This is a genomic window from Hyphomonas sp. UBA3195 (genome assembly GCF_002366485.1).
Classification (GTDB): Bacteria; Pseudomonadota; Alphaproteobacteria; order Caulobacterales; family Hyphomonadaceae; genus Hyphomonas.
The window spans coordinates 1-51884 of the sequence record NZ_DEXB01000043.1; the positions used below are offsets into that span (position 1 = coordinate 1).

At 60.2% G+C, this 51884-nt stretch carries 47 protein-coding genes and 1 pseudogene; 28 read left to right on the forward strand and 20 right to left on the reverse strand.

Going from position 1 to position 51884, the window contains the following annotated elements; genetic code table 11:
- Positions 1–2816, forward strand: a pseudogene (locus B2344_RS12840) (beta-ketoacyl synthase); the annotation flags it as partial.
- Here B2344_RS12840 and B2344_RS12845 read toward each other — a convergent pair.
- Positions 2813–3484 carry a 4'-phosphopantetheinyl transferase family protein gene (locus tag B2344_RS12845; RefSeq protein ID WP_290480028.1) on the reverse strand — a complete coding sequence of 224 codons (672 nt, stop codon included), beginning with the start codon at positions 3482–3484 and terminating at the stop codon, positions 2813–2815. The pseudogene B2344_RS12840 and the gene B2344_RS12845 overlap by 4 nt on opposite strands.
- Before the next feature lie 136 nt (positions 3485–3620).
- Between B2344_RS12845 and dusA the strand changes: the two genes are divergently transcribed.
- The 6 genes from dusA to B2344_RS12875 all read left to right on the forward strand — a co-directional run bounded on the left by dusA (position 3621) and on the right by B2344_RS12875 (position 11006).
- Complete coding sequence (gene dusA / locus B2344_RS12850; RefSeq protein WP_290485352.1) at positions 3621–4598, forward strand: tRNA dihydrouridine(20/20a) synthase DusA; 978 nt, start codon at positions 3621–3623, stop codon at positions 4596–4598.
- Between the two features lie 90 nt (positions 4599–4688).
- Complete coding sequence (locus B2344_RS12855) at positions 4689–6257, forward strand: YifB family Mg chelatase-like AAA ATPase (RefSeq protein ID WP_290483363.1); 1569 nt, start codon at positions 4689–4691, stop codon at positions 6255–6257.
- Between the two features lie 37 nt (positions 6258–6294).
- Positions 6295–7785, forward strand: coding sequence for an ATP-binding protein (locus B2344_RS12860; protein ID WP_290483364.1), 1491 nt, complete (start codon positions 6295–6297; stop codon positions 7783–7785).
- The gene (locus B2344_RS12865) at positions 7782–9521 is read left to right on the forward strand and encodes an MFS transporter (RefSeq protein ID WP_290483365.1); all 1740 of its coding nucleotides are present in this window, start codon (positions 7782–7784) and stop codon (positions 9519–9521) included. Before B2344_RS12860 ends, B2344_RS12865 begins: the two co-directional genes overlap by 4 nt.
- Positions 9522–9547: 26 nt before the next feature.
- A complete protein-coding gene (locus B2344_RS12870) occupies positions 9548–10018 on the forward strand; it encodes a YybH family protein (protein WP_290485353.1) in 471 nt (156 codons plus the stop codon).
- A 106-nt stretch (positions 10019–10124) separates the two neighbouring features.
- Entirely contained in the window at positions 10125–11006 is an 882-nt protein-coding gene (locus tag B2344_RS12875) for an ion transporter (protein WP_290483367.1), read from the forward strand.
- Between the two features lie 60 nt (positions 11007–11066).
- On the opposite strand, the gene B2344_RS12880 is transcribed toward B2344_RS12875, so the two are convergent.
- A complete protein-coding gene (locus B2344_RS12880) occupies positions 11067–11612 on the reverse strand; it encodes a fasciclin domain-containing protein (RefSeq protein ID WP_290483368.1) in 546 nt (181 codons plus the stop codon).
- Positions 11613–11804: 192 nt separating this feature from the next.
- Between B2344_RS12880 and B2344_RS12885 the strand changes: the two genes are divergently transcribed.
- From B2344_RS12885 to B2344_RS12905, 5 genes are all read left to right on the forward strand, one after another.
- The gene (locus B2344_RS12885) at positions 11805–12515 is read left to right on the forward strand and encodes a molecular chaperone DjiA (RefSeq protein ID WP_034815017.1); all 711 of its coding nucleotides are present in this window, start codon (positions 11805–11807) and stop codon (positions 12513–12515) included.
- A gap of 91 nt (positions 12516–12606) precedes the next feature.
- Positions 12607–12885 (forward strand): hypothetical protein, encoded by a 279-nt coding sequence (locus B2344_RS12890; RefSeq protein WP_290483369.1) that lies wholly within the window; start codon positions 12607–12609, stop codon positions 12883–12885.
- A gap of 119 nt (positions 12886–13004) precedes the next feature.
- Positions 13005–13388, forward strand: coding sequence for a BlaI/MecI/CopY family transcriptional regulator (locus B2344_RS12895; RefSeq protein WP_290485354.1), 384 nt, complete (start codon positions 13005–13007; stop codon positions 13386–13388).
- Entirely contained in the window at positions 13385–15295 is a 1911-nt protein-coding gene (locus B2344_RS12900) for a peptidoglycan DD-metalloendopeptidase family protein (protein WP_290485355.1), read from the forward strand. Before B2344_RS12895 ends, B2344_RS12900 begins: the two co-directional genes overlap by 4 nt.
- A gap of 87 nt (positions 15296–15382) precedes the next feature.
- The gene (locus B2344_RS12905; protein ID WP_290483371.1) at positions 15383–15886 is read left to right on the forward strand and encodes a hypothetical protein; all 504 of its coding nucleotides are present in this window, start codon (positions 15383–15385) and stop codon (positions 15884–15886) included.
- 6 nt (positions 15887–15892) lie between these two features.
- Here B2344_RS12905 and B2344_RS12910 read toward each other — a convergent pair whose 3' ends face one another.
- The 4 genes from B2344_RS12910 to B2344_RS12925 form a co-directional block, all read right to left on the reverse strand.
- The gene (locus tag B2344_RS12910; RefSeq protein ID WP_206991416.1) at positions 15893–16828 is read right to left on the reverse strand and encodes a ribose-phosphate pyrophosphokinase; all 936 of its coding nucleotides are present in this window, start codon (positions 16826–16828) and stop codon (positions 15893–15895) included.
- 88 nt (positions 16829–16916) lie between these two features.
- Entirely contained in the window at positions 16917–17687 is a 771-nt protein-coding gene (gene pgeF, locus B2344_RS12915) for a peptidoglycan editing factor PgeF (RefSeq protein ID WP_290485356.1), read from the reverse strand.
- A gap of 56 nt (positions 17688–17743) precedes the next feature.
- The gene (locus tag B2344_RS12920) at positions 17744–19030 is read right to left on the reverse strand and encodes an ammonium transporter (RefSeq protein ID WP_206991414.1); all 1287 of its coding nucleotides are present in this window, start codon (positions 19028–19030) and stop codon (positions 17744–17746) included.
- 47 nt (positions 19031–19077) lie between these two features.
- The gene (locus B2344_RS12925; RefSeq protein WP_290485357.1) at positions 19078–20001 is read right to left on the reverse strand and encodes a peptidylprolyl isomerase; all 924 of its coding nucleotides are present in this window, start codon (positions 19999–20001) and stop codon (positions 19078–19080) included.
- Positions 20002–20064: 63 nt separating this feature from the next.
- On the opposite strand from B2344_RS12925, the gene B2344_RS12930 reads away from it, so the two are divergent.
- Entirely contained in the window at positions 20065–20922 is an 858-nt protein-coding gene (locus tag B2344_RS12930) for a 50S ribosomal protein L11 methyltransferase (protein WP_290480017.1), read from the forward strand.
- Between the two features lie 11 nt (positions 20923–20933).
- Here B2344_RS12930 and B2344_RS12935 read toward each other — a convergent pair whose 3' ends face one another.
- Positions 20934–21116 carry a hypothetical protein gene (locus B2344_RS12935; RefSeq protein ID WP_206991411.1) on the reverse strand — a complete coding sequence of 61 codons (183 nt, stop codon included), beginning with the start codon at positions 21114–21116 and terminating at the stop codon, positions 20934–20936.
- Between the two features lie 170 nt (positions 21117–21286).
- Between B2344_RS12935 and B2344_RS12940 the strand changes: the two genes are divergently transcribed.
- From B2344_RS12940 to ligA, 3 genes are all read left to right on the forward strand, one after another.
- Positions 21287–23098 (forward strand): aminopeptidase P family protein, encoded by a 1812-nt coding sequence (locus B2344_RS12940; RefSeq protein ID WP_290482313.1) that lies wholly within the window; start codon positions 21287–21289, stop codon positions 23096–23098.
- A gap of 78 nt (positions 23099–23176) precedes the next feature.
- Positions 23177–24868 carry a DNA repair protein RecN gene (locus B2344_RS12945; protein WP_290485358.1) on the forward strand — a complete coding sequence of 564 codons (1692 nt, stop codon included), beginning with the start codon at positions 23177–23179 and terminating at the stop codon, positions 24866–24868.
- Complete coding sequence (gene ligA, locus B2344_RS12950; protein WP_290485359.1) at positions 24865–26967, forward strand: NAD-dependent DNA ligase LigA; 2103 nt, start codon at positions 24865–24867, stop codon at positions 26965–26967. Before B2344_RS12945 ends, ligA begins: the two co-directional genes overlap by 4 nt.
- A 12-nt stretch (positions 26968–26979) precedes the next feature.
- On the opposite strand, the gene B2344_RS12955 is transcribed toward ligA, so the two are convergent.
- The 6 genes from B2344_RS12955 to B2344_RS12980 form a co-directional block, all read right to left on the reverse strand.
- A complete protein-coding gene (locus B2344_RS12955) occupies positions 26980–27819 on the reverse strand; it encodes an outer membrane protein assembly factor BamD (protein ID WP_034815037.1) in 840 nt (279 codons plus the stop codon).
- Between the two features lie 101 nt (positions 27820–27920).
- On the reverse strand, positions 27921–28844 hold the full coding sequence (gene lpxC / locus B2344_RS12960) for a UDP-3-O-acyl-N-acetylglucosamine deacetylase (RefSeq protein WP_290483813.1): 924 nt from the start codon (positions 28842–28844) through the stop codon (positions 27921–27923).
- A 171-nt stretch (positions 28845–29015) separates the two neighbouring features.
- Positions 29016–30470, reverse strand: a complete 1455-nt coding sequence (ftsZ, locus tag B2344_RS12965) for a cell division protein FtsZ (protein ID WP_206991406.1) — start codon at positions 30468–30470, stop codon at positions 29016–29018.
- A gap of 91 nt (positions 30471–30561) precedes the next feature.
- Positions 30562–31857 carry a cell division protein FtsA gene (gene ftsA, locus B2344_RS12970; protein ID WP_206991405.1) on the reverse strand — a complete coding sequence of 432 codons (1296 nt, stop codon included), beginning with the start codon at positions 31855–31857 and terminating at the stop codon, positions 30562–30564.
- Positions 31857–32735 (reverse strand): cell division protein FtsQ/DivIB, encoded by an 879-nt coding sequence (locus B2344_RS12975; protein ID WP_206991404.1) that lies wholly within the window; start codon positions 32733–32735, stop codon positions 31857–31859. Before B2344_RS12975 ends, ftsA begins: the two co-directional genes overlap by 1 nt.
- A complete protein-coding gene (locus B2344_RS12980; RefSeq protein ID WP_290480011.1) occupies positions 32723–33631 on the reverse strand; it encodes a D-alanine--D-alanine ligase in 909 nt (302 codons plus the stop codon). The genes B2344_RS12975 and B2344_RS12980 overlap by 13 nt, the downstream gene beginning before the upstream one ends.
- A 225-nt stretch (positions 33632–33856) precedes the next feature.
- Between B2344_RS12980 and B2344_RS12985 the strand changes: the two genes are divergently transcribed.
- A complete protein-coding gene (locus B2344_RS12985) occupies positions 33857–35920 on the forward strand; it encodes a TonB-dependent receptor plug domain-containing protein (RefSeq protein ID WP_290483810.1) in 2064 nt (687 codons plus the stop codon).
- A 15-nt stretch (positions 35921–35935) separates the two neighbouring features.
- On the opposite strand, the gene murB is transcribed toward B2344_RS12985, so the two are convergent.
- From murB to secA, 4 genes are all read right to left on the reverse strand, one after another.
- Positions 35936–36886 carry a UDP-N-acetylmuramate dehydrogenase gene (gene murB / locus B2344_RS12990; protein WP_290485360.1) on the reverse strand — a complete coding sequence of 317 codons (951 nt, stop codon included), beginning with the start codon at positions 36884–36886 and terminating at the stop codon, positions 35936–35938.
- 34 nt (positions 36887–36920) lie between these two features.
- Entirely contained in the window at positions 36921–38312 is a 1392-nt protein-coding gene (gene creD, locus B2344_RS12995; protein WP_290485361.1) for a cell envelope integrity protein CreD, read from the reverse strand.
- Positions 38313–38427: 115 nt separating this feature from the next.
- The gene (locus B2344_RS13000) at positions 38428–38652 is read right to left on the reverse strand and encodes a hypothetical protein (RefSeq protein WP_034815061.1); all 225 of its coding nucleotides are present in this window, start codon (positions 38650–38652) and stop codon (positions 38428–38430) included.
- A gap of 68 nt (positions 38653–38720) precedes the next feature.
- Positions 38721–41468 carry a preprotein translocase subunit SecA gene (gene secA, locus B2344_RS13005; RefSeq protein ID WP_290480006.1) on the reverse strand — a complete coding sequence of 916 codons (2748 nt, stop codon included), beginning with the start codon at positions 41466–41468 and terminating at the stop codon, positions 38721–38723.
- Positions 41469–41663: 195 nt separating this feature from the next.
- On the opposite strand from secA, the gene B2344_RS13010 reads away from it, so the two are divergent.
- Genes B2344_RS13010 through B2344_RS13025 form a run of 4 tightly spaced genes read left to right on the forward strand, consistent with a single transcriptional unit; the run spans position 41664 to position 44441 of the window.
- The gene (locus tag B2344_RS13010) at positions 41664–42605 is read left to right on the forward strand and encodes a peptidylprolyl isomerase (RefSeq protein WP_290485368.1); all 942 of its coding nucleotides are present in this window, start codon (positions 41664–41666) and stop codon (positions 42603–42605) included.
- Positions 42602–43852, forward strand: a complete 1251-nt coding sequence (argJ, locus tag B2344_RS13015) for a bifunctional glutamate N-acetyltransferase/amino-acid acetyltransferase ArgJ (protein ID WP_290485362.1) — start codon at positions 42602–42604, stop codon at positions 43850–43852. The genes B2344_RS13010 and argJ overlap by 4 nt, the downstream gene beginning before the upstream one ends.
- Positions 43849–44250, forward strand: a complete 402-nt coding sequence (locus tag B2344_RS13020) for a (deoxy)nucleoside triphosphate pyrophosphohydrolase (protein ID WP_034815068.1) — start codon at positions 43849–43851, stop codon at positions 44248–44250. Before argJ ends, B2344_RS13020 begins: the two co-directional genes overlap by 4 nt.
- Before the next feature lie 17 nt (positions 44251–44267).
- Positions 44268–44441 carry a Flp family type IVb pilin gene (locus B2344_RS13025; RefSeq protein WP_242517406.1) on the forward strand — a complete coding sequence of 58 codons (174 nt, stop codon included), beginning with the start codon at positions 44268–44270 and terminating at the stop codon, positions 44439–44441.
- A 31-nt stretch (positions 44442–44472) separates the two neighbouring features.
- Here B2344_RS13025 and B2344_RS13030 read toward each other — a convergent pair whose 3' ends face one another.
- The gene (locus B2344_RS13030; RefSeq protein ID WP_290485363.1) at positions 44473–45387 is read right to left on the reverse strand and encodes a methyltransferase domain-containing protein; all 915 of its coding nucleotides are present in this window, start codon (positions 45385–45387) and stop codon (positions 44473–44475) included.
- Between B2344_RS13030 and B2344_RS13035 the strand changes: the two genes are divergently transcribed.
- The 4 genes from B2344_RS13035 (at position 45386) to B2344_RS13050 (ending at position 47283) form a co-directional block, all read left to right on the forward strand.
- A complete protein-coding gene (locus tag B2344_RS13035) occupies positions 45386–46156 on the forward strand; it encodes a ComF family protein (RefSeq protein WP_290485364.1) in 771 nt (256 codons plus the stop codon). The two genes, B2344_RS13030 and B2344_RS13035, sit on opposite strands and share 2 nt — an antisense overlap.
- 30 nt (positions 46157–46186) lie before the next feature.
- A complete protein-coding gene (gene grxC / locus B2344_RS13040; RefSeq protein WP_206991395.1) occupies positions 46187–46444 on the forward strand; it encodes a glutaredoxin 3 in 258 nt (85 codons plus the stop codon).
- 12 nt (positions 46445–46456) lie between these two features.
- On the forward strand, positions 46457–46897 hold the full coding sequence (locus tag B2344_RS13045; RefSeq protein WP_034815074.1) for a DUF1178 family protein: 441 nt from the start codon (positions 46457–46459) through the stop codon (positions 46895–46897).
- Between the two features lie 83 nt (positions 46898–46980).
- Complete coding sequence (locus B2344_RS13050; protein WP_034815077.1) at positions 46981–47283, forward strand: aa3-type cytochrome c oxidase subunit IV; 303 nt, start codon at positions 46981–46983, stop codon at positions 47281–47283.
- Positions 47284–47288: 5 nt separating this feature from the next.
- On the opposite strand, the gene B2344_RS13055 is transcribed toward B2344_RS13050, so the two are convergent.
- Positions 47289–47549 (reverse strand): TraR/DksA family transcriptional regulator, encoded by a 261-nt coding sequence (locus B2344_RS13055; protein WP_290485365.1) that lies wholly within the window; start codon positions 47547–47549, stop codon positions 47289–47291.
- Positions 47550–47661: 112 nt separating this feature from the next.
- Here B2344_RS13055 and B2344_RS13060 point away from each other — a divergent pair, with 112 nt between their 5' ends.
- From B2344_RS13060 to B2344_RS13070, 3 genes are read left to right on the forward strand one after another with little or no spacing between them, the layout of a single operon-like run.
- Complete coding sequence (locus B2344_RS13060) at positions 47662–48633, forward strand: ABC transporter ATP-binding protein (protein WP_242517404.1); 972 nt, start codon at positions 47662–47664, stop codon at positions 48631–48633.
- Positions 48633–50039 (forward strand): ABC transporter permease, encoded by a 1407-nt coding sequence (locus B2344_RS13065; protein WP_290485366.1) that lies wholly within the window; start codon positions 48633–48635, stop codon positions 50037–50039. The genes B2344_RS13060 and B2344_RS13065 overlap by 1 nt, the downstream gene beginning before the upstream one ends.
- Positions 50036–50827 (forward strand): hypothetical protein, encoded by a 792-nt coding sequence (locus B2344_RS13070; RefSeq protein WP_290485367.1) that lies wholly within the window; start codon positions 50036–50038, stop codon positions 50825–50827. Before B2344_RS13065 ends, B2344_RS13070 begins: the two co-directional genes overlap by 4 nt.
- A gap of 57 nt (positions 50828–50884) precedes the next feature.
- On the opposite strand, the gene B2344_RS13075 is transcribed toward B2344_RS13070, so the two are convergent.
- Positions 50885–51715 carry a class I SAM-dependent methyltransferase gene (locus B2344_RS13075; RefSeq protein WP_290482480.1) on the reverse strand — a complete coding sequence of 277 codons (831 nt, stop codon included), beginning with the start codon at positions 51713–51715 and terminating at the stop codon, positions 50885–50887.
- Between the last annotated feature and the right edge of the window lie 169 nt (positions 51716–51884).

Genomic DNA, 51884 nt, shown 5'->3' on the forward strand with positions numbered 1-51884 from the left:
CGGTCGAACAGGCATGGAAAGATGGCGTGCGCACCTTTGTGGAGCTTGGCCCGCGCGACACGCTGACCGCAGCACTTGGCAATATTCTTGAAGGCAAGGACTACAATGCGGTCGCCACCGACCGCATTGAAACAGCGGACTTGGGACAGGTCGCCGACCTCGCCGCCTTCCTGTTCGCGGACGGGCGCGCTCCCAAGATGAAGCCCGTCGCAGACGCGCTCGACGCCGCGCGACGCAACAGGACCGTGCGGCCTGCGCCCTGGGCGCTGACACGCGATGTCCCTTACGCCAAGCCTATTGTTCCGGCCCTAATCCCAACAAGCCGGATGCCGGTTGCGCCGATTTTGGCCGCCGTGAACTATCCTGCGCCATGCGATTTAAAAGTCAGCACCACGCAGGTGCCATTCCCCGCGCCGCCGGCAGACCGACCGCTGCCCGCGCCGCGCAAGGTGACTGCTGGAACAGAGCCACTTCTGCCGCGATCACCCGCAGGACCGCACTGGAACTATCCCGAGATCGAGAAATCCACGCGTGAGAAGATGTCTGACTTCTTCGGTGCCGCATTCAAACCGCAGGACCAATATGCTCGTCAGGTGCGCCTGCCAGCGCCCCCTTTGCTGCTCGTCGACCGGATCACCGGAATCGATGCAGAGGCCGGAGTCGAGAGTACCGGCATCATCTGGACCGAAACCGATTTGAAGCCGGATCAATGGTTCATCCATGATGGCCGGATCCGGCCCGGTCCGCTGATCGAAAGCGGGCAAGCTGACCTGACCTTGATTGGCTGGATGGGGGCGGACTTCAAGAACCAGGATGACCGGGTCTATCGCCTTCTGGGGTGCGAAATCACATTCCATGAGGGCGGCCTGCCAGAGCCCGGTGAGACGCTACACTTCCAGATCGAGATCACCGGGCAGGCGACACTCGCCGGTGTCCGCATGTTTTTCTTCCAGTATGATTGTATGGCGGGCGACCGCCGCGTCTTCTCCGTGCGAAACGGTCAGGCCGGCTTCTTCAGCGATGAGGAACTTGCCTCCGGAAAGGGCGTCATGTGGGATCCCGCCAAGGATTCACCGCCTACCGCAGACCCCGCGCCATTTGCCGCCGAGGGCGCGAGCCGGAAGCGAGCTTTCAGTGCCAAGGATCTGGACGCTTACCGTGTCGGTAATGCCTGGGCATGCTTTGGCGACGGGTTCGAACTGGCGGCCGCGCAGTCACGTCCGATCCGTCTGCCGGACGACAGGCTGGCTCTCTTCGATGATGTCGAAGCCTTTGACCCCCATGGCGGGCCGTGGGGCAGGGGATATTTGAAAGCCCGCGCGCATGTACCCGTCGATGCCTGGTTCTATGAGGGTCATTTCCACAACGATCCCTGCATGCCCGGCACGCTGATGGCTGAGGCCGCCGTGCAAGCACTGGAATTCTACGCAGCGGCCGCGGGCCTGCTGACCGAACGTGACGGGTATGTCTTCGAACCGATGCCGGGCCATATGGCGCAATTCGTCTGCCGGGGGCAGGTCATTCCGGATACGGACCACGACGTGACATATGAGGTCTTCATCGATGAGATCATTGATGGAGAAGCCCCGGAAATTTACGCGTCCCTTCTGGCAAGCAGTGACGGCAAGAAGGTGTTCTACTGTCCGCGCTTCGGCCTGCGCCTGCGCCGCGACTGGCCCGCGCCGCGGATCGCCGACACGCCGATCCGGACGGGCCCGATGGGCGAGAGTCGGGGCGACCACGCCGCATTGCTCGATTGCGCCAATGGCGCGCCGTCGGCGGCTTTTGGCGAAATGTATGACCGGTTCGATACCGAAGGCATCGTGCCCCGTTTGCCGCAAGAGCCATATCACATGATGACGCGGGTCATCGACGTGTCCACACGGCCAGGCGTGCAGGAAGTTGGCGCAAAGGTCCGCGCCGAATACGACATTCCTACGGATGCTTGGTATTTCGAGGACAACAGGAATGGGGCCATGCCCTTCGCCGTCCTGTCGGAGATCGCGCTGCAGCCGTGTGGGTGGCTCGCCAGCCATTGCGGTTTTGCCTTGTCCGGTAATCTGAAATTCCGAAATCTCGAAGGCGATGGAGTCCTGCATCGCGAGCTCAGCCCAGATGATGGGACTATGGTCGTTGAGAGCGAGTTGACGGCCTTCTCCCGTGTCGGACCGATGACCATTGTGACCTTCCGCGTTGTGGTCACGCTAGCCTCAGGCGAACCTGTCCTGGACCTGACGACCCAGTTCGGATTCTTTCCAGCTGCCGCGCTCGTGCGCCAGGCCGGCCTGTCGGCCAAGCCGCATTTCTCTGCTGCGTTCGACCTGCCGGGCGAAAAAGTGAAGACGCGCATGATTGAAAAGCGCCTTGCAGGCGGCAAGATGCGCATGCTGGACGCGGTCGACTATTTCAACCCGACCGGCGGAGAGGCCGGGCTTGGTCTGATCCGGGGCCGCCAAGCAGTTGATCCGAATGCGTGGTACTTCAAGGCGCACTTCTATCAGGATCCGGTCCAGCCGGGGTCGCTCGGCCTTGATGCGCTCGCACAATTGCTGGCGCGCGCCATTCTGCTCAAGGGACTGGATGAGGGCATGAGCGACCCGCACTTTGAAACCATTGCGACCGGCGCACCGTTCAAATGGAGCTATCGCGGACAGGTGACGCCCGACAAGAAAGAAGTCGTTACCGTGATGGAGATTGTTTCCATAGAGAAACGCGACAAGGGCTGGTTGGTCACTGCACGAGGAAGCCTGTGGCGGGATGGCCTGCGTGTTTACGAAGTCGGTCCCTACAGCCTTGGGCTGGTGGACAAAGGCTAGGCGCACTCGCTCGCGACGCAAGTGACAATGTCTCCGTGCAGGAAGCACGAAATGTCGAATATTCGATCCGTATGCGATACTTGTCCCTGGGAAGTCTCACCAAGGATGAGGCTTGCGGATAGGTTGATCGTCGGTGCCCCCATGCGGAATCCCTGACCGGCGGCTTTCATGATGGCCTCCTTGATCGTCCACAGCCTGTAGAATGGGAGGAGATCGTCGTTAGCGATACCGCTGAATATCTTTCGCTCCGAAGCCGAACACATCATCGGCAGCATCTGTCGCCAATCGATGTCGCGAACCTTTTCGATATCAATTCCGACCGCTTTGTCATGAGAGGTGGCGAAGGCAGACCAGCCCCCGGTGCGAGAAATCGACAGATACAGTTCCCGCATATTTCGCAGGGAAGGCGCCCCGAGCGTATCATGTTCGAGAACTATATCCGCCTTCGCTTGGCCGAGATGATTTGAAAGGCCGGTTCGCACAGCTGCGAATGAGCGTTCCAGATCAAGACGTATGTCTGGATCGAACAACTTTCCAAGGCGCGCGTACTCGGTATTGGTGAGGACCGATGACTGCGTCTGTACCTCCGAATGATCCAGAATATACGCCGAGATGCTCGGCTGCTCCGGCGTGCGGGTCTGAGATGAGGGAATGTCGAGTTGGATCATATCAGTCAGGCTGCAAGTGATATACCGGATCAGCGCGGGAAATGATCCAATTACAGCCAAGAATATACACACACCGCTTGTTTCCGCTAGAAGTCGGAATGAGCCCGTATATGCACTTCCGGACCTGACATTGACTATGCCATCCAGCCTTTCCTACAAGTTTTCGATCGCGCCCATGATGGACTGGACGGACCGGCACTGCCGCATGTTCCATCGGAGCCTGTCGAAACATGCGCTGCTCTGGTCTGAAATGGTGACGGCTGATGCCGTCATCCATGGAGACCGCGGCCGCTTGATTGGCTTCTCCGAAGCTGAGCATCCCGTCGTCCTGCAACTGGGTGGCAACGAGCCGGCAAAGCTCGCCGAAGCGGCCGCCATTGCCGAGCAGTTCGGCTATGACGAGGTAAATATCAATTGCGGCTGCCCGTCCGACCGAGTTCAATCAGGCGCGTTCGGAGCTTGCCTGATGGCGCGGCCGGACGAAGTAGCCGCCTGCGTTGACGCCATGAAAGCCCGCGTGTCCATCCCGGTCACGGTAAAGTGCCGCATCGCCATTGATGATTTGCCAGCGGAAGAAACTCTGTTTGATTTTGTCGAGAAAGTCAGCGCAGCAGGTTGCGAGGTTTTCACCGTTCACGCGCGCAAGGCTTGGCTTAAAGGCCTGAGCCCGAAGGAGAACCGCGATATTCCGCCGCTTGATTATGACCTTGTGGCGCGCCTGAAGGCCGTGCGGCCTGACCTGACCATTATCCTGAATGGCGGCATCACCACAATCGAGGCTTGCCGCGACCACCTCGATACTTTTGATGGCGTCATGCTGGGGCGTGCCGCTTATCAATCCCCAGCCCTGCTGGGCGCGGTGGATTCCGCATTGTTCGGGGTCGGCGAGCCTGTCTCACCAGAGGTAGCCCTCGACGCGTACCGGCCTTATATGGCAGCGCGTCTGGAAGAGGGCGTCGGGTTGCATGCGATGACCCGTCATATGCTGGGCCTGTTCAACGGACAGCCCGGCGCGCGCCGCTGGCGGCGAACACTCTCTGAGAAAGCCGTGCGTAAGGGCGCCGGTCTGGAAGTGTTGGATGAAGCGCTTAGCGCGGTCATGCTCGACGCCTGATACAAAGCAGGTTCAACTTTTCGGAATTTCGTTCTTTATTTGTTCGCAATATTCTGTTAACCATTTGCCCCATGCTGACAGGGGTTGGAGATGGTTTGCAGGGTTACGACGTTTGCATTTGAGGGCGTAGACGCCCAGCCCGTGGATGTGCAGGTCCAGATGACCGGCGGCCAGCCAGCGTTTCATATTGTCGGCTTGCCGGACAAGGCGGTTGGCGAGAGCCGTGAACGTGTCCGGGCCGCTTTTGCCTCCCTTGGGCTCGCACTCCCGCCGAAACGGGTCATCGTGAACCTCGCCCCCGCTGATCTTCCCAAGGAAGGCAGCCATTATGATCTCGCCATCGCGCTTGCCCTGCTCGCCATGATGGGCGTGATCCCACCAGACCAGTTGGAGGCCTACGCGGCCATTGGAGAACTTTCGCTTGATGGCGCGCTGGGCGAAACGCTCGGGGTCCTGCCAGCCGCCATGGCCGCTGAAGGCATGGATTTACAACTCATCTGCCCACAGATTTGCGGCGCTGAAGCAGCCTGGGCAGGCGGCAGTGTTATTGGCGCAACAGGCCTGATTGCCCTGATCAATCACTTTACTGGCCGCGCTGTTATCAGCCCTCCGCAGCCGGGCGAACTGGCAACCCCGCCCGCCGGGCCGGATCTGCGCGATGTGAAAGGTCAGGAAGGTGCCAAGCGCGCACTCGAAATTGCAGCCGCCGGGGGGCACAATCTCCTTTTTTGCGGCCCGCCTGGGTCGGGGAAGTCCATGCTGGCCCAAAGATTGGCTGGCATATTGCCGCCATTATCTGCGCGGGAATTGCTGGAAGTTTCGCAAATTCAGTCGATTGCGGGCCTGTTGGAGCGCGGACGCCTCTCGCGGAGACGACCCTTTCGCGCGCCGCACCATTCGGCCTCCATGGCTGCTTTGGTCGGGGGCGGAATCAAGGCCAAGCCCGGTGAAGTCTCGCTCGCGCATCATGGCGTGCTTTTTCTTGATGAATTGCCGGAATTCCCCGCAACGGTGCTCGACAGTTTGCGACAGCCGCTTGAGGCGGGCGAAGCCGTGGTGGCGCGGGCCAACCGGCATGTGCGGTATCCGGCGCGGTTTCAGCTGATCGCTGCCATGAATCCATGCCGGTGTGGGGGAGGACCCGGCGCAGCCGCCTGTCGGCGGGGTCCCCGCTGTGCACAGCAATATCAGGCCCGCTTGTCCGGTCCGTTCCTGGACCGGATCGATCTCTACTACGACACGCCACCAGTTACCGCCGTTGATCTTGCGCTGCCGCCGCCCTCGGAAGGCTCTGAAGAAGTTCGCGCGCGCGTCGCCCGGGCGCGTGACATCCAGACAGAGCGGCTGGGGCATATGGCAAGTGACACGATCCGATCGGTTAACGCCGACACGCCTCTTTCCGAACTGGAAAAGTCGGCAGCGCCTGATGAGGCTGGTGCCGCTTTGCTGGCGGATGCCGCTTCGCGGCTGCAACTGACCGCGCGGGGCTACAGCCGGGTGCTCAAAGTGGCACGCACCATTGCAGATCTTGAGGGTTGTGACGGCGTGCGGCGGCTTCATGTCGCTGAGGCACTATCCTATCGGCATCGTCCGCCGGGCATGCCCGAGCCAGCCGTATCTGCGGCGCGCGGCGCTGCAGCCGGGAGCATGGTCGGTTAAATGAATGCTAAAGGCTTTGCGATAAGTCTGCTGCCCGATGACAGACTCACAAAAGCCTCCCGCAAATCCCGCCAAGCCGGAAGACACCTTCCTGGCAACGGCGAGTCATGAAATTCGCACGCCCCTGAACGGTATTCTCGGCACAGTTTCCCTGTTGCTTGAGACCGAACTGGCCCCAGCGCAGCGCGAATATGCCGAGGCGATCAAGATGAGCGGCGGGCGCCTGCTCGATTTGCTTAATAATGTGCTGGATTATGCCCGGCTCGATGCGTCTGCAGTGGAACTGGAAGTCGAAAATTTTTGCCCGGTGCGTCTGGGCCGTGAAGTGATCGAATTGCTCAGCCCGCGTGCGCATGCGGCAGGGCTCGACCTTGCTGTTCGCGCGCAGCCTTTGCCGATGCCGACCTATTCCGGCGATGCAGGTCGTATACGACAGATCTTGTTCAACCTGGTGGGCAACGCCCTCAAGTTCACGCGCCAGGGTTCGGTCTTGCTGGATATCGCGGCTCGAACGGATGGGCTCGAATTCCGTGTCATCGACACCGGTCCCGGCATAGCTGAAGCGGATCGCGTCCAATTGTTCAGCGCGTTCAAACAATCGGCCACGCAGGATGCTTTCAATGATGGCGGAGTCGGGCTTGGCCTTGCCATCGTCAAGCGGCTGACGGAGCTGCTGGGTGGACGGGTAGACATTGATGGTGCTCCCGGCCTGGGCACCGCCTTCAAGATATTCCTGCCCCTGGCACGTGCAGACATGCCGTCCACGCATGACCTGCCGCAACTCGATATGACCGTTGGCCTCGTCGGTCTCCCGGCCGCCACCACGCTTGCAGCCGCGTCTGCGCTTTCCGGGTCCGAGGCCAGGCCTTTTTTGATCGACCCAGTCGCGGGGCGTGTGCCCGGTCACGTCGATATATTGTTGATTGGCGCTGATTTACGCGAAAAGCTCGTCAGAGAATTTGCCTGCCAGCGTCCAACCCTGGTGGTCCTGCGTCCCGAAGACCGTGGCGCGATCGAGCGGTTTCGGAGTCTGGGCTGTGCAGGCTGGCTGGTACGACCGCTGCGCGCATCCTCGATTGCAGAACGTGTCTATGTCGTCCAATCAGGTGAGCAGGCGATAGACGAGCCGGAGCAGAAGACAGGGGCAGGGCATGTGCTGATTGCCGATGACAATCCGGTAAATGCACTGATCGCACGACGCGCCTTGGAATCGGCCGGTTTTACCGTCACTGTAGCCTCCACCGGAAGCGAAGCTGTGGAGACTGCAACGCAAATGAACATCGCCCTCATCCTGATGGATTTGCGCATGCCAGTCATGGATGGCTTTGAAGCCATGCGCCGCATTCGCGACAACGGGTCGGACGTTCCGATGCTGGCTGTCTCTGCGGAAATGAATCCGAACATCGAGCGACAGGCGCGCGCGGCTGGCGCAAACGGCGTGGCTGCCAAGCCTCTGGATGCCGAGGCACTCCGTCGCCTTGCGCTGCACTGGACGAGCGCGCCGGTCCGGCACGAAGGCGCTGCATGAGCGACACCTCAGCGCCAACGCCTCCTGAAGTTCGCGAGCCATCGCGCGCGGTCCGCGCGCTGAAGGCCCTGAAGGATCGCCGCATGGCGGCTATGCTCATCCTGTCATTTGCTGCCAGCATACCATATGGCGCGGTGGTTGGTGTCTTGTCGGCCTGGCTCACTCAGGAAGGCGTCGACACAAACACGATCGGTGTGCTCGCGCTGGTCTCTCTGGGTTACTCGTTCAAATATCTCTGGGCGCCCATGTTTGGCCGCGCTCGAAACGTACCATTTCTGCGCATCGGGGGACGCCGATCCTGGCTGATCGTGTGCCAATCCGTGATCGCTTTGCTGCTGATCATCCTGGCCTTTAGCAATCCACCGGAAAATATTGGCCTCGTGGCGCTGATCTGTTTCGTGATCACTCTTATTGGGCCGACCCATGATCTGATCCTCGATGCCTGGCGGATCGAAGTGGCGCGCTCTGAAGAGGACAAGGACCTCATGTCCGCCCTCTACCAGTTCGGCTACAAGTCCGGCGGTTTCATCTCCGGCTTTCTCGCCTTGCTGGTGGCCGCACGTGTCGGATGGACCGTGTCCTATGTGATGATGTCGGTGTTCATTGCGCTGACCGTGCTGGGCAGTTTGCTCGCGCCGGAACCGGAATCTTCGTCCCGCCCTGATACGAGCCGTATGAGTTTCCTGCCCTCGCTGCGCAGAAAAGTTACTCTTCCGGCCGTGATCGTCGTCGCACTCAGCTGGCTCATCGGCTTCACGATGATCGGCACTTTTGTCGTGCGCAAACTGGCCTTGGGCGCAGACATATCCTCGCGGGTGTTTGTTTCCGAACAGGGGCCTGTCATTGTCTTGCTGACCGTGGTCCTGCCAGCCGTCGTTGCCGCCTTGCTGGTGTTCACACAAAAGGCTGTTGCAACAGAGGCACCCTTGCTGGTGGTGGGACAGAGTCGCGGCGACAAGCTGTTGGCCACCCTGTTTCGGGCGATCTTCGACCCATTGATGGAGCTCATTTCCCGGCTCGGTTGGTGGACCATTCTCGTGCTCGCACTGGCACTGACCTACCGGTTCACCGATGCGGTCTGGGGCTCGTTTGCCTATCCTTTCTATTTGCGCGCAGACCTTGATGCGTTGGGACATACGCTCGACGATGTAGCCATCGCCTCGAAATTCTTCGGTGTTGTGGCAACCATTCTCGGCTCGCTCATCGGCGCGACACTGATCGCGCTGCTCGGCCGGATGCCAGTCTTTTTTGTTGGTGGGATCGTCGCGGCGGCGACCAATTTGCTTTATGCGGACTTGGCGGCTGGCGCGGTGACGGTTGATGCTTTCCTGGCGTTCACCCATCTTGATGCACCATTGATCACCTTTGCGGATTGGGCCGCAAAACTCCAGCCTGAGGAAGTGGCAATTGCCTCTGACCAGGGCCAGCGCATGGCGCGCCTGATGGTGACGATCTTTGCCGAGAACATTGCAGGCGGCTTCGCGCTCGTCGCAATGACGGCCTATCTGACATCAGTGGTCAATCCGCGTTTTGCCGCCGTTCAGTATGCGTTGCTGGCCTCGCTCACAATGCTGATCGGCACGCTGGGCCGGCCTTGGCTGGGCGAGATGATTGAACAGAACGGGTTCTATGACGTGTTCATCATTACCTTCTGGCTTGGGGGTGTTGCGGTCGTACTCAGTGCCATAGAGTGGGGCCGTCAAACCTATCTCAAGCGGTCGGTATCGGCCGGGTAAACCTCATTAATACTGGAGGAAGTCTCATGCGTTCAGCCCTGATTGCGTTCGTCATGCCCCTTGCCATATCGGCCTGCGGGACTGTTCCGGCCCAACCGGCTGGGGTGAGCGTCGCTTTGGAAGTTCAGGAGGAGGCAGCCATCACGGCGATGCTTGAGGCGCAAGACGCAGCCTGGAATCGCGGTGATATACCCGCCTTCATGGACGGATATTGGAAGTCGCCAGACTTGCGCTTTGCGTCTGGCGGCAACATTGCGCGCGGGTGGGACGCAACGCTTCATCGCTATGAAACACGCTACGATACGCCTGAAAAAATGGGCACGCTGGTGACGTCCGACTATGAGATTGAAATTCTGTCGCCCGATGCCGCCATCGCACATGGCCATTGGATGCTCGAAGTCGAAGGCGACAATCCGTCCGGACTGTACACGCTTGTCCTGCGCAAGATTGATGGCGGTTGGGTGATCATTTCCGACACAACCACGTCAGCGGACTAACGGGTTGCGATGACGCCGACATAAGCCATTCCAAGCCTTGGCAGTCGGCCCAGTTACGGGCAAAACGCCGTGTGGCCTCACGACCGAAGGGGAGCCGGCACAGACCATGAAACGCGCAACACTCGATTTTGAAACCCATAATTCTGCGCTGGAGCGCGTGATCGAGCGGCCGTGGTTCCGGCATCTGGTGATCGCCTTGATCATCGTGAACGCCGTGATTCTTGGCGTGCTGACCTATCGCGAGACACTGCCTGAGGGCCTTGTCGCGTCGCTCGACGCAGTTGACCAGACGATCACATATGTCTTTGCGGTCGAGATCCTGCTGAAACTGGTAGTCTATCGGTTGCAATTCTTCCGGCGGGGTTGGAACTGGTTTGACTTCATCGTCATTGGCGTTTCGCTGATACCAGGAACTCAGGCATTCGGCGTATTGCGTGCGCTCCGGGTTCTGCGGATTCTCCGATTACTGCATATCGTTCCAATGATGCGCCGGATTACCGAGGCGCTGATGAAGGCCCTGCCGGGCATGGGCGCCATTTTCGCAGTGCTGGCGCTGATCACATATGTTGCCGCCGTAATGGCGACCAACATGTACGGCAATACCGAGAATGAAGAGGTCACCGAACTGTTCGGGGATCTGCCGCGTTCGGCCTATTCACTTTTCCAGGTCATGACGATGGATGGCTGGCGGTTCGAAGTTGTCCAGAAAGTGATTGATGATGGCAATCCCTATGCCTGGATGTTCTTCCTGATCTTCATCTTCATCGCCAGCTTCGCCATTCTCAACTTGTTCATCGCCCTGATTGTGGATTCGCTCGCGGCCGAACAACAGGCGATCATCGAGGAGGGACTCGACGAAATCGAAGGAGAATTGGAAGGTGAACTCATGACCGCCGAGAAGGAGCGCGCCGCCGTCCTTTCGGCAATACAGGAGATGCGATCAGAGATCGCCGCCTTGAGAGCCTCGGTTGAGGCGCAGTCAAAGTAGAGAAGGCCCGCCCCCGATATGTGGGCAGGCCTTCAGCATCGCTTTGCTTTGCAGATCACCTTAGCCTTTGGGCAGAAGGACCTGGTCGATCACATGGATGACACCGTTGGAGGCCATGACATCGGCTTTCACGACGGTGGCGCCATTCACCGTTACGCCGTCGGTGCCATCGATTGCTACGTCGCCATTCAACGTGCTTGCGGTCAGTGTCTTTCCGGCGAGCTGGTCAGAGGTCACCTTGCTGTCAGCGATCACGTGCAGTTTGAGAATGTCGGCAAGTTGGTGCTTGTTCTCCGGCATCAACAGGGTTTCGACCGTACCCTCGGGAAGGGCGGCGAAGGCAGCATCGGTTGGCGCAAACACGGTAAGCGGGCCTTCGCCCTTCAGGGCATCGACCAGACCAGCTGAAGTCGCGGCAGCCAGCAGCGTGTTGAACTGGCCAGCTTCGGCGGCGGTGTCGACGATATCCATCTTGGACCATTCGCCTTTGATGAGCTCGGCCTCGACATGGCTAGCCATGCGATCCTTGGAATACTGACAGGTCTCTGCGAGGGCCGGGGCGGCCAGGAAGGCGAAAGCAGCGGTGAGCGTGAGAAGACGTTTCATGATTAGGGGTGTCCCAATTCAGAAATTTTCCGATGGAACCATATCCATCGATGCCACCCTTTACGGGTCGTCCGTCCCGGAGGATCAGAATCTAAAAAAGAATTCATCTTTGGAAGTGTGAGCAGGACTTCACGCAACTGTCAGCATGCCGCGCTCCCAAAATTGCCAAAATAGGGTATAGAATTTCCCGAGATGTCTTTGTGGACCCGAGTGCTTGAGGGCGGACGGCGCCTGTTCGATCCTGACAACTCTGACGGCATGCTTGCCGACGGGGCTGATTTTGCGTGCGCGCCAGATCCGAATGATGTCGGGTTTACTGCGGCGGTCGTGGGGCTCGGTGCAAAGCTTGCCGTAGCTGACGGCACCGTATCGGATCAGGAAATCATGGTATTTTCGCGCGTCTTCCGCGCCGCGCCTGAAGACGCCGACAGTGTTCGCCGTGTCTTCAATATCGCCCGCCAGACTGTGCGCGGCTATGAAGGCTACGCTCGCAAGATCGGCCGGAAATACCGAGATCGCCCATGCTTGCTGGAAGGCGTGCTGGACGGCCTGTTCCAAATCGCGGGTGCGGATGGCGTCGTGACGGCGGATGAGATGGACTATTTGCGCACCGTATCCGATGCCTTCGGCTTTGATGAGCTGACATTCCGCCGGATCAAGGCCAGCCATTTGGGCCCGGATAGCGACGACCCATACCACATTCTCGGCGTCTCCCATGATGCAGAGTTTTCCGATATTCGTGCCGCCTATCGTCAGTTGATGTCTGATCACCATCCGGACCGTGTGGTGCAAATGGGCGCACCACGCGAATTCGAGGATGCCGCGCATGCCAAGGCGGCATCGATTACAGCCGCCTATGCGCAAATTCGGACCGAACGCGGTCTGCTGATCCGGTCGGATTGAGGCATTTCCGCGAATTCACATAGTATCGGCATGCCATTCCATTGACGGAACGCAGCACTGGCGCCATGTTTGCACTGTAAACGAGAGATTCATGACCCAAGCAGCTTCCAGTTCCGGCCGTTTCAATATTGCAGACGCATTTTCGAGTGCGATCAGCCTTGTGGCGCGGCTATGTATTGGGCTCTTGCTGGTGCTGTTTGCCGGATTGCTAGCCGTGATGACCGCTATCGCAGGCGTCTTGCTGGCTGCGGCGGCCTTGTTCATGCGGTATGCTGGCCGGAAGGGCATCCGCCCGCAAGCGCGCGACACGGCTGAAGAGCCGCTCATTCTTGACGCCCGCCGCACGCCGCGCGGCTGGACTGTCGAATAACAACTCCGAATTATCTGGAATTTTGAAACGGATGGGGAGCCTGAAGCCCCCAAAAGCGCTCGCTTGACACTGGAGCGCTACAACTGTAGCGTACATGTGACTTTGATAGCGAGATTTGCATGTCCCAGCCCAATCCTTCCGAACTCAGCGTGTTGAAATATCTCTGGTCACATGGCCGGCAAAGCGCACGTGAGGTGCATGATGCCATCGGTCCGGGGCAGGGGTGGAAGCCGTCGACGACCCGCACCGTCATTGCCAGGATGGAAGAGAAGGGCTGGGTCAGCCGTCAGGACATGCATGGCATCGCAGTGTATGCCGCCGCTATAGACCGGACCGCCACATTGGGCGGATTGGTCCGTCATCTCGCCCGCCAGGTTCTGGATATGGACGGGCCATTGCCGGCGGCCTTGTTTGCGGAAAGTCCACACCTCTCCGATGCCGAACTTGACGAACTCGACGCCATCATCAACGCGGCGGCGGCCGATACGGAGGGCAAGGCATGAGCTTGTTCGGACTGATCGCACTCGCCTTTGGTTGGAGCGCGGCGCTCTGGCTGCTCGCCACCGTGCTTTGCACGCTCAAACCCTCACCCAGGATGGCTCAGGCCATATGGCGCGGCGCAGCAGCTTTGATGTTCGCACCATTCCTGGCATCTGCTTTCATGCCGGGTCTGACTCAAGTTGCCGCACAGGCCTTGCCGGACTTGCCGGTCATGGATGCGCTGACGGTCCAGTCTGATGCCGTCTTTGTTGAAGAATCTACCACAGAATTCCGTATACCGCCGGTTGCGACACTGGTGCTGTGGGCGCTTGTTGCCGGGTGGTTCGTGCGTGCGGTCTGTTGGGCTGTGGGGCAGGCCAGACTTCAGCGCCTGAAGCAGACATCCCGTCCGGTCATCCGCCCGGTTCGCCACTGGGCCGACGCGATTGGATTGCGGCGCGTGCCGGATGTGCGGGTTATCCCGCAGGGGGCGCCGTTCCTTGCCGGTATCGTGCGCCCGGTCGTCTTCATACCGGCAGCGCTCATCTCGAAACAACACACACCACAAATCATCGTGCACGAACTGGTTCACCTGAAGCGGGGTGACCTGCTGACCCGCCCATTTGACCGTATGGTCGCAGACATATTCTGGTTCTCTCCTTTTGCCTGGGCCATGCGCGAGCGCCTTGATTATTGGCGCGAGGCGATCGTCGATGAAGAGACCGCCGAGCTGACGGGTGACCGGATCGCCTATGCTCGCGCCTTGACCCAGGTGGCGCGTCATGCCCGGCCTGCGCTCATCCTGCCGGTTGCAGCATTCACGCTCAAGAAAGAAGGAACCCTCAAAATGCGCTTGACCCAACTCCTGAGTGAGACCCACCACCGGCCGAAACGTCTTGGCTTGGCAGTCGCGGCAGCGCTGGCGCTCGCGACCCCGCTCGCCTTGGCGCAGGGATCACTGATCCGGGGCGCCGCCGCGCTGCCGACCGACGCGGTTACATACAGTCATGCCGTGCTGGACAAGGCGAAGCTGACCAGCGCCTTTGGCGTGCGTAAACACCCTGTCTCAGGCGAATTGAAACAACATCAGGGCGTCGACTTGGCAGAGGAAGAAGGCAAGCCGATCTATGCGCCGACTTCAGCAATCGTGACCCGCGCAGAAATGACAAATGGATACGGGAATCTCGTCGAAATCGCTGCGGGTGAGACTGTGCTCCGCTTCGGGCAGTTGAAAGATATCAAAGTGTCACTGGGGGAATCCGTCTCCGCAGGTACTGTGATCGGCTCGCTGGGCCAGTCCGGCCAAGCCACCGGGCCACACCTGCACCTTGAAGTCTGGCGCGCAGGCCAGGCGGTCGATCCGATGGCAGAGCCCGGGCTCATCCTGGCGGACTCCCTGTTCATCACGGCAAATTCCGGCGCGAAGGTTCCACAGCCCCCCGCGGCTCCTGTGCCGGATGCCGCGCCCAAGCCTGCCTCCATCCCGGCTGCACCGCTGGCACCAATCAAGCGCGATGTGGCTTTTGAGGAGATCCGGGGTGAAGTTGGCGGTTGCGAGGTCATCGCAAACTGGGCCGACACGCGCGAAAAGTCTGCCGTCTGGTTGGCAAGGCTGGATGCATCCAAGGCCGAGAACAAGCTTGCTGGCCTGTCGCTAAATGCAAACTGGACGCCTGAGGCTGTGAATCATCCAAGGCCATCCTATCCTGCCGACGCGGCCAAGAAACGACTCAGTGGTGGCTGCATGGTCCTGTTCGATCTTGGTGCTGATGGCGTTCCACAGAATACACTTGCAGAATGCACCGATCCGGTCTTCGAATCTTCGGCGGCAGCACTGAAGGGCGCGACGTTCAAACCGCTTACCAATAAGGCAGGCAAGCCTGTCGACGCCAAAGGCATCACATATCCGATGGAATTCTGTATCGCCTAGCGCGGACCGGATGACGATGCTTGGAACTTTCTGATCCGCCGACGCGTCTAATAGCAGGCGCGTCGGCTGTCAGGAGGATTCTCGATCATGGCAAACCCCAAACCGGTCGGGAAATCCACTCCAATCATTGGGGGTGTACTGACATTTGCCCTGTTTGGAATCCACCGTCTGTTCGTCGGTCAAATGTATTCCCGATCCGAGGCGGTGAGCCTTGTGGAGGCGCTGTCGGATTCGTCCCTCTATTTCGGATCGGCTATCGCCAGCGCGTCGGCCACGATCCTTGCCCTTATGCTCACCATGCTCGGGATGATGCACAACAGTAGTGCCGACATCGGCATCTGGTTGTTCAAGCGCGTGCGCATGATTGCCTGGTTCGCCACGATCAGCCTGTGCAGCGCTGTGGCGCTTTTGACATTCTCATCCATTCCAATCGGGGAATTCGAAGATATCCCGACGAACTGGTATGTGATGTCGTATTACGCCATTGCCACGCTGATGGCTGTGCTGGCGGGTTTGCTGGTGACGAGCATCCTGTTGATCCTCGGCGCGGTCCGGTATTTGGTGAATCGGCTGGCGCCTGAAGTCGACTAGTGAGTCCTAGCGATCGAACAGTTTCGAAACGCTTTCCTCGTTCGCGATACGGCGAATGGCTTCGCCCAATAGCGGGGAAATGGGCAGGATGCGGATAGATTCCGATTTGATCGCATCTTCGGACGGCTGAATCGAGTCGGTCATCACCAATTCGTCCAGCACCGATTTCTCGATCCTCTGAACGGCATTGTTTGAAAGCACGCCATGCGTGACATAGGCAGAAACCGATTTGGCACCATGCTCTTTCAGGGCGGCGGCGGCGTTTGCCAGCGTGCCCCCGGAATCACACATATCGTCCAGCATGATGCAGCGCTTGCCGGACACATCGCCGATAATGTTCATGACTTCTGACTTGCCAGCTTCGGGGCGGCGTTTGTCGACGATGGCAAGGTCGGCCTCCAATCGCTTGGCCAGCGAGCGGGCGCGCACCACGCCGCCAACATCCGGAGAGACCACCATGAGATCCTTGTTCCCGTAGCGCTCCTTGATGTCATCGACCATGACGGGGCTGCCGAACAGGTTGTCTGTTGGAATATCGAAGAAGCCCTGGATCTGGCCGGCATGCAGATCGACGGTCAATACGCGGTCGGCGCCCGCGCTGCAGATCAGGTTTGCGACCAGCTTGGCGGAGATGGGCGTACGACCATCCGTTTTACGATCCTGCCGGGCATAGCCGAAATAGGGGATGACGGCGGTGATGCGACGGGCCGAGGCGCGCTTCAGCGCGTCCATGCAGATCAGCAATTGCATCAGATTGTCATTGGCGGGGTAGGACGTGGACTGGATCACGAAGACATCTTCGCCGCGGACATTCTCGTCGATGCGGACAAATATTTCCTGATCCGAGAAGGTCTTCACCTCAGACCGCGTCAGGCGCGTGTCAAGATAATCGGCGATGGCTTCCGCCAATGGCCGGTTTGCGTTGCAGGAAAGCAGTTTCATGATGGAGCGCCCGTGCTGCCCAATTGGTGTCGCTTTTGTAACATAGGGCGGCGAGTCGCAACCGGACTCTTACGACTTTTTCAGAAAATTACAGCGCAAGCATGATGACTGAGGCATTTCGGCCATAGTCTGGCTCGCCCCGCTGATTGCGCCGCCGGTTGGAAAAATAGGAGTCTTTCAGCGCGCATGTGTCCAGCCCGGTGTCGTGAACGCTGTGGACGCCGAGCCCATCCAGCCTTTGTCGACAATAGCCCGGCAGGTCGAACTGAAACCGGTCTCCCTTGCCGGGCAAGAACAAGGCCGCGTTATGGGGGGAGGCGTCCAGGAAAGTGTTTCGGAATTCGGGGCCGACTTCATAACTTGCCTGCTGGATCGTGGGACCAATGGCTGCGCGAATCCGGCCAGCTTCGGCGCCAAGTTCAATCATCGCCGCAACAGTGGTGTCGAGCACACCTCCGATGGCGCCTTTCCAGCCCGCATGCGCCGCACCAATCACGCCCGCTTCGGCATCGGCAAACAGAACCGGCGTGCAGTCGGCCGTCAGGATGCACAGGGCGATTTCCGGAATTTTCGTCACCATCGCATCGGCCTCCGGGCGCACGCTCCACGGTTCGGTGACATGTGCCACATCGGCTGAATGAATCTGGTAGCAGGAGAGCAGCGCGCGCGCGGACATGGCGGTGCGGATTCGCTCGCGATTGGTCGCGACGGCGCCGGGCACATCCCCTGAGCCTTCCCCGGCATTCAAACTGGTATAGAGACCACCCGAAACACCGCCCTTTCGGCCAAAGAATCCATGGCGGATCTCCGGCAGGCCTGAAAGATTATCACTCGTTTTAAAGGGGGGCGTATCGGTCATTGCCCTAGCCGTGGTTTGCTGCGGCGCGCCTGTCAAGCGCGCCGCCGCGATACCATTCAGAAGTGATAGGCGGACTCACCATGAGTGGCTGAGTCGAGGCCATTCTCCTCATCCTCGGTAGAAACCCGCAAAGGAATGAACAGCTTGATGACGAACAGGATCGCTCCGGTCATGATGGCCGAATAAACGGCGACGACTGCTACACCGAGCAGTTGCACACCAAACTGCGCACCGGTGGACATCTCCAGTCCCGGCGCCAGCGGACCTGCGGCTGCGAGGAACGGGATCAACAAACTGCCGAGAATACCGCCAACGCCATGCACGGCGAACACGTCGAGGCTGTCATCGATCTTCAGACGTTGCCGGATCAAGCCAACGGCTGCGTAGCAGACGCCTGCGGCCAGGATGCCGATAATGATGGCGCCGACCGGGCCGACGGATCCCGCCGCCGGGGTGATCGTCGCGAGGCCTGCGACCATGCCGGTTGCGATGCCGACGAGTGTGGGTTTGCGAAAGCTGACCCATTCGATCAGCATCCAGACAAGTGATGCTGTGGCGGCCGAGATGTGTGTGACCAACATGGCCTGCGCCGCGCCATCATTGGCACCGAGGGCCGAGCCAGCATTGAAGCCGAACCAGCCGACCCAGAGCATGGCCGCGCCAAGCATCACGAATCCCGGACTGTGGGGCGGACGCATATCCTTCGGAAAATGGCTACGACGTCCCAGCATCAGTGCGAATACGAGTGCGGAGATGCCGGCTGTCGTGTGCACCACGATACCCCCTGCGAAATCGATCACGCCTTGCTGGGCCAGCCAGCCTCCACCCCAGACCCAATGGGCAACAGGCGCGTAGCAGAGCACGAGCCAGAGCGCGGAAAAGATCAGCACAGCCGCAAAATTCACGCGCTCCACGAACGCGCCGACAATCAGCGCCGGGGTGATGATGGCAAAGGTCATCTGGAACATGAAGAACAAGGGTTCGGGAATGGTCTGCCCGTCGAGTGGCGCACCGGTGACGTTTGCAAGCATGCTCTTCGCGAACCCGCCGAGATAGCCCGTCGCGCCCGGACCGAAAGCGATGGAATATCCACACACCAGCCAGACCAGACTGACCAGGCAGGCAATTGCAAAGCACTGCATGAAGATGGAAAGCAAATTCTTCGCTTGAACGAGGCCGCCATAGAACAGGGCAAGTCCCGGCAGGGTCATGAACAGGACCAGCGCCGTGGCGGTCAGGATCCAGGCTGTGTCTCCGGTATCGGCATGGGCGGGCAGGGCGAGTGCCCCGATGGCGGCCACAACTAAGCCTGCGCGTGCAGCGCCTTTTATTGATTTCAGCATTTCACTCCCCGTTTTTTCGTCATTTCTGACGAAGCTCGAACGGTTCGTCAATCAACGAGCACCTGTCTCGCAGGGACAGGGAGTGTGCAGATATCCACGCGCTTTGGAGGTGTAACCACAAAGGCATCATAGATGCTGTAATCGCGTTTGGAGGTCTTCAGGTCTTCCCATTCTGCGCCGGGCGTTGCCATGACTTCCCAGCGTGGGCGCAAACTTTCGGGCATGTCAGCCGCGAGCCCGACAGACAGGATCTCATTGGCGGAGAGGGCCTGCGCGCGCGCCGCAAATGCTTTTTCGGATGTGTCCGGATTCTGGAAGGATTCTATCTTGTCCTCCTGCACAGGCTCCACGCGTTCCAGTCGGTTGATATGGGCCATGCCCGAAATGACCCGACCAAATATCGTATAGTTCCGATCAAGATACCGGCGCTGACCGATGGGAACAAAGAATTCGGTCGAGCCGGTCTCCGGCGGGGAATTGCGCGCCATGCCAAGGGCGCCGGGACAATGCAGTAACCATTCCTGTCCGCTCTCTCGGCCAACTGCGAAGCCATTCCGGTGGCCCACCTGACCGGCGAACAGGTCCTCATTGCCCAGGGGCACGAAGCCGTCTGCGTCCACGGCCCGCTCGGCTTCCAGCGGTAGCTCGGCCCAATCTTCCAGAAGGTGTTCGAATTCGAGTCCTGCCTGCGCCACATGGCCATCGATCACGCGATAGAAATATTCGCCATTATAGAGATTGCTCCGTATCGCCTCGCGAAATTGCGCGACATGCTGCGGCGCGACTTCAGGGGCGAGTTCGATCATGACATCCCCTGCCACCGTTTTCAGGACCACAAGATTTTCAGGGGCCACCTCACGCCATGGCGCCACAGGGGCCGGAGCGTCTACCATCTCGGAGGCGGGGGCAGGGCTCGGATCGGGCGCTGTTTCGCAAGCGCCCAATAAGGAGATGCCGATGGCAACTGCCATGAGAGATATCCGCACCATCTTTGTGTCCTTCCCAAGAAATCATCCGCCTGCTAAGCGCCGCTCATGTATCAGATAAGTGCAAAAGGCGCGCGGGCGCCAGTTGAAACGGCGTGGGATGCGCTGGCCTGGGCCGATCCGTCGCCAGCGGGCGCGGTTGATGCCAAGGAGGACAGCCGGACCAGTTGGCGGCTCGATGCGTTCGCGGAAACGCTCGAAGACGCCAAAGCCTGCGTTGTCATTATCGAAGAAGCCGCGCCGGATCTTGTCGCGCGGATCGAACAGGTGATCGAGCAAGACTGGGTGACGCTGTCACTCGAAGGCTTGCCACCGGTCAAGGCCGGACCGTTCGTTGTAGCGGGCAGCCACGCCCTTGCGCGCCAGTCACCGGGAAAGATTTCCGTGCTGATCGAGGCCGGCCCTGCGTTTGGAACGGGCCATCATGGCACGACGCTCGGATGCTTGCTGGCGCTGGATGATGTGCGCCGCCGCCGGTCCATCGGCAAGGTGCTTGACCTTGGCACGGGCTCCGGCGTTCTGGCGATTGCTGCTCTGAAGGCGGGGGCATCCTCGGCGATCGGTACGGATATCGATCTCGATAGCGTGCGTGTGGCGAATGAGAATGCCCGCAAGAATCATGTCAACGGCTTCACCGCCTTGCATGTCACCGGTGCGAACACGCCACGCATTCGTCAGGGCGGGCCGTATGACACCGTGTTTGCGAACATCCTGATGCGGCCCCTGATCGGGCTCGCACCGGATATTGCGTCTCTCACGGCGCCGGGCGGCACAATTATCCTGTCAGGACTGCTGCACCACCAAGCGCCGCCAGTCCGGAACGCCTTTGCGTCCCGCGGGCTCGACTTCCAGACACGTATTCGCGAAGACGGGTGGTCGACGCTGGTGTTCCGGAAGCCGGGTTAAGCCCTGCAGGATCAGTAAGCGGCGCGGCGCGCCCAGCGCGCAGAACGGCGTGCCAGGATTTGCGGACGCTGGCTTTCGGCGCTCTGCAGCGCGTTCACGAAGGCTGGCTCAGCCATCTCGTTGACCATCAGCGAACGGCCCTGGCCGTTGAGGATTGCCATTTCTGGCGCAGTAATTGTGTTTTGACGTCTCATAGTGCGTCCCTCTTTTTGTATTGTGCGGCGCACAATCTTTTGTGTGGGCGCTATGTAGCGTAAAAGCATAAACAAAAAAGCATAGAAAAGCGGAAATTTGCATGAATAAATGCATAGCTACGATGCGGCTTTCTATGGTCAAAACCACGCTTTCGCACTAAGTAGGGGACATGAGACAGACATTTGATATCAAGGGCGGTCCGCAGGACGGCCGGGCGCATCTGCCCCTCGTTCGCGAACAGCTTTCCGCGCAGGGGCTCGACGGCCTTTATGTTCCGCATGATGATGAATACCAGAACGAATACCTGCCTGACGCCAATGAGCGCCTGGCTTGGGTGAGCGGGTTTACCGGTTCGTTCGGTTCTGCATTCGTCTTCACAGACCGCGCGGTGATCTTCGCCGATGGCCGCTACACGCTGCAGGTCGCCGACCAGACCGATCCGGATCTCTGGGAAGTTCAGGCTGTGCCGGAGCCCGGCCCGTTCGGCTGGCTCAAATCGCAGGACATGACCGGCAAGCGCATCGGCTATGACCCGAAACTGATGAGCCCGAACGATGTCGCGGCCATGGGCACGGCCGCCAAGGCGGCTGGCGCTGAACTGGTCAGCGTCGCGAACAATCCTATCGACCTCGCCTGGGCCGACCGGCCAGACCAGCCCGCCGCGCTCGTCGTGCCGCATGAGGTAAAATTTGCAGGCGTCGCGCATGACGAAAAGCGTGTGCAGATTGGCCACGATCTCAAAGCCGAAAAGCTCGACGCGGCTGTGATCACGTCGCCGGCGTCCATCGCCTGGGCTTTCAACATTCGCGGCGGTGATGTCAGCTGCACGCCGCTGCCGCTCGGCCGCGCCATTCTGTTCGCAGACGGGTCAGCTGACCTCTTCCTTGATGAAGTGAAAGTATCCAACGCGCTCCGCCAGCATCTTGGCAACAGTGTCACGTTGCGCCCGTTGGCCGATCTCGAAAAGGGCCTTTCAGACCTGAAAGGCAAGACGGTCAGCGTTGATCCGGATGTGGCCTCAGCCTGGTTCTTTGACCAGCTCGAACAGGCTGGTGCAACGCCTGTACGCCAACGCGACCCGGTCGCTCTGCCCAAGGCTTGCAAGAATGACGCGGAACTCGCAGGCTCGGCCGCCGCCCATCTTCGTGATGGCGTGGCCCTGACCCGCTTCCTGCACTGGCTTGATACGGACGCGCAGAGCGGCGAGATCACCGAGATCGACGCCGCCATCAAGCTGGAAGAATTCCGCGAAAACCTTGGCGGCCTGAACGATTTGTCCTTCCCGACAATTTCCGGTGCCGGCCCGAATGGCGCGCTGCCGCATTACCGCGTTTCGACAGCCTCGAACCGCAAGCTGGAACGTGGCAGCCTCTATCTTGTCGACAGTGGCGGCCAGTATCTGGACGGCACGACAGACGTGACGCGTACGGTTCCCATCGGTGATCCGAGCGCGGACATGCGGCGTCACTACACGCTGGTCCTGAAGGGGCATATCTCGCTGGCCATGGTGCGCTTTCCGAAAGGCACGACCGGAACCCATCTCGACATTCTCGCGCGCCATGCGCTCTGGCAGGCCGGGCTCGACTACCAGCACGGCACCGGCCATGGGGTCGGCGTCTATCTCGGCGTCCATGAAGGCCCGCAGCGCATTGCCAAGGCGTGGAATTCCGTGCCGCTGGAAACCGGCATGATCGTCTCGAATGAGCCGGGCTATTACCGCGCCGGACAGTACGGCATCCGGATCGAGAACCTTCAATATGTCACGCCACCGGCGGCCATCGAAGGTGGCGAACTCGACATGTATGGCTTTGAATGCCTGACCTTCGCGCCCCTCGCGCGGGACCTGATCGATCTGGCTCATCTGACCAAGGACGAGCGGGACTGGGTCGATGCCTATCACGCGCAAGTCTACGAATTGTTGGCCGACCGTCTGGACGGGCCGGTGAAGGACTGGTTGCGCGCGGCCTGCATGCCGCTTTAGGCAGTCTGTGAAAATCGGGCTTGTTCCGGTTTTGTTCTAATGATAAATCATGGCCAGTAGACTCTTTGGAGACTGGCCATGATCCTTTCATTGTCGATACGTGATTTCGTCCTGATTGACCGCCTGGACATCGAACCGGGCGCCGGGTTTACGGCGCTGACCGGGGAGACCGGGGCGGGCAAGTCCATCATTCTCGATGCCCTGTCGCTTGCGATGGGGCACGGGTCCGACCGTGGGATGATCCGGGCGGGGCAGGACCAGTCGAGTGTGGCGGTTGAGTTTTCGCCCCCGGTCAGCCATCCAGTCTGGTCTGCACTGGCCGAAGCAGGCATTGACGCTTCGCCGGACGAGACCCTGACCATGAAACGCGTGATCCGCCGCAACGGCCCCGCGCGTGCCTTTCTCAATGATCAGCCGGTCAGCGCGGCGCTCCTGTCGGAGATCGGGGACCTCTTGGTCGAGATTCACGGCCAGCACGCGGCCTCCACCCTGCTGAAGCCATCATCTCACCGCCGTTTGCTCGACCAGTTTGCAGGCAATGAAAAGCTTTTGGACATGTGCGCGGCCACTCATGCTGCGATGGCGGAGGCCAGCGCCCGGCGTCAGGAACTTGAAGACGCGCATGCCGAAGCCATCGAACATCGCGAATGGCTGGCCGAGGCTGTGGCCGAGCTCTCCAGCTTGAATCCGCAGGAAGGCGAAGCCGCCATCCTGACAGAGCGTCGGACCCTGTTGATGCAGTCGGAACGCGTCACCGAGGCCGTGCGTGAAGCCGAAAATGTGTTGGAAAAGTCCGGCGTGGAAGATGCCTTGTCCAAGGCGGCGCGTGCCACCGAACGGATTTGCCGCTTGCCGGGATTTGAATCCTCTCAGGACACGCTGCCGGTTGCCGCACGTGCCGCCGCCGAAGCAGTCGAGCGGGCCTTGATTGAAGCGCGCGAAGCAGCAGGCGCGATCAGCCAGCTCGAACGGCTTGTCGATCATGATTCTGCTGAACTGGACGGCGCCGAGGCGCGGCTGTTCGCCTTGCGGGCAGCGGGCCGGAAGCATGGCTGCGATCCCGATCTCCTGCCAGACATGCTCACTTCATTGAGTGATCGGCTCGACCTGGTTGAAGCGGGCGAAGACGCGCTGATTGCTGCCCGCAAGGCTGAAGCATCTGCCCGGGCCGACTGGCATCAGGCGGCTGGCAAGCTAAGCGACGCCCGGCAGGCGGCCGCCTCGCAATTGGAAAAAGCCATCGCGCGCGAGCTGAAGCCACTGAAACTTAGTCGCTCGGTCATCCGCGTTGCAATCACTCCTTTGGCAGAGGGGGAGGGCGGCCCGAACGGAATCGACTGGGTCGAATTTGATGCCGAGACCAATCCGGGCGCGGGTTTTGGCCCGTTGCGCAAGATTGCGTCCGGCGGCGAACTCGCCCGCGTCTCGCTCGCCTTGAAATGTGCCCTCGCCGAAGCAGGATCTGCGCTAACGCTGATCTTTGACGAGGCCGATCAGGGCGTTGGAGGCGCGGTCGCGGCCGCGATCGGGGAACGCCTGATCTCGCTGGGTCAGGCCCGGCAGGTCTTCGCCATCACGCACAGCCCGCAAGTGGCCGCGTCCGCCTCAGCCCAGTGGCTTGTGGAGAAGGAGCAGGATGGGGCTGGCGGCTCACGCATACGCGGGCTAGATGACAGCAGCAGGCAGGAAGAAATTGCCCGAATGCTGTCAGGCGCCGAAGTTACCGCTGAGGCCCGCGCAGCCGCCGGGAGGTTGTTGGAGGGTGCATGAGCGAGGCAACACCGGTCGAGGATCTGACGCCGGACGAGGCGGCCGCTGAACTCGCGCGCCTCGCGGCCATTATCGCTGAAGCTGACGCCGCCTATTATCAGGAAGACGCGCCGGTCCTGACCGATGCCGAATATGATGTCGCCCGCCAACGCAACCTCGCCATTGAAGCCCGCTTCCCTGAGCTGAAACGCGAAGACAGCCCGTCCGACCGTGTGGGCGCGGTCGCGCAAGACGGCTTTGCCAAGGCAACCCATGCCGCGCCCATGCTGTCGCTCGACAATGCGTTTTCAGACGAAGACGTCACCGAGTTTGCCGGGCGCATCCGGCGCTTCCTCGGACTGGACGAGTCCGAGACACTGGAACTCACCGCCGAGCCGAAAATTGACGGTCTGTCGCTCAGCCTGACTTATGAAAAGGGCAAATTGAAACGTGCTGCAACACGCGGAAACGGGCTGGTCGGCGAAGACGTCACCGCGAACGCGCTGACACTGAATGACATCCCGACGAAATTGGCTGGCAAGGATTGGCCCGATTTCATCGAGATCCGCGGCGAAGTCTATATGAGCCATGCCGACTTTGCGGCTCTCAATGCGCGCGAAGACCAGGCGGGCCGCAAGACTTTTGCCAATCCGCGCAACGCAGCCGCCGGCAGCCTGCGCCAACTTGATACCGAGATCACCAAATCCCGGCCGCTGAATTTCTTTGCCTATGCCTGGGCGGCTGAAAGTGCGCCCTTCGCGGAAACGCAAAGTGAAGCGGTCGCCAAGTTTGCAGAATGGGGATTTCAGACCAATCCCCTGATGGCCACCGCTGCGACCGTGGACGACCTGATCGCAACCTACCGCAACATCGAGCAGCAGCGTGCCACGCTCGGCTACGATATCGACGGTGTCGTCTACAAGGTGAACCGGCTGGACTGGCAACAGCGCCTCGGCTTTGTCAGCCGCGCGCCGCGCTGGGCCATCGCTCATAAATTCCCGGCCGAAAAGGCGACCACAACGCTCGAAGAGATCGACATTCAGGTCGGCCGCACAGGCTCGCTGACGCCGGTCGCGCGCCTGGCCCCGGTTACGGTTGGCGGCGTCGTGGTTTCGAATGCAACGCTTCACAATGAAGACGAAATTGAACGCCTTGGCGTGAAACCCGGCGATACGGTCGAAATCCAGAGGGCAGGGGATGTCATCCCGCAAGTCCTGCGCGTGGTGCAGGATGGCGGCGGCAAGGTCTGGCATATGCCGGACACGTGCCCGGTCTGTGGATCGGCCGCTGTGCGCGAAATCGACGACAAGGGCGAGGCCGATGTGCGCCGTCGCTGCACGGGCGGGCTCGTCTGTCCGGCGCAGGCAGTCGAGCGACTGAAGCATTTCGTCTCCCGCAAGGCGCTCGACATTGATGGCATCGGCGCGAAACAGGTCCAGCTCTTTCAGGAGAAGGGCGTGGTGAAAGCACCGCAGGACATTTTCCGATTGGCCGCGCGCATTGAGGCGGAAGGCCTGCCGCCACTTGAAGAATGGGAAGGCTTCGGAAAAGCCTCAGCGAAGAAATTGTTCGACGCGATCGATGCGCGCCGGACTGTGCCATTTGCGCGCTTTCTCAACGGGCTCGGCATCCGCCATGTCGGCCAGACCACGTCCCAGCTCTATGCCCGGCATTTCCTGAATTGGGCGCCTTTCTGGGAAACGGTCGTGCGCGCAGCCGAAGGCGGACAGGAATCCGAATCCTTTGCGGAACTCACTGGCATTGATGGCGTCGGCAAGGCGGCGGCGGGCGCGCTCGTCGATTTCGAGGCGGAGCCCCACAATCGCGACATGCTGAGCGCGTTGCTTGAAGAAATCAGCGTCGAAGCCGAAGAAGCTGCCTCATCGGACAGCCCTGTCGCCGGCAAGACGATTGTCTTCACGGGCACACTGGAGCGGGTGACGCGCGACGAAGCCAAGGCGCGAGCCAATGCGCTGGGTGCAAAAGTGTCGGGGTCTGTTTCGGCGAAGACGGACATCCTCGTCGCCGGTCCGGGCGCGGGCTCAAAGCTGAAAAAAGCCGAAAGCCTCGGCGTTCAGACGCTGACAGAAGACGAATGGTTTGAACTGATCGGCGGCTGATCCGCCGGGCGGTTATTTGCCGCCGGGAATAATCCGCTGCAACAGGGTGCGGCGGGTCTCGGCGTCCAGCGCTTCAGGGTCCAGCCCTTCATTGGTCAGCAAGCGATAGCTCATCTTGTACCAATCGCTATTGGGATAATTGTAGCCAAGCGTCGATCCGACCGCGAGCGCCTGATCCCGCAGGCCAAGCGTCAGATAGGCTTCGACCAGACGGTGCAATGCCTCGGGGGCGTGAGAGGTCGTGTCATAGGTCTTCACGACCGTGCGGAAGCGATTGACCGCAGACAGGGTCTGATTGTTGCGCAAATACCAGCGGCCAACCGTCATTTCCTTGCCAGCCAGCTGGTCGCGAACCATGTCGAGCTTCACACTGGCATCACGGGCATACTGGCTGTCTGGGAATCGGCGGACCACGTCCACCAAGGCATCACGCGCGCGTTCCGTTGTTGCCTGATCTCGACCGACATCCGTGATCTGGTCGAAGTAGCTCGCCGCAATCAGGTAATACGCATACTCGGCCTCGGAGCCGCCAGGATGAAGCGCAAGATAGCGCTGGGCACCACTGATCGCTTCGTCATAATTGCGGGATTGATAATGGGCGAAAGCCGTCATGACCATCGAGCGGCGGGCCCATTCAGAATAAGGGTGCTGGCGCTCGACTTCGTTGAACAGCAGGACCGCCTGATCAAAGTCGCGTTTGTCGAGTTCGCTAGCCGCCTGATTGTAGAGCGCCTCCACGGGGCGTTCGACATAGGCCAGTTCTTGACGGCGCTTGTCGCGCGACTGGCACGCCGTCAGCGTGAGGGCTGCAGTGGCAATGAGGAGGATCGGGAACTTGGAGGACAGTCGCATGGCAGGGCAGGCGCTTTCTGCTGTGATGATCTGGCTACCTGCTTAGCGCGAACCAGCGGGGTTTTCCAAGCAGGTTTCTCAGGGATCGGCGGGGCAACGCCTCAGACGGCGGCCGACCGGCGCGTGTCTATGCGGGTTGCGTCTGCCGTATCGGTTTCCCAGCACCAGGCTGAAGGCGTATCGAGCAGCTTGCGGACCAGCAGATTGTTGATCGAGTGACCGGGCTGAACCGCTTCATAAATCCCGGCAATCGGTGCACCCGCCAGCATCATGTCGCCAACGGCATCAAGCATCTTGTGACGCACGAATTCGTCCTCTGAGCGCAAGCCCTCAGGATTTATGACTTCACCATTGTCCACAACAACCGCATTTTCCAGCGACCCGCCCCGGGCAAGGCCCATCGAGCGCAGCATATCCACATCGCGCGCAAACCCGTAGGTGCGGGCAAAGGCCAGGTCGCGGGCAAACATGCCTGGCGCGAGTTTAAGCGCCATCTCCTGCACGCCGATCAACGAGTCGTCATATTCAATGCGCGCATTGAGCGTCAGAAACTTGTCGTCGGAAGGCGACAGGCGTGCCCGCTTCGGGCCGTCTTCAATCTCGATCGCTTCCAGGATGCGAATGCGGCGTCGCGGCGCGGACTGGCGTTGCAGGCCAGCCTGCATCAACAGTTCGCAATAAACTGCCGAGGAGCCGTCCATGATCGGCACTTCCGGCCCGTCGATTTCGATGAGGAGATTGTCGATGCCCATGCCCGCGAGTGCGGCCATCAAATGCTCGACCACTGCCACAGAGACGCCATCATCATTGGTCAGCGTGGTGCCGAGTTGGGTGTCGGAGACGTATTCGGCATCGGCCTGAATGGCGGTATCGCCGCTTTTCACGTCGGTCCGGCGGAAAACGACACCTGTGCCAGCAGGGGCAGGCTTCAGGACGAGCTTTGCCTTCTTGCCGCTATGCACACCGACACCTGCACATACTGCAGGCCGCGCGATCGTTTGTTGAAATTCTACACTACCGGACAACACACCAACCTCCAGTTTCGGAGTTTAGTTTGGGGTGTATGTCTCCAGGATACAAAACACGGGTTGTTTCGGCGTATTACAAAGCGGGCGAAGACACCCGCCTCCGCCCTGTAATCATTGGTGATTTATTGTAACAATTCGCGGTCGCTGAGACTGCAATCGAATGTGAAATCAGTGATTGGCCGACCGGCGCAGGAAGGCCGGTATTTCGAGGTCTGCATCATCGAACGGGGCGGGTTCGGGGTGATCGTCCGGAGAGGACACGATTTGTGAGCCGGATTCGGCAGACGGAGCGTGATCATTCTCGCCCTGAGCGCCGCGGCGCCAGCCGAAAAGGTTCGAGAAGCCGGACGGACTCGGGCGGCCGTCTTCCTCGGCCGGAGCTTCGGTCTGCTTGCTGAAAACGGCGTCGGCCTGGATCTGGTCTTCGCCTTCACTGCCTTCAAAATGTTCTGCGGGCAGGGACTGTCCCGTGAAGTCGTCCCGCGGATCGACATCGCCTGAACGGAGCGGGGAGGCATGATGAAGGATCACTTTCGGGCGATCGTCTTCTTCTGCAGCCACTTCCACTTCGGTCTCCGATTCGACTTCGGCGACGGGCTCCACATGCTCTTCCTCAATCGGCTCTGCGATGGGCTGGCGCACAGTCTCTGCGACCGGTGCATCCTGCTTCAGAGATGGCATCACGGCATCGACGCCTGCGGCGACGACGGAGACGCGGATCTTGCCTTCAAGTTCGGTATCGAAGGCAGACCCCAGAATGATATTTGCATCCGGGTCGACCTCGCGGCGCACCTCATTGGCGGCCTCGTCGAGTTCAAACAGCGTCATGTCATAGCCGCCGGTAATGTTGATCAGCACGCCCTTGGCGCCGCGCATCGAAATATCGTCGAGCAGCGGGTTGTCGATGGCCAGCTTGGCAGCTTCGAGAGCGCGGTTTTCGCCTTCGGCTTCGCCCATGCCCATCATGGCTGCGCCCATGCCGCGCATGATCGAGCTGACATCGGCGAAGTCGAGATTGATCAGGCCGGGCATGACCATCAGATCGGTAATGCCACGGACACCGGAATACAGCACATCATCTGCCATGCGGAAGGCTTCGGCGAAGGTCGTACGGTCGTTCGCGATGCGGAAAAGGTTCTGGTTCGGCACGACGATCATCGTGTCGACGTATTTCTGGATGCCAGCGAGGCCTTCTTCCGCAAAGGTCATGCGGCGCGTGCCTTCAAAACTGAACGGCTTGGTGACCACGGCGACGGTCAGAATGTTCATTTCCTGCGCGGCCCGCGCAATCACCGGGGCTGCGCCGGTTCCGGTTCCGCCGCCCATGCCCGCGGCGATGAAGACCATGTGGGCGCCCTCGAGGCGCTCGCGGATCTCATCCATGGATTCTTCGGCGGCTTTCGCGCCAATGTCCGGGCGGGCGCCTGCGCCAAGGCCAGAGGTCGTTTCCGGGCCGAGCTGGATGCGGTTTTCCGTTTTGGAACGGGAAAGGGCCTGAGCGTCAGTGTTGGCAACGATAAACTCGACACCTTGCAGGTTTGCCTCGATCATGTTGTCGACGGCATTGCCTCCGGCACCGCCAACACCAAAGACCAGGATCCTGGGCTTGAGTTCATGTGTCATTCGTCGTCCTCACCTTGCCGCCATAAGCCATGCTGAAGCGCTAAAATGACGCGTTGCAGCTAAGAAGCGGTTAAGTGATTCGCGATTGGCATCAGAAATTTTCTTTCAACCAATGGAACGCCTTGTTCACGGCTCCGCTTCGGGCTTCTGCTCCGTATTCCTTTGACGCAATGCCAGCCCGTACTGCGTCTGCGAACCCCAACTCGGGATACAGTAGCAGACCTGAAGCTGTAGAAAAAGCTGGTGTTCCCAGTGTTTCGCCAAGGAACTCAGCATTTGTCGGACGGCCGAGCCGCACCTGCGCTTCAAGGATGCGCGTGGCGACGTCGCGAACGCCCGGCAACTGGCTCGCGCCGCCGGTCAGCACCACGCGGCGCGGCAGTACTTTGCGTACACCACTGCCTTGCAGGGTTTGCTGAACATATTCGAAAATTTCCTCGACGCGCGGCGCGATGATTTCAGCGAGCTTGCCCCGTTCCATCCGGGTGGCTTGCAGACGGCCATCATCACCCAGGCGAGGGGCCTCAATCCGTTCTGCCAGGCCCGGGCCTTCGAGATTGGCGGTGCCATAGACACTTTTGAGGCGCTCGGCGGCGGCGAATGTCGTGCCGATGCCCTGCGCGATATCGGAGGTCACATGTGTGCCACCAGCCGGGATAAGGCCAAGCCATGCGGGCGAGCCGTTCAGATAGACCGAGACCGCCGTGACGCCGGCGCCCATGTCGATACAGATGGCACCATTCTCGATTTCGTCGTCGATCAGCGTGCCTGCACCGCTGGCAATGGAGGAGGGGATCAGGGCATCTACGCTGAGATGCGCGCGGCCGACGCATTCGACCAGATTCCGGACGATGGACTTAGGCGCGGTGACCACAGACAGCATCAGGCCGAGTGTGTCTGCGTACATCCCGGCGGGCTCACGCACGCCTTCCTGCGCATCCACGCGATAGGCAACCGGCCAGGCGGCAAGCACATCGGAGCCCTTGGTTGAGATCTGCGCCATGGCCTGAGCCTGAACCCGGCGGATGTCCTTGGGGGTCACCTCGCGGGCGCCGATCTCGGTGGTCGCGGTGACCAGTTGGCAATTCAGTTTCGGCCCCGTTATGCCCAGCATGACCTGATTGATCTGCTCGCCCGCTTCGCGCTCGGCATCTTCGACGGCCAGACGGATCGAGCGTTCGAGACCCTGCATGTCGGTGATCGTGCCGCCACTGAAACCGCGAGATTGTTGGCGCCCTGCGCCAAGGATCTGGAAATTGCGGGGGCCGGTGCCGTCATTTCGGCCTATCAGGCACGTGATTTTCGAACAACCGATGTCCAGCGCCGCAACGGGGCTGGACGTGCGCGACCCCACAAGAGGCTTACGCCGGGCCTGAACGTTTGCCATCAGCTCCGGGCCGCCTCTTTGCGTGCTGTGAAGTCAGGATCGTTCACCGGGTCCAGATAGACCCGGCCTTTATTGCGCAGGTCGATGGTCTCTAGCGGACGCTGCATCAGCGCTGTGCGCACCTGCAGGGTCGACAGGCTGTCCAGCGCAGCCACCATCTGGTGATCTTCCGGCATGCGAACCGTAGCGCCGGAAACAAGACGCATATCCCAGCGGCGATCATTGATGCGGGTAGCGATCGCGATGCGGGGCGCGACGTCCGGCTCAGCTTTGAGGGCAGTTACGAGGGCCGGGGCGGCCTTGGCGGCGCCGCGACCCGCCAGACGGATGAGGTCCTTGTGGTCATCGGCGCGGGCGTCCGGAATGACGCGACCCAGACCGTCCACGACAGTCCATGCCTTGCCGTCATGCCACAGCGCAACCGGCTCGGCGGCGTCCGCGATGATTACGACCTGGTCGGGCCAGAGTCGATGGACGCGCACATTCAGCACCTTGTGGGTGCCTTCGACCCGGCGACGGATGACATGCGGGTCTGCGCGAAACATGTTCTCGCCGGGCTCGATCATGGCGGCGGCGCGAATATCCTGTGCGAGGGCCGGATCCTGTTCCAGGCCGATGATGGACACGTCATTGACGGAAATGCCGACCGTGCGCGCCGTGTCGTCCATGAAGCTGGCAAAGCGGTTCTCGACCTGGGATATCGAGCCGCCCATCCAGGCAGCGGTTGCCACGACAATCGCCACAAGCATGACAAAACCAAAGACGACGGACGAAACGCGAACCTCTTCACCCGTCACTTCATCTACGATGACAGCAGGGCGGCGGCTCGCCTTCTTCTTGGACTTTGGCACAGTCTGATTGCGGGTTACCTTTGGCATGAAGCATCCTCGATCATCCAGGCGACCAGCTGTTCGAAGGACATACCAACGAAAGCGGCCTGTTCGGGGACAAGCGAGGTGGGCGTCATGCCGGGTTGTGTATTTGTTTCCAGGATCACGAGCCGGTCTCTCTTGTCGTCATAGCGAAAGTCGGACCGCGTCGCGCCCCGGCAACCGAGCGCCTGGTGTGCCTTCAGCGCAAATTCCATTGCGGCTTGGGTCACAGGGGCAGGCAGGTCTGCCGGGATCACATGCTGCGATCCACCAGCTTCATATTTTGCATCAAAATCGTAATAGTCTCTTAAGGTCGTGATCTCTGTGACAGCCAGTGCTCGGTCGCCCAGCACGGCCACGGTCAACTCACGGCCGGGGATGAATTCCTCGGCCATCAGATGGTCGCCATAATGCCAGTTCGGCCCGGTCAGCTCCTTGGCCGGCCCATTGGCACCCTCGCGTACGATCAGCACGCCAAAACTCGATCCTTCCGCGACCGGCTTGATCACATAAGGGGGCTTGAGAGGATGCGCGGTAGCCGCTTCTGCGCGGGTGACCTGCTTGTCTTCCGCAATCGGAATGCCCGCCTGCCGGAAGACCGCTTTCGACTTCAGCTTGTCCATGGCGAGCGCCGAGGACAATACGCCCGAATGGGAATAGGGCAGGCCCAGCACTTCCAGTACGCCCTGCACACACCCATCCTCGCCCCAAGGTCCGTGCAGGCCATTCAGCACCGCGTCCGGTTTCGCATCGGTCAGTTGCGCAGCGAGGTCACGACCGGCATCAATTTCAACAACATCATACCCGGCCGTGCGCGCCGCACTTGCCATCTGCTTGCCCGAGGTGAGCGACACGTCCCGCTCGGACGACCAGCCTCCATAGATCACGGCAACACGTTTCATGAGATTTTCCTGCAAGCTGGCGTTCTGACTATACATCGCGTCTGCAGGGTTAAAGCGGCCTTAGCGTGGCAGCTACAAAACCTTTTCTCGGCAGGATGACAAAAAATATAGGTTTGGGCCTGTTGCCATATTTAGACTACGTATGTAGTCATTATCGATATTCGAGATAGACGCGGTGGTGAGACACCGGATTTTTTCCAGACATCTGCGGGGAGGATACGCAGCGTGATCCCTTTCACACGGCTTGCCGCCAGTGCATGCTTCAGCTTGGCCACATCATTCATCGCCCTGTCGGCTGTGGCGGATATGGCACCGGAAACCACACCCGGTGCAACCATCTACACGATGGACGATTTCAGTCAGTATGCACCGCGCACGGCGCTCGAAATGGTTTCGCGCATTCCGGGATTTTCGATCCAGGGCGATGATGACGGCTCTCGCGGATTTGGTCAGGCCAGTGGGAATGTGCTGATCAATGGTCAGCGCGTATCTGGAAAGTCCAATGGGGCGACCGAGTCGCTGGACCGGATATCCGCCTCCAGCGTTGTGCGGCTCGAACTGGTCGATGCGTCAGCCTTTGAAATTGCCGGCCTGTCCGGGCATGTCGTGAATGTCATCACCAATGGAGATGGGGCGGTCTCAGGCACTTGGCGCTGGCGTGCCCGGTTCCGCGACAACCTCCCGCCGTTCTACAACGGCCTCAATCTCACACTATCCGGCGGGCAGGGGGATATCAGCTGGTCATTCGAGGCCGAGAGCAGCCCGGAGCGCGGCGCCTCCAACGGTCCTGAATTTGTCACCGACGGCATCGGCGACCTGATACAGCGCCGTGAGGAAGACTTCACCTATGCCGCCGAATATGTCTCCGTATCCGGATCGGTTGGCTGGACGCCAGCCTCGGGGGCTATCGGAAATCTCAACGCAAAGACCACTCTGTTCCAGCCAGACAGGAAAGAAACCTCGAAACTCTTTCCGGTTAACGGGCCAGAGGGGCGGCGCCTGTATGAGGGCGCTGAGGATGAAGTGTTCGTGGAAGTCGGTGGCGATTATGAATTTGGCTTTGGGCCGGGCCGGCTAAAGGCAATCGGCCTGGTTCGCCGAGAGGACAGCCCCATCATTGACCGCGTATTCCGCGGTAATGTTGATGGGACGGATATTTCCGAAAGCCTGTTCACGCGCGATATTGAAGAGGGCGAATATATTCTCCGGACGGAGTATGGTCTTGCATTTGAGAATGGAAGCGATTGGCAATTCGCGCTGGAGGGAGCCTTCAACTATCTGGACCAGCAATCTTCTCTTGCCAGTTCCGAAGGTGGCAGTCCGCTGGAGCTGCAGACTCTGCCGAACGCGAATTCACGAGTTGAGGAACAGCGCGGAGAAGTCTCCGTGACGCATGGTCGTCGGCTTTCCCCCTCAGTGACCGGGCAAGTTTCCATGGGCGCTGAAATATCGGAACTTTCCCAGTCCGGCGATGCGTCCAATGTGCGGACCTTCACCCGCCCCAAAGGCTTCGCCAGCCTGTCCTGGCAGGTGGATCCGTCATTGAAACTGGTCACACGCCTTGAGCGGGAAGTGGGACAGCTGGACTTTTTCGATTTTGTCTCATCGGTCAATCTGAGTGCCGGGAACGGCGAGAATGGTAATCCCGAAATCGTTCCGGAGCAGAGCTGGCGACTGAGCGCCCAGGCCGAGAAGAATTATGGCGGCTGGGGCGCCGCGACGCTCGAAGTCTTCTATTCCGATATCGAGGACATTGTTGACCGTGTACCCATCGGGACGGGCGACGGTCCCGGAAATCTCGACTCGGCCTGGCGGGTCGGAGCGGAGTGGGACGCCACGTTGAAATTCGACAAAGTCGGTTTTGCTGGCGCGGAATTGTCCTTTGAAGGCGAGTATTTCGAGTCGGAAGTGACCGACCCGCTCACCGGAGAGGTGAGGCCGATCAATGACAGTTCGAAATACTGGATGCTCGCCGAGATGCGACAGGATGTTCCGAGAACGGATTGGGTCTGGGGTGTCGGGTTCGAGCGCTGGGAACGCAATCCGTATTATCGCCTGTCCGAGACAGGGCAGGAAGGGGCGAGCCCAGGATTTGGGTTCGCCTATGTCGAGCACAAGGATCTTTGGGGCATGACCGGTCAGGCCATGATCGGGAACTTCGCGAACCAGAATGATACGTTCCGCCGGCAATTGTACGACACAAATCGCCTTGGCAATGTCGTGCGCGTTGAAGACCGCGCGCGCGATTTCGGCCCGATCTTCACAGTCCAGCTGGAAGGCAAGTTCTAGGTTCGCGGTGCCCGATCAGGGGAGGGGAGGCTTGATGCGGCCGATGCGGCGCACTTCCCAGCGCAGCTTTACGCCCTGAGAGTCCCATACTTGCGCGCGAACAAGCTCGCCCAGCGCTTCGAGATCTGCGGCTGTGGCATCGCCGGTATTGATCAGGAAGTTGCAGTGCTTTGGCGAAACCTGTGCGCCGCCGACCTTCAGGCCGCGGCAGCCCGCAGCGTCAATCAGTTTCCATGCGGACCGCTGGTTTGGCGTGCCGGGCGGGTCGGGGTTCGCAAACGTGGATCCGGATGTCTTGTCCTTGATCGGCTGCGTCTCGGCCCGGCGGGCCTGTAGGGCTTCGATTTCTGCAAGGATCGCGTCTGGTGCGCCTGTGCCGCTGCCTTCCAGGGTCAGCTTGGTGACGACCAGGTCATTGGGCAGGTCGCTGTGTCGATAGGAAAACTGCGCTTCCGGCAGGTTGCCGGCCCGGCCCGGCCCGCGATAGGCGACATGGGTGCCATCGCGCAGGTAGCCTTCAAGGCCGACCAGCACGTCCCGCAATTCCTGACCATAGCACCCGGCATTGGTGCGGGTCGCCCCGCCGAGCGATCCCGGAATGCCGGACAGGAACTCCAGCCCCCTGATGCCGTGCCGGGCGGCAGTCTTGGCGACGGACAGGTCCAGTGCACCCGGCCGCGCTGTCAGGGTCAAATCGTCCCCGGCTTCCACACTCCCCCAGTATTTTCCCATCAGGCGGATGACCACGCCCTCGATGCCGCCATCGCGCACGATCACATTCGAGCCAACGCCGAGTACGGTCACCGGAATGGCCGGGTCGAGCGTCTTCAGGAAGCCGGCAAGGTCGGCTTCGTCTTCGGGCAGGAACAGCCAGTCGGCCGGCCCGCCCACCCGGAACCAGGTATAGGGCGCGAGGTTCGCGTCCTTCAGCAGCTTGCCGCGAACAGGGGGAAGTGTCGTCATCATAGGGCCTAGGCGTTCGGGCACTTCCCCCTCCATGTCAAGCAGCGGGGGCGGAGGTCCGCTCACCATACCAGTCAATGTTGCGGGTCATGTACATGGTCAGTGCGATGGCCGCGAAACTTGCCAGAGCGCCCGCCAGCAAGGCATGGCTCTCGGCCCGCATCAGCACATAGATCAGCGTGTAGATGCCGGACAGGATGGCCAGCGCGCGCAGGCCATAGAGCCGTGAGCGGAATACGCTGGCCGCATAGGCGGCGGTCAGCAGCACGGTCATGCTTGCGGCGATCAGGAAGGCTCCGTCAAAGCCGATACGCTCCGACATGGCGAGCAGCAGGATGTAGAAGATCGTCTGTGCCAGTCCGACCAGGACATATTGCGCGGGGTGGGCGCGTGCGGCGCTGGTCACTTCGAACAGGAAGTAGGCGAGGAAAACGAAGCCGACAAACATGACGGCATATTTCAACGCGCGCTCGACGCTCTGATAGGGATTGCCTTCCTTCATGAACCGGACAGCCATGTCGCGACGGTTCCATTCGGTCAGTTCGCCAAGGTCGAGATTGGCCCCTGCGCCGGCAATGCCGCGGGCCAGATAGGGCACGCGCCAATGCGCCTCGAAGCCTTCCGACTGGCCGTCGCCTGCCGTATGGCGCTCGGGCAGTACGCCGCCCTGGAAGCTGGGATCATTCCAATTGCTCACAAGGTCGACCCGCGTATCCTTTGCAAATGGCGCGATGGATAGGCGTTCGGCCCCGGACAGGCGCATGTTGGAGGTCAAGGCGATCGGTGATGTGGCAGTTTCGAGACCAGCAATATGGCCGCCCGCAAGGGTCACACCGGAGGGCGGCACAGGTTGGTACTTGCCGACATTGGACGCGTAATAGGGCGTTGGTTCGATGGCCAAGTCCGTGCCATTCGCTGTGACGGTGATCGCATCCCGGATGCCGCGCGTGTCCGAGACCCCGAGATAGACCCTGGCATCCGACCAGATCGGGGTGGCGTCGTCGGGCAAGGCGGCGCGCAAGGCCGCCGGATCGAATGCAGCGTCCATGCTGATCGTGGCATCGAAGACAGGGATGGCGTGAATGCCGCGGGTACGCATCTGAACATCCACATCGGCCGAGGCGGTGCCGGTATCGGCATAAGCGACCACATAGCCGTAAACCAGTTCATTGTGCCTTGGGCCGAGGGTGCGTGAATAGGGTACGGACAAGACCGGTCCCAGCACGGATTGTTGGCCTCCGACCATTTCACTGACGTCGGCAAGCGCGCGATCCGCGCCCATGCGGCGATCCTGGACCACGGAATGTATGAAGAGGGCGGGAATGGCCATCAGGAGGGCAAGTCCGCAGACGAGCAGCAATTTCAGGCCGACGGACCGTTGCGGCACAAGGCTCGCGAACGGCGATGGAGGTTGAGACGTATCGGTCATGTTTGGGGTCCCCAAAAAAAGATTGGAGACACGGTTTATGACCCGCTGGTCGCGGCGGAGGTGGGGCGCAGCCGGGGCCAGTCCAAGGTTACATTGCGGTCATCTTGTGACGTGGTTACCGGTTGGGCGATCCATCCTGATCCAGCTCGTCGGAAATCTCGTCGGCCGCATCAGACACTTCATTCGCAAATTCGGATGTTTCCTCGGGCAGATCTTCCAGCGTCGCGTCCATGCGCGCGCCAGCGCCTTCGAATGAGCCTTCCTGCAGATAGAACCAGCCGAGTGCGATCACGAATGCGACGCAGAGGAAAGCGATGATGGCGGTGAGCGTGCGGCCCATGATGAGTCTCCTTGAGAGTATTCATCATGGTCAACGCAGCGTTTACCCTGAGGTTCCGATGCTCGGGACTAGGCCTTCTGCGTGGTCAGGGCGCCGTGGCAATGCTTGTACTTCTTGCCGGAGCCGCATGGGCAGGGGGAGTTGCGGGGCGTGCTGGCCCAGCTTTCCTCTGCTTGATGCAGGGCTGGTCCGGGCGGCGGCGTGTCGTCGCTCGACATCTCATTATGGCCCGTATCCGGATCAAGATGCGTTTCGCGCATTGGCGGAACAGGCGCCGGCGCTTGCGGCACAGGGCGTCGCTGTTGCGCTTGCTGTTTTTCTTCCGGTGTCTGAACCCGGATATGCATCAGTGAGCGGGTCACGGTCGCGCGCAACTCGTTCAGCAAATTGTAGAACAAGTTGAAGGCTTCTTCCTTGAACTCGTTCAGCGGGTCGCGCTGGCCGTAGGAGCGCAGATGGATCACTGACCGCAATTGGTCGATCATCTGGAGATGCTCGCGCCAACGCATGTCGAGGACCTGAAGCAGGATTTGTTTTTCAATCCGCTGCATCTGCTCAAGACCGACTTGCTCTGTGATCGCCTCATAGACTTTGGCGATTCCATTGTGAACGCGCTCAGCCACTTCCTGATTGGCAACGCCTTCTTCGGCGGCCCAATCCTTCACAGGCATGTCCACGGCAAAATCATTGCGCAGGGCTTCGGCCAGCCCATCCATGTCCCACTGCTCGGCATAGGCCTTCTCGGGCATGGTACGGGCGATCAGGCCGTTGATTACGTCTTCGCGCATATCAATGATCGTGTCGGAGACATTCTCGGCGCGCATGAATTCCATGCGCTGCTCAAAGATGGCCTTACGCTGATCATTGATCACGTCATCATATTTGAGGACGTTCTTCCGGATCTCGAAATTGCGCTGTTCAATCTTCTTCTGCGACGTTTCCATCGCCTTGTTCATCCAGGGATGAGTGATGCCCTCATCTTCCTTGATGCCAAGGCGACGCATAACATTGTCCATCCGCTCTGCCGCAAAGATGCGCATGAGGTCGTCTTCGATGGAAATGTAGAATTTGGACTTGCCCGGATCACCCTGACGGCCTGTTCGGCCGCGCAACTGGTTGTCGATCCGGCGGCTCTCGTGACGCTCGGTACCCAGAACGTAGAGGCCGCCAGCGTCCAGCGCCCGCTTTTTCTTGACCTCGATGTCGGCCTTGATCTGGCTGGTCAGCAGGGACAATTCGCCTTCGGTCAGTTCGCGGCCAAGCTTGGCTTCCTGTTCGGCCTTTTCCTGTTCGACGCGCATCTCGAAATTGCCGCCGAGCTGAATGTCGGTACCGCGTCCGGCCATATTGGTGGCAACGGTAATGGCGCCCGGCACACCGGCATTGGCCACGATCTGGGCTTCCTGCTCATGGTGGCGCGCGTTCAGCACTTTGTGTGGAATCTTGGCGGTCGTCAGCAGGTTCGACAGGACTTCGGATTTTTCGATCGACGCCGTGCCGAGCAGGACTGGCTGACCCTTGGCATGACACTCGCGGACGTCCTTGACGATCTCGGCATATTTCGCACTTGCGGTGCGGTAGACGACATCATCCTCATCAATCCGCTGGATCGGCTTGTTCGTCGGCAGGTCGATGACACCGAGATTGTAGATATCGGCAAATTCGTCGGCCTCGGTCAGCGCCGTACCGGTCATGCCGGCCAGTTTGCTGTAGAGGCGGAAATAGTTCTGGAACGTAATCGACGCCAGGGTCTGGTTTTCCGGCTTGATGTCGACCTTTTCCTTGGCCTCGATGGCCTGGTGCAGGCCTTCTGACAGGCGGCGGCCTTCCATCATGCGCCCCGTGAATTCGTCAATCAGCATAACCTGACTGTCTTTGACGATATAATCCTTGTCGCGCGCATACAGTTTGTGAGCGCGCAATGCCTGATTGGCATGGTGGACGATGGAGATGTTCGCCGGCTCCCACATGGAGCCTTCCAGCGTGCCGGCCTCGGTCAACCAGCCTTCGATCTTTTCCGTGCCGGTTTCGGTATACGTGACCGAGCGCTGTTTTTCGTCGAGTTCGTAATCCTCATCCGTCAGGCGCGGCATCAGGGCATCAAGCGCCATATAGAGTTCGGACCGATCATCGGTCGGGCCGGAGATGATCAGCGGCGTGCGCGCTTCGTCGATCAGGATGGAGTCGACTTCGTCGACGATGGCAAAATGGTGTTCGCGCTGGGCCATTTGGTCCAGCGAGTATTTCATATTGTCGCGCAGATAGTCGAATCCGAACTCGTTGTTCGTGCCGTAGGTAATGTCAGACGCGTAGGCCTTGCGGCGCTCCTCGTCGGAAATGCCATGAACAATGATGCCGGTCGACATGCCAAGGAAGCCATAGACCTGGCTCATCCACTCGGCGTCGCGCTTGGCGAGATAGTCGTTGACCGTGATGACGTGAACGCCCTTGCCCTCAAGCGCGTTCAGGTAAACCGCCAGCGTCGCGACCAGTGTTTTGCCCTCACCCGTGCGCATCTCGGCGATATTGCCGGAGTGCAGCACCATGCCGCCCATCAACTGAACGTCGAAATGGCGCATGCCGAGCGAGCGTCGTGCGCCTTCGCGGACAACCGCAAAGGCTTCTTCAAGCAGGCTGTCGAGTGTGGCGCCATCGGCGAGGCGTTTGCGGAATTCGTCCGTCTTGCCGCGTAGGGCTTCGTCGGAGAGCGCCTCCATCATCGGCTCGAGCGCGTTGATCCGGTTGACGCGCGCGTGCAGCGGCTTCAGCTTGCGATCATTAACTGAACCGAAAATCTTGCGGGCAACAGAAAGCATATCAGGTAGCACCAATTGATCTGGGGCGACAAAACTCTAATCCTGACAGCGGAACCGGCAGAATATTTGTGGGTTCTCCCACAGCACACTCGCTGGCTGAAACCCCTCGACCAGCGTTCGGGTCAGACTTAAGAACGCCGCATTGGGGTGTCAATGCAGCGCCCTCAGCCTAAAGGAGACTTTACCGTGCTGCTTATGAAGCCCTTTTCCCGCGCTTTGCCTGCACTGCTTGCCGCTTCCGCGCTTTTATTGGTCCCCGCCTGTAACCGGCCAGTTGAAGAAGAACCCGTCATTCAGGTCGAGGCCGCAGCCGCCGTCACGGTGAATGGCGATCCGATTTATGTCAGCGAAGTCGAGCTGGAGGCCGTTGCGCGCGGCCTGATTTCACCGGGCGACGCGTTCGGCCCCGGCGATGAAAACTATGATCTCGTCCTCGACCAGTTGATCGACCAGAAATTGATGGCACAAGAGGCGCTGAACCGCCGGCTCGACAAGGGCGCCGCAGCAGAGCGCCGGCTTGAAGTTGCCCGCGAGCGTATTCTCGGAAATCTGCTCGTGGAGAGCCTGGTTGCGTCTGAAGTGAACGAGGACAGTATCGAGGCCATGTACAAGGAGCAGGTCGCCCTCCAGCAGGAGGACGACGAAGTCTCGATCGCGCATATCTTGGTTGAAACCGAGGAAGAGGCCCGGGCACTCCATCAGCAAATTCAGGACGGCGCCACGTTTGAAAGCCTCGTCGTCTCCAACTCGCTCGATACCACCACGCGCATGGAAAATGGTGACCTGGGCTATGTCGCGCCAAATAATATGGCAGATCCGTTCCCGGTCGTGATCGCCAACACAAAGGTCGGCGAAGTCTCTGAACCCTTCCTGTCTGCCGATGGCTGGCACCTGTTGAAGGTGAAGGATCGCCGAACCAGCCCGCCAAAGACCCGCGCCGAGATGCGGCCGGAGATCGTCACCTTCCTGACGCTCAACCAGGTCAGCAAGATCCTGCGACGCCTGCGCACCGAAGCGCAGATCGAAAAGGGCGAGAAATCGACAAACATTGTCCCCGATGCTGCACTTTCGCTTGAAAGCGAGGGCGATCTCCTCAAAGAGCAGCCCGCATCTGATGAACAAGGACGTGAACTTTGAAACTGACCCCATCTCCCTTCGCCCCGGCTCGCTTTCCAGACCTGCCGGTCGTCAAGGGTGTGCGCGCGGCCACCGGTTCGCGCGGCTTCTATGCGGCACGTGGCATGACGCGCGATGATGTGTTCCTGTTCAGCTTTGAGGAAGGCACCCATTGCGCCGGCGTGTACACGCTGTCTCATACCGCGTCGGCAGATGTCATCTGGTGCCGGGAGGCCTTGAAGTCAGGTGCCGGCAAGGCCCGTGCCCTGATCGCAAATTCGGGCAACTCGAATGCCTTCACCGGTGCCAAGGGCGTGCTCAAGAACGAGGCCACCCTGAAGGCGCTGACCGAAACGCTCGGCGTGGAAAAGCAGGAATGTTTCCTCGCGGCGACCGGCGTGATTGGCGAACCCTTGCCAGACCCGAACTATGTCGGCGCGTTCGTGCCCGATCTTGCGGGCAAGCTTTCGGCTCCTGACTGGGAAGCCGCGGCACGCGCCTTCATGACGACTGATACTTTTCCCAAGGGCGCAGGGCTTGCGACCAAGATCGACGGCGTGGACGTCAATCTGGCCGGTATCGCCAAGGGCTCGGGCATGATCGCGCCCAACATGGCGACCATGCTGGCCTATGTTTTCACCGACGCCGCCATCGCGCCAGACCTGCTGCAAGGTCTGCTGGAAGAGGTAACGAACCAGACCTTCAACAACATCACGGTGGATGGCGACACGTCGACGTCCGACACGCTGATGGTATTTGCCAGCGGGGCCAGCGGCATGGCCGAGATCGCCACACGGGACGATCCCCGTTTCGCCGAATTCGCCGCCGCCTTGAAGCAGGTCTGCCTCGACCTCTCCCACCTCATCGTCAAGGACGGGGAAGGGGCCAGCAAGTTTGTCACCATCACGGTCGAAGGCGCAGTGTCGGAAACCTCCGCAAAGGTGGTCGCCTGTTCGATTGCCAACTCGCCCCTCATAAAAACGGCCATGGCTGCCGGAGACGCCAATTGGGGACGGATCGTGATGGCCGTTGGCAAATCGCTTGAGCCGATAGACATGGACCAGCTCGCCATATGGTTTGATGATGTCCAGGTTGCCTCTGCGGGCGGGCGCATGCCGGACTATAGCGAAGCAGCCGCCGGCGGGGTATTTGCCCAGCCGGAATTCACCATCCGTGTCCACCTCGGCGTGGGCGAGGCGTCTGCCACGGTCTGGACTTGCGACCTGACGCATGGCTATGTCGACATCAACGGAGCCTATCGTACATGACGCGTAGAATGGTGCTTGTGGTCGCCGCTGCGCTCTATGATGCCGAAGGCCGTATCCTGCTGGCTCAACGCCCCGCTGGCAAACCGATGGCGGGCCTCTGGGAGTTCCCGGGCGGAAAGGTCGAGACGGGCGAGACACCGGAGCGGGCGCTGGTGCGGGAATTACAGGAAGAACTCTCCATCATGGTGGACGAGACCTCTCTGAAACCGATCACTTTTGCCAGTCATGCTTATCCAGATTTTCACCTTTTGATGCCACTGTTCTCAACGGAGAGTTGGGAAGGCGAGCTTTCGCCCAGGGAAGGACAGGCCTTGGCCTGGGTCAGATCATCGGACCTTCATCTCTATCCGGCGCCTGCGGCAGACATTCCCCTGTTTGACGTGCTCTCGGGTAACTAGACAGACTCGGAGCGAACATGATGGCCTCGAATACAATGATACGCCGCTTCCTGCGTGACGATACGGGCGCAACCGCCGTGGAATACGGACTTCTGGTAGGACTGATCGCCGTTGCGATCATGGGCGGCCTCGTGGCCGTGGCCACATCCATCAACCAGACATTCACAACCGTTGAAACGGAAATGTCCTGATCGATCACTCGTCAGGTCTTGCGACCAGACGTCAGGAAGATTTGTGACTTCGTACAGCGTCGGCGAGGCTGACCCTGGCGCTTCCGGGTTTTAGCGGTTTGGGTTGGGAGTCTGCCGGGCTCCAGCCAGACATATGCACCACTTCAAATGATGCGCGCACACGCCCGTCTGGATCGCTATGATCATTTGCGTAGATTTCCATGGCACGCATCAGCACACGGCGCGGCAGGGGCCGCATTGTCCCGGCTGCGAATGCCGCCCGCTCGCCCATCCCTTTCAAATCGGCCAGCAAGCCCATCGGTGATCTGTACCGAACCACAACCTGATCGCGATCAACGACTGGCAGGGCAAAGCCTGCCCGCTGCATCAGGCTTGCCATATCGCGCAGGCCGGGCAGGGGGGAGACACGTGCCGCGACGCCGCCGGTCAGTTCCGTTTCCGCCTCCATCAGGCTGGCCCGCAGCTCACTCAGCGTGCCTGCACCGAATAGCGCGCCCAGGAACAAGCCGTCCGGTTTCAGCGCCTGACGGATCTGCACCAGCGCACCGGGCAAATCATTCACCCAATGAAGGGACAGGGCCGACACGATCAGGTCCAGGCTGGCCTGTGGAAATGGCAGGCCCTCTTCATCCACCTGCTCTGCGTTCAGACCGTCGGCCCGGCTGAGCGCCACCATGCCGCTGGATATATCCCCGGCTTCGACAGACCCGACCTGGTCGCTGGCCTGAAGCAGTTTGGCGAGTTGGCCATCATGTGCGCCGAGATCAAAGGCGCGATCAAAGGAATGAGACGTATCCGCCAACCGGTCCGCGATATCGCTCGACACGCGCGCTTTCAGGAAGTCATATTCTTTGAAACTGGCTGCGGCCCGGCTGCGATTACGGGCCACCCGTTCGCGGTCGAACAGGCGGGGCGGCGCAGACTTCGGGGGGACCGGGGAAGGCATGAGCAGCGATATGGACCACCGGGCCCGCATGGCAAAGGGGCTAATGCGCGGCGCGGCTGAATTTCTCTGGCCCCAACGCTCCCTCGTCAGTGGCCAGCGCGGCGCAGGCAAGGGGCCGCTCTCGCCGTCCGAATTCGCCGCCATCGGATTCCTTTCCGATCCTGTCTGCGAATGCTGTGGCCGGCCAATGGAGCTGGACCTTGGGCCAGGGGCGCAATGTGCACCCTGTATCGCCCGCCCGCCGCGTTGGGACCGGGCCCGCGCGGCGCTCGTCTATGAGGCCGCCAGTCGCCGCATCGTGCTTGACCTCAAACGATCAGGCCGCCGGGACGGGCTGCATGTCATGACCGGCTGGATGCACCGGGCGGGGGGGCAACTGGTCGCCGAAGCCGATCTGATCGTGCCCGTGCCGCTGCACTATACGCGCCTTGTCAGTCGAGGCTTCAACCAGTCAGCCTGGCTGGCACAGGGTATTGCCCGCCGTGCCGGCCTGTCCTGCCGCGTCGATGTCCTGAAACGCCGCCGCCGCACGCCCACTCAGGGTGGGCTCAGCGCGAAGGCTCGCCGTCGCAATGTGGCGGGGGCATTCAAAGTCTCTGACCGCGCTGCAACCCATGTGCACGACAAGCGTATCCTGCTGGTGGATGATGTCCTGACGACGGGTGCGACCCTGTCGGCCTGCACGCGTGCCCTGAAACAGGCAGGCGCGCGACAAGTCGACGTGCTGGTGCTTGCGCGCGTTGTGCGGGAAACGGATGTCACCATATAAAACCGGAAGAAACTATTCAGGAGCCCCTCAATGGCTGATGTCACAATCTATACGCGCCAGTTCTGTCCTTACTGCACGCGCGCTGTCTCCCTGCTGAAATCCAAGAACGTCAATTTCAATGAAATCGACGCCGGAATGGATGCGCAGAAAAAAGCCGAAATGGTCGAACGGTCTGGGGGCGGTCGCACCTTCCCGCAGATTTTTATCGGCGACAAACATGTCGGCGGCTGCGATGACATGATGGCACTTGAAAGGTCCGGGAAGCTGGATTCCCTGCTCGGCGCATAATCTGGGGCAGCCATGATCCGTTACGCGCTCATTTGTTCTGATTGCGACCATGACTTCGAGGCATGGTTTGCGTCGTCTTCGGCGTTTGACGACCAATCCAGCCGGGGCCTTGTCAGCTGCGCGATGTGCGGCGGCGAGAATGTGGTCAAACAGATCATGGCGCCGTCTGTGCGCACATCCGACGGTCGCAAGGCCGCGCCGGATGAGGCGGCGATGGCGCGGGAATTTCTTGCGAAGGCACGCGACCATGTCTCGCGTAACTTCGACTATGTCGGCGACAGCTTCGCAGACGAGGCGCGTTCGATGTTCTATGGCGAGACCGACAACCGGCCGATCTGGGGCGAAACCTCTGCCGAAGAATCCGAAGCCCTGCGTGAAGAGGGTATCCCCGCAGCGCCCTTGCCACGGGCAATGACGCCCAAGCGGCCCAAATCGAACAAGCAACTAAACTGAACTGGAGCGCTTTGACGCGCTTGACCCTGCTTCGCCCTGATATATTACGCAGGTCACAAGGTTTTTGACGGGGAGTGCCCTAAATGGCTGCCAGTGAATATCATCGTGGAGACATGGACATCAGCGCCCAGAAGGCGACTTGGGATGGTTTCATGGTGGGAAGCATCTGGGGCAGCCTGCTCATCATCCTGACCGTCGGCTATGCAACGCTCGCCGTTGCCATTGGCATGAACTGGATGATTGCCCTCGGCCTGATGACCGTATTCGGCATTGTCTCCGGCCTGGTCATGAATTTGGGTGGCCGCTGGATGGCCACTGTCGTGCTGATGGTGGTGCTGGCCTTGGTCGTCCAGCTGTTCATCGCACTGTTCGGACTCGTCCTTTAGAACACTCAGACCGACAGGTTTTCCGGTTCCTTGCAATCGGCGCATGTCGCGATGGCCGGATCAGCCTTGAGCCGTGTCAGCGGGATTCTGGCGTCACATCCTGTGCATAGGCCATAGCGCCCCGCTTCCATGCGGGCGAGGGCGGATTCGATCCGGGCCAACTGTTCTGCGTATTTCTCAAGGGAACCAGGCGGGCGCCGGATTCCGTCAGCACCTGCATCTTTTGTCAGGCGATCCAGTCCTGAAAGGGGAGGCATCGTCTTCATCTGGAATGATGCTGCGACTCCTTTAAGGGCTTGGCAAGGCGTTTCGGGCGATTGAGGGTAATCCATATCGACAAACACTAACGACCTGACGTCGATTGCCTACAAGGACGCCATGCCGATGCCCTCATCGCCCCTGATCATGACCTCTGTCACCAAGCGGTTTGGGACATTTACCGCCGTGGACAACCTGTCCCTTGAAGTGCCGGACGGCCAGATCATCGGCTTTCTCGGCCCGAACGGCGCTGGCAAATCGACCAGCTTGCGCATGGGACTCGGGATCATGGAGCCGGATTCAGGCGAGGTGGAACTGTTCGGTGCGCGCCCCAATGTCCGCGCGCTTCAGCAGGTCGGCTTCCTCCCGGAAGAGCGCGGCCTGTACAAGAAGATGACCGCGCGCGACACGATCAGCCATTTTGCGCGCCTGAAGGGCCTGTCAGCGCATGATGCGCGGACGCGCGCTGACGAACTGCTCAGCGCTGCGGGCCTTGAGGAATTCAGCCGCGCGCGCATCTCGAAATTGTCCAAGGGCATGGCACAGAAGGTCCAGATCCTGTCCACGCTGGCGCACCGGCCCAAATTCCTGATCCTGGATGAGCCCTTTTCAGGCCTTGATCCGGTCAACCAGCAAGCCCTTGAAGATCTTGTCCGTGCCGAGCATGCACGCGGCGCGACCATCCTGTTCTCCACCCATGTCATGGAACATGCCGAACGCCTCTGCGACCGTATCGTGATGATGGCGCGGGGGCGCAAGGTTCTGGACGGAACGCTGAAGGAGGCCTTTGCCACACTGGGGCAGGGGGCACGGATTTCCGTCGAGAACGGGTTTGATCTGTCGAGCGCACTCGGCCCGAAAGGGTTCGAGGCGGTCCGCACGACAGATGCCGGACATGGCGAGACCTGGCGGATCGATTTGCCGCCGGGCCGGGAGGCGCAGGACGCCTTGCGCGCCGCAATTGAGGCCGGCGCACCGATTACCGGCTTTGCGCCCGAAGAGGCCCGCCTGCGCGACGTGTTCGTGTCGCTGGTGGGCGAGGCAGATGCAGCCGCTCTGGCCGCATCGCTTGCAGAAGATGAGGCCGCCTGATGCGCAACATATTGCTGATCTTTCGCCGTGACTATCTTGGCTATGTAAAGGCCTGGGGCTTCTGGCTGAGCCTGGCGGCTGTGCCGCTCTTCATGATCATCGGTGCGGCGCTCGCAAGTTTTGCGGCGCAATCCTCGCCGGTGCGCTACTATGCCGTCATCGAGCCGGGTGGCATCTATGCCGAGGCGATCGAAGCCGAGTTCCAGCGCCGGGAGGCGGCCAATGCGGAACGTACAAGCGAACTTGCCGAACAGCTGGACCTGCCCGTCATGAGCGAGGATGAAGCCCGCGCCGCCGCCGAAGGAGCCAGCATTGCCAGCCGGAAATTCATCCCGGTGCCCGCGCCCGCAGATTCCATTGACGGATTGCGACCCTATCTGCTCGGTGAAAAACTGGTCTCCGGTCCGCTCGGCGACAAGCCGCTCTTTGCGGCCTTTGTGCTGGCAGAGGATGGGGGCGAGCTCGAATACTGGAGCGACGACGTCAATGTCGACCAGCTGCGCTATCTCGCCCAGGATGCCATGCTGCGCCTTGCCCGCCGCGATGCGCTCAACGAAGCCGGGCTTGGCGAAGACTTCCTCCAGAACGTGGATGATGCGGCCTTTGACGTGCCGGCACGCCGTATCCGCACGATCGAGGAACAGGATGCCACCGGCGCCGAAGTGACGATGGCCGACCGCGCGCCGATGTTCGTCGCGGGCGGGCTCGCCTATTTCCTCTGGCTTATGGTGTTCTCGATCATCCAGTACTTGTTGATGGGCACGATCGAGGAGCGCTCGAACAAGATTTTCGACACGCTGCTGACCTCGGTAAAGCTGCCGGAATTGCTGGCGGGCAAGATGCTCGCCGTGTTCGCGGTCACCTCCACCATGATGCTGTCCTGGGGCCTGTTTGCCTTTGCGGGCGGCACATTGGTCGCGACACAGATTCCGGGTGTTGGCAGCATTATCGAGCCATTCCTGGCGACGCTTGCCAATCCGGCCATCATCGTGCCGGGCCTGATCAGCTTCATTCTCGGCTATATCATGTACGGCATGATCTTCATGGCGCTCGGCTCGCTCTGCGATACGATCCAGGAAGCGCAGACCCTGCTCAGCCCGATGATGATCCTGCTCATGCTGCCCATGTTCGCGATCTTCATCGCCTTTCAGGACCCCGGCTCGCCATTGGTCGACATCGCCTCATGGATCCCGTTCTTCACGCCCTTCCTGCTGATCCTGCGCATGCCGCATGATCCGCCGCTCTGGGAAGTGCTCGCCCAGATGGGCCTGATGGCGGCATTCGCGCTGCTCATCCTGTGGCTGTCCACCAAGGTCTACCGTGCAGGCGCCGTCCACGGTGCCGGTATCGGCGACATGGGCGGCATGCTCAAGCGGATAGTCGGCCTGAAAGGGAAGGCGGCTTGAAGGCGAACTTGATCGGTCGTAATTGGGTCGCTCTGGATTTTTTTGAAGTGGTCAGCGTGAAGTCTGTATTCTCAAAGCTGATTTACTCGCTCGGCGTAGTTGCGCTGTGCCTGATTTTCTATGTCGTATCGTTTTATGCTTTGCGGAATGGACTGGTCAGGCCGCATGAAGCGGAGAGTGCATCCAATGTTCATTGGGTAAGGCCGATATACAATCGTGTGTACTATCCCCTGCGGTGGTTCGTCGCGAATGGGTCGTCCATAGGACCTAATCCGGAGAGGGTCTATTATGGGACATTGGATAAACTCGAGACCCCAGCAGACCGGCGCAGGGAAAGCTACTCAGTCGGGATCAATCGACCCGGCTCCTACATGATCATAGGATACACAGGACCACGAAGGATATTGGAGAAGGTCGAGAAAATAGAACTGGGCAGTTATGTGAAGATGCGTTTCGGCGCAACGCTGGCTCGGGACCGCGACCGCTTCATCAGTCGGCTTACTCAAGTTGATGTCATCGAATTGATGGATGATCCGAGAATTCCGAATGAAGATTACTCAGTTGAAGAATCCAAACAGATTTCGCTGGCGTTTGGACATTTGGGCAGGACCGCACGGCTATGTGCGGACCAATTTCTGGATAAGTATCGGGACGATGTGTTCGAGCACTGCACACAGGCTGGGTATGCTCAGAACACTGCAGGTGGCTGCCACCATATTGTCGGCCGGGCAATCACGACTTCAGTTCAGAGGCGAGCGATAGACGTGTGTACAAAGTTTGAAGAATAGGCCTGCCAAAAAAAGCCCCGACTGCTTGAATCTCTGTTGCTGTCGGCGCAGCGCGCTTTAGCCTTTTACCGCAATCATCTCGACAGGTGCGATGAGGCCTGCGGCGATATTTGCCTCCATGTTTCCTACCTTCTCGGCTGTGCTGTGCTGCATCAATGTGTGAAGCCCGAGCGGTGGCGGACCGCCACGGGTCGCGTTGGCTTCCCGGATCTTGCGGAAGAAATCCAGTGCGAAAGCACCCCGGTTGTTCTCAGTCAGACACTCAAACCCGGCTGCCTCAAGCGCTTTCCTGTAGCCTTCCGGCCCGGTGAGCCAGCTCGTGTCGCGACTGCCGGCCCATGGCACTGGATAGGCAAGGTCACCCTCGCCCGTGCGCATGATATCGTAAATGCCGAACCGCGCACCTGAGTCCAAGACACGGTGAACCTCGGCAAACAGGGCCTCCTTGGCGTCGATATTCATGCCGACATGCATCATGTAGGCACGCTGGAATTCGCGATCAGGAAAGGGCATGGACAATGCGCTGCCTTGCCTCAGAGACACCCGGTCGGACAGTCCCACCCAATCGCACAGCACCTGACCCGTCTCCACATATTCCGGTGTGAGGTCAATGCCTGTGACCTGAGCCTCATAAGTGGCCGCCGCAAACCGCGCCCCACCGCCAAGCCCGCACCCGACATCCAGCACTGTCATGCCTGCATTGATATCAAGCTGGTCGAGAAAGTGCGTGCTGGCGACGCGGCCACCAATATGAAATTCGTCAACCGGTCCCAAATCGTCGACCGTGACCCTGTTTGGACCCAGTCCAAGATTCGACAGGCCGTCCTCGATTGCCTGCAGCAAATCGCCGTGGCGATAGTGCGCAGCAATCTGTTCATTGATGGTCATGTGCGTGCCTGACTGTCAGCTTGCCGATGGCGATGATCTTGATCGCGACCACGCTCCAAATCAACTCCGAAAGCAAAAAGCCCCGCCAGCGCGAACTGGCAGGGCTTTTATGGAAACCGGTAATCCGGAGAGGCGTCTATACGATGCCTTCGCGCTGGGCGCGCTTGCG

What these genes read in the sequence shown, in the direction of transcription:
- B2344_RS12845 (WP_290480028.1), bottom strand. Translation starts at nt 3,484, where the DNA reads ATGATCCAACTCGACATTCCCTCATCTCAGACCCGCACGCCGGAGCAG.
- dusA (WP_290485352.1), top strand. Translation starts at nt 3,621, where the DNA reads ATGCCATCCAGCCTTTCCTACAAGTTTTCGATCGCGCCCATGATGGAC.
- B2344_RS12855 (WP_290483363.1), top strand. Translation starts at nt 4,689, where the DNA reads ATGGTTTGCAGGGTTACGACGTTTGCATTTGAGGGCGTAGACGCCCAG.
- B2344_RS12860 (WP_290483364.1), top strand. Translation starts at nt 6,295, where the DNA reads ATGACAGACTCACAAAAGCCTCCCGCAAATCCCGCCAAGCCGGAAGAC.
- B2344_RS12865 (WP_290483365.1), top strand. Translation starts at nt 7,782, where the DNA reads ATGAGCGACACCTCAGCGCCAACGCCTCCTGAAGTTCGCGAGCCATCG.
- B2344_RS12870 (WP_290485353.1), top strand. Translation starts at nt 9,548, where the DNA reads ATGCGTTCAGCCCTGATTGCGTTCGTCATGCCCCTTGCCATATCGGCC.
- B2344_RS12875 (WP_290483367.1), top strand. Translation starts at nt 10,125, where the DNA reads ATGAAACGCGCAACACTCGATTTTGAAACCCATAATTCTGCGCTGGAG.
- B2344_RS12880 (WP_290483368.1), bottom strand. Translation starts at nt 11,612, where the DNA reads ATGAAACGTCTTCTCACGCTCACCGCTGCTTTCGCCTTCCTGGCCGCC.
- B2344_RS12885 (WP_034815017.1), top strand. Translation starts at nt 11,805, where the DNA reads ATGTCTTTGTGGACCCGAGTGCTTGAGGGCGGACGGCGCCTGTTCGAT.
- B2344_RS12890 (WP_290483369.1), top strand. Translation starts at nt 12,607, where the DNA reads ATGACCCAAGCAGCTTCCAGTTCCGGCCGTTTCAATATTGCAGACGCA.
- B2344_RS12895 (WP_290485354.1), top strand. Translation starts at nt 13,005, where the DNA reads ATGTCCCAGCCCAATCCTTCCGAACTCAGCGTGTTGAAATATCTCTGG.
- B2344_RS12900 (WP_290485355.1), top strand. Translation starts at nt 13,385, where the DNA reads ATGAGCTTGTTCGGACTGATCGCACTCGCCTTTGGTTGGAGCGCGGCG.
- B2344_RS12905 (WP_290483371.1), top strand. Translation starts at nt 15,383, where the DNA reads ATGGCAAACCCCAAACCGGTCGGGAAATCCACTCCAATCATTGGGGGT.
- B2344_RS12910 (WP_206991416.1), bottom strand. Translation starts at nt 16,828, where the DNA reads ATGAAACTGCTTTCCTGCAACGCAAACCGGCCATTGGCGGAAGCCATC.
- pgeF (WP_290485356.1), bottom strand. Translation starts at nt 17,687, where the DNA reads ATGACCGATACGCCCCCCTTTAAAACGAGTGATAATCTTTCAGGCCTG.
- B2344_RS12920 (WP_206991414.1), bottom strand. Translation starts at nt 19,030, where the DNA reads ATGCTGAAATCAATAAAAGGCGCTGCACGCGCAGGCTTAGTTGTGGCC.
- B2344_RS12925 (WP_290485357.1), bottom strand. Translation starts at nt 20,001, where the DNA reads ATGGCAGTTGCCATCGGCATCTCCTTATTGGGCGCTTGCGAAACAGCG.
- B2344_RS12930 (WP_290480017.1), top strand. Translation starts at nt 20,065, where the DNA reads ATGTATCAGATAAGTGCAAAAGGCGCGCGGGCGCCAGTTGAAACGGCG.
- B2344_RS12935 (WP_206991411.1), bottom strand. Translation starts at nt 21,116, where the DNA reads ATGAGACGTCAAAACACAATTACTGCGCCAGAAATGGCAATCCTCAAC.
- B2344_RS12940 (WP_290482313.1), top strand. Translation starts at nt 21,287, where the DNA reads ATGAGACAGACATTTGATATCAAGGGCGGTCCGCAGGACGGCCGGGCG.
- B2344_RS12945 (WP_290485358.1), top strand. Translation starts at nt 23,177, where the DNA reads ATGATCCTTTCATTGTCGATACGTGATTTCGTCCTGATTGACCGCCTG.
- ligA (WP_290485359.1), top strand. Translation starts at nt 24,865, where the DNA reads ATGAGCGAGGCAACACCGGTCGAGGATCTGACGCCGGACGAGGCGGCC.
- B2344_RS12955 (WP_034815037.1), bottom strand. Translation starts at nt 27,819, where the DNA reads ATGCGACTGTCCTCCAAGTTCCCGATCCTCCTCATTGCCACTGCAGCC.
- ftsZ (WP_206991406.1), bottom strand. Translation starts at nt 30,470, where the DNA reads ATGACACATGAACTCAAGCCCAGGATCCTGGTCTTTGGTGTTGGCGGT.
- ftsA (WP_206991405.1), bottom strand. Translation starts at nt 31,857, where the DNA reads ATGGCAAACGTTCAGGCCCGGCGTAAGCCTCTTGTGGGGTCGCGCACG.
- B2344_RS12975 (WP_206991404.1), bottom strand. Translation starts at nt 32,735, where the DNA reads ATGCCAAAGGTAACCCGCAATCAGACTGTGCCAAAGTCCAAGAAGAAG.
- B2344_RS12980 (WP_290480011.1), bottom strand. Translation starts at nt 33,631, where the DNA reads ATGAAACGTGTTGCCGTGATCTATGGAGGCTGGTCGTCCGAGCGGGAC.
- murB (WP_290485360.1), bottom strand. Translation starts at nt 36,886, where the DNA reads ATGATGACGACACTTCCCCCTGTTCGCGGCAAGCTGCTGAAGGACGCG.
- creD (WP_290485361.1), bottom strand. Translation starts at nt 38,312, where the DNA reads ATGACCGATACGTCTCAACCTCCATCGCCGTTCGCGAGCCTTGTGCCG.
- B2344_RS13000 (WP_034815061.1), bottom strand. Translation starts at nt 38,652, where the DNA reads ATGGGCCGCACGCTCACCGCCATCATCGCTTTCCTCTGCGTCGCATTC.
- secA (WP_290480006.1), bottom strand. Translation starts at nt 41,468, where the DNA reads ATGCTTTCTGTTGCCCGCAAGATTTTCGGTTCAGTTAATGATCGCAAG.
- B2344_RS13010 (WP_290485368.1), top strand. Translation starts at nt 41,664, where the DNA reads ATGAAGCCCTTTTCCCGCGCTTTGCCTGCACTGCTTGCCGCTTCCGCG.
- B2344_RS13020 (WP_034815068.1), top strand. Translation starts at nt 43,849, where the DNA reads ATGACGCGTAGAATGGTGCTTGTGGTCGCCGCTGCGCTCTATGATGCC.
- B2344_RS13025 (WP_242517406.1), top strand. Translation starts at nt 44,268, where the DNA reads ATGATGGCCTCGAATACAATGATACGCCGCTTCCTGCGTGACGATACG.
- B2344_RS13035 (WP_290485364.1), top strand. Translation starts at nt 45,386, where the DNA reads ATGAGCAGCGATATGGACCACCGGGCCCGCATGGCAAAGGGGCTAATG.
- B2344_RS13030 (WP_290485363.1), bottom strand. Translation starts at nt 45,387, where the DNA reads ATGCCTTCCCCGGTCCCCCCGAAGTCTGCGCCGCCCCGCCTGTTCGAC.
- grxC (WP_206991395.1), top strand. Translation starts at nt 46,187, where the DNA reads ATGGCTGATGTCACAATCTATACGCGCCAGTTCTGTCCTTACTGCACG.
- B2344_RS13045 (WP_034815074.1), top strand. Translation starts at nt 46,457, where the DNA reads ATGATCCGTTACGCGCTCATTTGTTCTGATTGCGACCATGACTTCGAG.
- B2344_RS13050 (WP_034815077.1), top strand. Translation starts at nt 46,981, where the DNA reads ATGGCTGCCAGTGAATATCATCGTGGAGACATGGACATCAGCGCCCAG.
- B2344_RS13055 (WP_290485365.1), bottom strand. Translation starts at nt 47,549, where the DNA reads ATGAAGACGATGCCTCCCCTTTCAGGACTGGATCGCCTGACAAAAGAT.
- B2344_RS13060 (WP_242517404.1), top strand. Translation starts at nt 47,662, where the DNA reads ATGCCGATGCCCTCATCGCCCCTGATCATGACCTCTGTCACCAAGCGG.
- B2344_RS13065 (WP_290485366.1), top strand. Translation starts at nt 48,633, where the DNA reads ATGCGCAACATATTGCTGATCTTTCGCCGTGACTATCTTGGCTATGTA.
- B2344_RS13075 (WP_290482480.1), bottom strand. Translation starts at nt 51,715, where the DNA reads ATGACCATCAATGAACAGATTGCTGCGCACTATCGCCACGGCGATTTG.